Origin of the sequence: Microbacterium sp. LRZ72, from assembly GCF_033792225.1 — a bacterium.
GTDB lineage: Bacteria > Actinomycetota > Actinomycetes > Actinomycetales > Microbacteriaceae > Microbacterium.
This window is the reverse complement of record NZ_JANGEX010000001.1, coordinates 171,021-228,078: the sequence shown is the minus strand read 5'-3', so window position 1 is coordinate 228,078 and position 57,058 is coordinate 171,021. Positions and strand designations below refer to the sequence as shown.

The 57,058-nt window shown below is 69.5% G+C and carries 53 protein-coding genes and 4 tRNA genes (2 of these 57 only partly in view); 12 read left to right on the top strand and 45 right to left on the bottom strand.

Going from position 1 to position 57,058, the window contains the following annotated elements:
• The 20 genes from carB to M4I32_RS00970 form a co-directional block, all read right to left on the bottom strand.
• On the bottom strand, nt 1–2,333 hold the 5' portion of the coding sequence (gene carB / locus M4I32_RS01065) for a carbamoyl-phosphate synthase large subunit (protein ID WP_319032636.1). It extends 955 nt beyond the left edge of the window; only the first 2,333 of its 3,288 coding nucleotides appear in the window; the start codon lies at nt 2,331–2,333; its stop codon lies off the left edge, out of view.
• Nucleotides 2,333–3,490, bottom strand: coding sequence for a glutamine-hydrolyzing carbamoyl-phosphate synthase small subunit (carA, locus tag M4I32_RS01060; RefSeq protein ID WP_319032635.1), 1,158 nt, complete (start codon nt 3,488–3,490; stop codon nt 2,333–2,335). The genes carB and carA overlap by 1 nt, the downstream gene beginning before the upstream one ends.
• A complete protein-coding gene (locus M4I32_RS01055; RefSeq protein ID WP_319032634.1) occupies nt 3,487–3,996 on the bottom strand; it encodes a hypothetical protein in 510 nt (169 codons plus the stop codon). Before M4I32_RS01055 ends, carA begins: the two co-directional genes overlap by 4 nt.
• Nucleotides 3,993–5,294 (bottom strand): dihydroorotase, encoded by a 1,302-nt coding sequence (locus tag M4I32_RS01050; RefSeq protein ID WP_319032633.1) that lies wholly within the window; start codon nt 5,292–5,294, stop codon nt 3,993–3,995. The genes M4I32_RS01055 and M4I32_RS01050 overlap by 4 nt, the downstream gene beginning before the upstream one ends.
• Nucleotides 5,291–6,271 (bottom strand): aspartate carbamoyltransferase catalytic subunit, encoded by a 981-nt coding sequence (locus tag M4I32_RS01045; protein ID WP_319032632.1) that lies wholly within the window; start codon nt 6,269–6,271, stop codon nt 5,291–5,293. Before M4I32_RS01045 ends, M4I32_RS01050 begins: the two co-directional genes overlap by 4 nt.
• Nucleotides 6,268–6,798 carry a bifunctional pyr operon transcriptional regulator/uracil phosphoribosyltransferase PyrR gene (gene pyrR, locus M4I32_RS01040; protein WP_319032631.1) on the bottom strand — a complete coding sequence of 177 codons (531 nt, stop codon included), beginning with the start codon at nt 6,796–6,798 and terminating at the stop codon, nt 6,268–6,270. The genes M4I32_RS01045 and pyrR overlap by 4 nt, the downstream gene beginning before the upstream one ends.
• A gap of 72 nt (nt 6,799–6,870) precedes the next feature.
• Nucleotides 6,871–8,442 carry a Rieske 2Fe-2S domain-containing protein gene (locus M4I32_RS01035; protein ID WP_319032630.1) on the bottom strand — a complete coding sequence of 524 codons (1,572 nt, stop codon included), beginning with the start codon at nt 8,440–8,442 and terminating at the stop codon, nt 6,871–6,873.
• A 102-nt stretch (nt 8,443–8,544) separates the two neighbouring features.
• The gene (gene nusB / locus M4I32_RS01030) at nt 8,545–8,955 is read right to left on the bottom strand and encodes a transcription antitermination factor NusB (protein ID WP_319032629.1); all 411 of its coding nucleotides are present in this window, start codon (nt 8,953–8,955) and stop codon (nt 8,545–8,547) included.
• A gap of 4 nt (nt 8,956–8,959) precedes the next feature.
• Nucleotides 8,960–9,520 carry an elongation factor P gene (efp, locus tag M4I32_RS01025; RefSeq protein ID WP_319032628.1) on the bottom strand — a complete coding sequence of 187 codons (561 nt, stop codon included), beginning with the start codon at nt 9,518–9,520 and terminating at the stop codon, nt 8,960–8,962.
• A gap of 72 nt (nt 9,521–9,592) precedes the next feature.
• Complete coding sequence (aroQ, locus tag M4I32_RS01020) at nt 9,593–10,060, bottom strand: type II 3-dehydroquinate dehydratase (RefSeq protein ID WP_319032627.1); 468 nt, start codon at nt 10,058–10,060, stop codon at nt 9,593–9,595.
• A complete protein-coding gene (gene aroB / locus M4I32_RS01015) occupies nt 10,057–11,139 on the bottom strand; it encodes a 3-dehydroquinate synthase (protein WP_319032626.1) in 1,083 nt (360 codons plus the stop codon). The genes aroQ and aroB overlap by 4 nt, the downstream gene beginning before the upstream one ends.
• Nucleotides 11,136–11,651, bottom strand: coding sequence for a shikimate kinase (locus tag M4I32_RS01010; RefSeq protein WP_319032625.1), 516 nt, complete (start codon nt 11,649–11,651; stop codon nt 11,136–11,138). Before M4I32_RS01010 ends, aroB begins: the two co-directional genes overlap by 4 nt.
• Nucleotides 11,648–12,865, bottom strand: coding sequence for a chorismate synthase (aroC, locus tag M4I32_RS01005; protein ID WP_319032624.1), 1,218 nt, complete (start codon nt 12,863–12,865; stop codon nt 11,648–11,650). The genes M4I32_RS01010 and aroC overlap by 4 nt, the downstream gene beginning before the upstream one ends.
• A gap of 4 nt (nt 12,866–12,869) precedes the next feature.
• Entirely contained in the window at nt 12,870–13,718 is an 849-nt protein-coding gene (locus tag M4I32_RS01000; RefSeq protein WP_319032623.1) for a shikimate dehydrogenase, read from the bottom strand.
• A 1-nt stretch (nt 13,719) separates the two neighbouring features.
• Nucleotides 13,720–15,261: an endolytic transglycosylase MltG gene (gene mltG, locus M4I32_RS00995; protein WP_319032622.1), complete on the bottom strand. Its 1,542-nt coding sequence runs from the start codon at nt 15,259–15,261 to the stop codon at nt 13,720–13,722.
• Nucleotides 15,261–15,734 (bottom strand): Holliday junction resolvase RuvX, encoded by a 474-nt coding sequence (gene ruvX, locus M4I32_RS00990; protein ID WP_319032621.1) that lies wholly within the window; start codon nt 15,732–15,734, stop codon nt 15,261–15,263. The genes mltG and ruvX overlap by 1 nt, the downstream gene beginning before the upstream one ends.
• The gene (alaS, locus tag M4I32_RS00985) at nt 15,731–18,397 is read right to left on the bottom strand and encodes an alanine--tRNA ligase (RefSeq protein WP_319032620.1); all 2,667 of its coding nucleotides are present in this window, start codon (nt 18,395–18,397) and stop codon (nt 15,731–15,733) included. The genes ruvX and alaS overlap by 4 nt, the downstream gene beginning before the upstream one ends.
• A gap of 64 nt (nt 18,398–18,461) precedes the next feature.
• Nucleotides 18,462–18,716 carry an ATPase gene (locus tag M4I32_RS00980; protein WP_319032619.1) on the bottom strand — a complete coding sequence of 85 codons (255 nt, stop codon included), beginning with the start codon at nt 18,714–18,716 and terminating at the stop codon, nt 18,462–18,464.
• Between the two features lie 149 nt (nt 18,717–18,865).
• Nucleotides 18,866–19,495 carry a 30S ribosomal protein S4 gene (gene rpsD, locus M4I32_RS00975; RefSeq protein ID WP_319032618.1) on the bottom strand — a complete coding sequence of 210 codons (630 nt, stop codon included), beginning with the start codon at nt 19,493–19,495 and terminating at the stop codon, nt 18,866–18,868.
• Between the two features lie 217 nt (nt 19,496–19,712).
• Complete coding sequence (locus tag M4I32_RS00970) at nt 19,713–21,053, bottom strand: replication-associated recombination protein A (protein WP_319032617.1); 1,341 nt, start codon at nt 21,051–21,053, stop codon at nt 19,713–19,715.
• A gap of 110 nt (nt 21,054–21,163) precedes the next feature.
• Here M4I32_RS00970 and M4I32_RS00965 point away from each other — a divergent pair, with 110 nt between their 5' ends.
• Together M4I32_RS00965 and M4I32_RS00960 are read left to right on the top strand one after the other, a co-directional pair.
• On the top strand, nt 21,164–22,414 hold the full coding sequence (locus M4I32_RS00965) for a DUF349 domain-containing protein (RefSeq protein ID WP_319032616.1): 1,251 nt from the start codon (nt 21,164–21,166) through the stop codon (nt 22,412–22,414).
• 85 nt (nt 22,415–22,499) lie between these two features.
• Nucleotides 22,500–23,090: a hypothetical protein gene (locus M4I32_RS00960; RefSeq protein ID WP_319032615.1), complete on the top strand. Its 591-nt coding sequence runs from the start codon at nt 22,500–22,502 to the stop codon at nt 23,088–23,090.
• On the opposite strand, the gene M4I32_RS00955 is transcribed toward M4I32_RS00960, so the two are convergent.
• The 15 genes from M4I32_RS00955 to M4I32_RS00885 form a co-directional block, all read right to left on the bottom strand.
• Nucleotides 23,069–25,324: a bifunctional (p)ppGpp synthetase/guanosine-3',5'-bis(diphosphate) 3'-pyrophosphohydrolase gene (locus M4I32_RS00955; protein ID WP_319032614.1), complete on the bottom strand. Its 2,256-nt coding sequence runs from the start codon at nt 25,322–25,324 to the stop codon at nt 23,069–23,071. The two genes, M4I32_RS00960 and M4I32_RS00955, sit on opposite strands and share 22 nt — an antisense overlap.
• A gap of 92 nt (nt 25,325–25,416) precedes the next feature.
• Nucleotides 25,417–26,406: a protein translocase subunit SecF gene (gene secF / locus M4I32_RS00950; RefSeq protein ID WP_319032613.1), complete on the bottom strand. Its 990-nt coding sequence runs from the start codon at nt 26,404–26,406 to the stop codon at nt 25,417–25,419.
• Complete coding sequence (gene secD / locus M4I32_RS00945) at nt 26,406–28,124, bottom strand: protein translocase subunit SecD (protein WP_319032612.1); 1,719 nt, start codon at nt 28,122–28,124, stop codon at nt 26,406–26,408. Before secD ends, secF begins: the two co-directional genes overlap by 1 nt.
• A gap of 32 nt (nt 28,125–28,156) precedes the next feature.
• Nucleotides 28,157–28,555 (bottom strand): preprotein translocase subunit YajC, encoded by a 399-nt coding sequence (locus M4I32_RS00940; RefSeq protein WP_319032611.1) that lies wholly within the window; start codon nt 28,553–28,555, stop codon nt 28,157–28,159.
• A gap of 63 nt (nt 28,556–28,618) precedes the next feature.
• Nucleotides 28,619–29,647 carry a Holliday junction branch migration DNA helicase RuvB gene (ruvB, locus tag M4I32_RS00935; protein ID WP_319032610.1) on the bottom strand — a complete coding sequence of 343 codons (1,029 nt, stop codon included), beginning with the start codon at nt 29,645–29,647 and terminating at the stop codon, nt 28,619–28,621.
• A complete protein-coding gene (ruvA, locus tag M4I32_RS00930; protein WP_319032609.1) occupies nt 29,640–30,266 on the bottom strand; it encodes a Holliday junction branch migration protein RuvA in 627 nt (208 codons plus the stop codon). The genes ruvB and ruvA overlap by 8 nt, the downstream gene beginning before the upstream one ends.
• Before the next feature lie 46 nt (nt 30,267–30,312).
• On the bottom strand, nt 30,313–30,882 hold the full coding sequence (gene ruvC, locus M4I32_RS00925; RefSeq protein ID WP_319032608.1) for a crossover junction endodeoxyribonuclease RuvC: 570 nt from the start codon (nt 30,880–30,882) through the stop codon (nt 30,313–30,315).
• 55 nt (nt 30,883–30,937) lie between these two features.
• Nucleotides 30,938–31,696 (bottom strand): YebC/PmpR family DNA-binding transcriptional regulator, encoded by a 759-nt coding sequence (locus M4I32_RS00920; RefSeq protein ID WP_319032607.1) that lies wholly within the window; start codon nt 31,694–31,696, stop codon nt 30,938–30,940.
• A gap of 82 nt (nt 31,697–31,778) precedes the next feature.
• Entirely contained in the window at nt 31,779–32,378 is a 600-nt protein-coding gene (gene pdxT, locus M4I32_RS00915) for a pyridoxal 5'-phosphate synthase glutaminase subunit PdxT (RefSeq protein WP_319032606.1), read from the bottom strand.
• Nucleotides 32,368–33,264, bottom strand: coding sequence for a pyridoxal 5'-phosphate synthase lyase subunit PdxS (pdxS, locus tag M4I32_RS00910; RefSeq protein ID WP_319032605.1), 897 nt, complete (start codon nt 33,262–33,264; stop codon nt 32,368–32,370). The genes pdxT and pdxS overlap by 11 nt, the downstream gene beginning before the upstream one ends.
• 43 nt (nt 33,265–33,307) lie before the next feature.
• Nucleotides 33,308–33,868: an HIT domain-containing protein gene (locus M4I32_RS00905; RefSeq protein WP_319032604.1), complete on the bottom strand. Its 561-nt coding sequence runs from the start codon at nt 33,866–33,868 to the stop codon at nt 33,308–33,310.
• Complete coding sequence (gene thrS / locus M4I32_RS00900) at nt 33,865–35,874, bottom strand: threonine--tRNA ligase (RefSeq protein WP_319032603.1); 2,010 nt, start codon at nt 35,872–35,874, stop codon at nt 33,865–33,867. The genes M4I32_RS00905 and thrS overlap by 4 nt, the downstream gene beginning before the upstream one ends.
• Nucleotides 35,875–35,952: 78 nt before the next feature.
• Nucleotides 35,953–36,024: transfer RNA gene (locus tag M4I32_RS00895), tRNA-Val, on the bottom strand.
• Between the two features lie 25 nt (nt 36,025–36,049).
• Nucleotides 36,050–36,123, bottom strand: a tRNA-Cys gene (locus tag M4I32_RS00890).
• Nucleotides 36,124–36,172: 49 nt separating this feature from the next.
• Nucleotides 36,173–36,244: transfer RNA gene (locus M4I32_RS00885), tRNA-Gly, on the bottom strand.
• 146 nt (nt 36,245–36,390) lie between these two features.
• On the opposite strand from M4I32_RS00885, the gene M4I32_RS00880 reads away from it, so the two are divergent.
• Nucleotides 36,391–36,466 (top strand) — tRNA-Val (locus M4I32_RS00880).
• A 12-nt stretch (nt 36,467–36,478) separates the two neighbouring features.
• Here M4I32_RS00880 and M4I32_RS00875 read toward each other — a convergent pair.
• The 3 genes from M4I32_RS00875 to zapE all read right to left on the bottom strand — a co-directional run bounded on the left by M4I32_RS00875 (nt 36,479) and on the right by zapE (nt 39,523).
• Nucleotides 36,479–36,985 carry a type II toxin-antitoxin system PemK/MazF family toxin gene (locus tag M4I32_RS00875; RefSeq protein WP_319032602.1) on the bottom strand — a complete coding sequence of 169 codons (507 nt, stop codon included), beginning with the start codon at nt 36,983–36,985 and terminating at the stop codon, nt 36,479–36,481.
• A 94-nt stretch (nt 36,986–37,079) separates the two neighbouring features.
• On the bottom strand, nt 37,080–38,303 hold the full coding sequence (locus tag M4I32_RS00870; RefSeq protein ID WP_319032601.1) for an ammonium transporter: 1,224 nt from the start codon (nt 38,301–38,303) through the stop codon (nt 37,080–37,082).
• A 206-nt stretch (nt 38,304–38,509) separates the two neighbouring features.
• On the bottom strand, nt 38,510–39,523 hold the full coding sequence (gene zapE / locus M4I32_RS00865; protein ID WP_319032600.1) for a cell division protein ZapE: 1,014 nt from the start codon (nt 39,521–39,523) through the stop codon (nt 38,510–38,512).
• Between the two features lie 157 nt (nt 39,524–39,680).
• Between zapE and M4I32_RS00860 the strand changes: the two genes are divergently transcribed.
• Genes M4I32_RS00860 through M4I32_RS00850 form a run of 3 tightly spaced genes read left to right on the top strand, consistent with a single transcriptional unit; the run spans nt 39,681 to nt 41,804 of the window.
• Nucleotides 39,681–40,583, top strand: a complete 903-nt coding sequence (locus M4I32_RS00860; protein WP_319032599.1) for a sulfurtransferase — start codon at nt 39,681–39,683, stop codon at nt 40,581–40,583.
• 27 nt (nt 40,584–40,610) lie between these two features.
• Nucleotides 40,611–41,051, top strand: coding sequence for a SufE family protein (locus M4I32_RS00855; protein WP_319032598.1), 441 nt, complete (start codon nt 40,611–40,613; stop codon nt 41,049–41,051).
• A 12-nt stretch (nt 41,052–41,063) separates the two neighbouring features.
• Nucleotides 41,064–41,804 carry a dihydrofolate reductase family protein gene (locus M4I32_RS00850; protein WP_319032597.1) on the top strand — a complete coding sequence of 247 codons (741 nt, stop codon included), beginning with the start codon at nt 41,064–41,066 and terminating at the stop codon, nt 41,802–41,804.
• Here the strand turns inward: M4I32_RS00850 and M4I32_RS00845 are convergent.
• Complete coding sequence (locus M4I32_RS00845; RefSeq protein ID WP_319032596.1) at nt 41,761–42,984, bottom strand: alpha/beta hydrolase; 1,224 nt, start codon at nt 42,982–42,984, stop codon at nt 41,761–41,763. The two genes, M4I32_RS00850 and M4I32_RS00845, sit on opposite strands and share 44 nt — an antisense overlap.
• 25 nt (nt 42,985–43,009) lie before the next feature.
• Between M4I32_RS00845 and M4I32_RS00840 the strand changes: the two genes are divergently transcribed.
• The 4 genes from M4I32_RS00840 to M4I32_RS00825 all read left to right on the top strand — a co-directional run bounded on the left by M4I32_RS00840 (nt 43,010) and on the right by M4I32_RS00825 (nt 48,250).
• Nucleotides 43,010–43,606: a DUF3000 domain-containing protein gene (locus M4I32_RS00840; RefSeq protein WP_319032595.1), complete on the top strand. Its 597-nt coding sequence runs from the start codon at nt 43,010–43,012 to the stop codon at nt 43,604–43,606.
• 1 nt (nt 43,607) lies between these two features.
• Nucleotides 43,608–44,813 (top strand): ribonuclease D, encoded by a 1,206-nt coding sequence (locus M4I32_RS00835; RefSeq protein ID WP_319032905.1) that lies wholly within the window; start codon nt 43,608–43,610, stop codon nt 44,811–44,813.
• A gap of 71 nt (nt 44,814–44,884) precedes the next feature.
• Complete coding sequence (locus M4I32_RS00830; protein ID WP_319032594.1) at nt 44,885–46,096, top strand: thiolase family protein; 1,212 nt, start codon at nt 44,885–44,887, stop codon at nt 46,094–46,096.
• 9 nt (nt 46,097–46,105) lie between these two features.
• On the top strand, nt 46,106–48,250 hold the full coding sequence (locus tag M4I32_RS00825) for a 3-hydroxyacyl-CoA dehydrogenase NAD-binding domain-containing protein (protein ID WP_319032593.1): 2,145 nt from the start codon (nt 46,106–46,108) through the stop codon (nt 48,248–48,250).
• A 4-nt stretch (nt 48,251–48,254) separates the two neighbouring features.
• On the opposite strand, the gene dxs is transcribed toward M4I32_RS00825, so the two are convergent.
• The 5 genes from dxs to dut all read right to left on the bottom strand — a co-directional run bounded on the left by dxs (nt 48,255) and on the right by dut (nt 55,105).
• The gene (gene dxs, locus M4I32_RS00820) at nt 48,255–50,213 is read right to left on the bottom strand and encodes a 1-deoxy-D-xylulose-5-phosphate synthase (RefSeq protein ID WP_319032592.1); all 1,959 of its coding nucleotides are present in this window, start codon (nt 50,211–50,213) and stop codon (nt 48,255–48,257) included.
• Between the two features lie 128 nt (nt 50,214–50,341).
• Complete coding sequence (locus M4I32_RS00815) at nt 50,342–53,158, bottom strand: aconitate hydratase (protein WP_413466769.1); 2,817 nt, start codon at nt 53,156–53,158, stop codon at nt 50,342–50,344.
• Between the two features lie 146 nt (nt 53,159–53,304).
• A complete protein-coding gene (locus M4I32_RS00810; RefSeq protein WP_319032590.1) occupies nt 53,305–54,051 on the bottom strand; it encodes a DUF3159 domain-containing protein in 747 nt (248 codons plus the stop codon).
• A complete protein-coding gene (locus M4I32_RS00805) occupies nt 54,048–54,644 on the bottom strand; it encodes a DUF3710 domain-containing protein (RefSeq protein ID WP_319032589.1) in 597 nt (198 codons plus the stop codon). The genes M4I32_RS00810 and M4I32_RS00805 overlap by 4 nt, the downstream gene beginning before the upstream one ends.
• Entirely contained in the window at nt 54,641–55,105 is a 465-nt protein-coding gene (gene dut / locus M4I32_RS00800; protein ID WP_319032588.1) for a dUTP diphosphatase, read from the bottom strand. The genes M4I32_RS00805 and dut overlap by 4 nt, the downstream gene beginning before the upstream one ends.
• Nucleotides 55,106–55,117: 12 nt before the next feature.
• On the opposite strand from dut, the gene M4I32_RS00795 reads away from it, so the two are divergent.
• Nucleotides 55,118–55,594, top strand: a complete 477-nt coding sequence (locus tag M4I32_RS00795) for a DUF3093 domain-containing protein (RefSeq protein WP_319032587.1) — start codon at nt 55,118–55,120, stop codon at nt 55,592–55,594.
• Here the strand turns inward: M4I32_RS00795 and M4I32_RS00790 are convergent.
• Nucleotides 55,569–55,862: a DUF4193 domain-containing protein gene (locus M4I32_RS00790; RefSeq protein WP_319032586.1), complete on the bottom strand. Its 294-nt coding sequence runs from the start codon at nt 55,860–55,862 to the stop codon at nt 55,569–55,571. The two genes, M4I32_RS00795 and M4I32_RS00790, sit on opposite strands and share 26 nt — an antisense overlap.
• Before the next feature lie 214 nt (nt 55,863–56,076).
• Here M4I32_RS00790 and sepH point away from each other — a divergent pair, with 214 nt between their 5' ends.
• On the top strand, nt 56,077–57,058 hold the 5' portion of the coding sequence (gene sepH / locus M4I32_RS00785; RefSeq protein WP_319032585.1) for a septation protein SepH. The gene runs 35 nt beyond the window's last position; only the first 982 of its 1,017 coding nucleotides appear in the window; the start codon lies at nt 56,077–56,079; the stop codon falls past the right edge of the window.

The following is a 57,058-nucleotide window of genomic DNA, read 5'->3' as shown; positions in this document are numbered from 1 at the left end:
ACGCCGCCGATGTAGAGCTCCTCGCCGTCGTAGAGCGCGTCGACGTCGACCTCGATCGCGTCGTCGAGGAACCGGTCGACGAGCAGCGGCAGGCCCGGGCCGATGATCGCCTCGTCGGCGATGCGCACGAAGTAGTCGCGCAGGCTGTCGGTGTCGTAGACGATCTCCATGCCGCGGCCGCCGAGAACGAAGCTCGGACGTACGAGAACGGGGTAGCCGATGTCCTCCGCCACCGCGACGGCGCCGTCGACGTCGAACGCGGTGCCGTGGCGCGGGGCGACCAGGCCGGCGGCATCCAGGATCCCGCTGAACAGCCCCCGCTCCTCCGCGAGGTCGATCGCCGCGGGCGACGTGCCGAGGATGCGGTATCCGGCGCTCTCGATGCCCTTCGCGAGCCCGAGCGGGGTCTGCCCGCCGAGCTGGCACACCACCCCGAGGATCTCGCCCGATGCCGCCTCGGCATCCAGCACCTCGAGCACGTCCTCGAGGGTGAGCGGCTCGAAGTAGAGGCGGTCCGAGGTGTCGTAGTCCGTCGAGACCGTCTCGGGATTGCAGTTGACCATGACGGTCTCGAATCCCGCGTCCGAGAGGGCGAAGCACGCGTGCACGCACGAGTAGTCGAACTCCACGCCCTGGCCGATGCGGTTCGGTCCAGAGCCGATGATGACGACCTTGGTGCGCTCCGAGGGCTCCACCTCGGTCTCGGTGTCGTAGCTCGAGTAGTGGTAGGGCGTCAGGGCCGGGAACTCCCCCGCGCACGTGTCGACGGTCTTGAAGACGGGTCGCATGCCGAACCCGCGACGGATGCCGCGCACGTCCTCCTCGGACAGATCCCGCAGCTGCGCGATCTGCACATCCGAGAAGCCGTGCTCCTTCGCGATCCGCAGCGTGGCGGCATCCAGCTCGGCGGCCTCGCGCACGTACTCGGCAACCTCGTTGATCAGCGCGATCTGGTCGAGGAACCAGGGGTCGATCGCGGTGGCCTCGAACGCCTCCGCGATGCTCGCGCCCTTGCGCATGGCCTGCTGCAGCACGACGATCCGGCCGTCGGTCGGCGTTCTCGAGATCTCGAGCAGCTCCGCCGCCGAGCGCGGCTCGTCTCCCCAGTGGAAGCTCGAGCCGCGCTTCTCGAGCGAGCGCAGCGCCTTCTGCAGGGCGGTCGAATAGTTGCGGCCGATGGCCATCGCCTCGCCGACGGACTTCATGGTCGTGGTGAGCGTCTTGTCGGCGGCGGGGAACTTCTCGAAGGCGAAGCGCGGCACCTTGACCACGACGTAGTCCAGGGTCGGCTCGAAGCTCGCCGGCGTCACCTTCGTGATGTCGTTGGGGATCTCGTCGAGGCGGTAGCCGATCGCGAGCTTGGCGGCGATCTTAGCGATCGGGAACCCCGTCGCCTTCGACGCCAGGGCCGACGAGCGCGACACCCGGGGGTTCATCTCGATGACGATGATGCGGCCCGTCGCGGGGTCGACGGCGAACTGGATGTTGCAGCCGCCCGTGTCGACGCCGACGGCCCGGATGATGTCGATGCCGATGTCGCGCATCTTCTGGTACTCGCGGTCGGTCAGCGTCAGCGCGGGCGCGACCGTGATCGAGTCCCCCGTGTGCACGCCGACGGGGTCGACGTTCTCGATCGAGCAGACGACGACCGTGTTGTCGGCGTTGTCGCGCATCAGCTCGAGCTCGTACTCCTTCCATCCGAGGATCGACTCTTCGAGAAGCACCTCGTGCGTGGGCGAATCGTGCAGACCGGCCTCGGCCATGCGACGCAGGTCCGACTCGTCGTACGCGAACCCGGAGCCGAGTCCGCCCATCGTGTAGCTCGGACGCAGGACGAGCGGGTAGCCGAGCTCCTCGGCGCCCGCGAGCACCTCGTCCATCGACCGGCAGATGCGGCTGTCCGCGACATCCGCCCCCGAGTCGATCACGAGCTGCTTGAAGATCTGCCGGTCCTCGCCCTTCTCGATCGACGCGATGTTCGCGCCGATCAGCTCGACGTCGTACTTCGTCAGCACCCCGGCCTTGTCGAGCGCGATCGCGGCGTTGAGCGCGGTCTGCCCGCCGAGGGTGGGCAGGATCGCGTCGGGGCGCTCCTTGGCGATGATCGTCTCGATGACGTCGGCGCTGATCGGCTCGATGTACGTGGCATCGGCGAAGTCGGGGTCGGTCATGATCGTCGCGGGGTTGGAGTTGACCAGGATGACCCGGACCCCTTCCTCGCGCAGCACGCGGCACGCCTGGGTGCCGGAGTAGTCGAACTCGCAGGCCTGGCCGATCACGATCGGGCCGGACCCGATGACGAGAACGCTCTTGATGTCGTCGCGCTTGGGCATTACTCGGCGTCCTTCTTGCTGTCGAGGTGGGTGACGACCATGTCGCGGAACCGGTCGAAGAGATAGTTGGCGTCGTGCGGGCCGGCCGCGGCCTCGGGGTGGTACTGCACGCTGAAGGCGGGGATGTCCAGGGCGCGGAGGCCCTCGACGACGCGGTCGTTGAGTCCGACGTGGCTCACCTCCACGCGGCCGAAGCCGGCGGGGCTGTCGAAGACGCCCTCGAGCGGAGCCTCGACGGCGAAGCCGTGATTGTGCGCCGTGATCTCGACGCGCCCGGTCGATTTGTCGAGCACGGGCTGGTTGATGCCCCGGTGCCCGAACGGCAGCTTGTAGGTGCCCAGGCCGAGGGCGCGCCCGAGCAGCTGGTTTCCGAAGCAGATGCCGAAGAAGGGCAGCCCCTCGCTCAGCACGCTGCGCAGCAGTTCGACGTGGTCGACCGAGGCGGCGGGGTCGCCCGGGCCGTTGGAATAGAAGACGGCGACGGGGTCGACCGCGCGGATGTCGTCGATCGTGGCCGTCTGCGGCAGCACGTGGACCTCGAAGCCGCGGTCGGCGAGATTCACGATCGTCGCCTGCTTGATGCCGAGATCGATGATCACGACTCGCCCGAGCAGTGTGCCGCGCGCCGGTGTGACCTGGGAGCTCTCCAGCGACACGGATGCCGACAGGTTCTGCCCCGACATCTGCGGCGCCTGGCGGACGAGGGCGTCCTGCTCGGCGTCGTCCAGGGCGGCGGCCTCTCCCGAGAACACGCCGCCGCGCATGCTGCCGGCCGAACGGATGTGGCGGGTGACCGCGCGTGTGTCGATCCCGCTGATGCCGACGATGCCGTCTTCGGCCAGCGCCTCGTCGAGCGATGCGTCGGCGCGCCAGTTCGACACGACGCGGGAGGGGTCGCGCACGATGTACCCGGCCACCCAGATGCGGCGGGACTCGATGTCCTCCTCATTCACGCCCGTGTTGCCGATGTGCGGGGCCGTCTGCAGCACGATCTGACCGGCGTAGGACGGATCGGTGAGGGTCTCCTGGTAGCCGGTCATGCCGGTGGCGAAGACGACCTCGCCGAGGGTGGTCCCGCGGGCGCCGTAGGCACGACCGCGGTAGCGGGTGCCGTCCTCGAGCACGAGAACGGCCGGGTCGGGGGTGAAGGAGCTCATGGGTCGGTTCCCGTCGACGTGGTGGTGGGGAGGATTCGGGTGATGGCGGCGACCAGGTCATCGGGTGCCGCGCCCTGCAGCCGCAGGTAGGAGTCGGCCGTCGTCGTGTCGTCCACGCGCCAGGCGATCACGACCAGGCCGTCGCGCTCGACAACGCGGTCGATGGTCCAGGTGGCACGACCGACCCCGATCAGACGGTCCGCGGGGAGGAACACATCCGGCTCGCCGGCCAGATCGAGCAGCACGCCCGCCGGCGCGACCGCGATGCGGGCCCGCGCCCGATAGGCGAGATGTCGCATCGCGAGGCGATCCAGTGGTGCGTCGTGCCGCGTCGTGGCGACGTAGAGCCCCTCCGCCTCGGCGAAGTGCTCGAGCCCGGCAGGCACCTCGGTGGGGGCGGCGAGCGTGGCGTCGCGACGCCGGCGGCGCCACCAGCCGAAGGCCATCAGGGCGAGCAGCACGATCGCGACGCCGACCATGACGGCCAGGGCGCCCTCGCGGCTCACTCGCCGACCTCGACGATCTCGCCCGCAGCGAGCGTCGGCACCCCGCGGTGGATCGTCCACTCGACGCGGCCCGGCAGCTCGCGACCCAGGTAGGGCGAGTTCTTGCTGCGGCCGCGCAGGTCTGCCGTCGTGAACTCGCCGGAGGGCTCCGGATCGTACAGCGTGATCTCGGCGGCGGAGCCGGCGGCCAGCGGCATTCCGTGGCCGTCCAGCTGTCCGATGCGCGCCGGCGCCGTCGACATGACCCGCGCCATGTCGCCCCAGTCCAGTGCACCGGTGGCGACCATCGCGGCGTGCACGACCCGCAGCGCACTCTCGAGCCCCACCATGCCGTTCGCCGCGGCCGGCCACTCGCACGCCTTGTGCTCGGCGGGATGCGGGGCATGATCGGTCGCGACGATGTCGATGGTGCCGTCGGCCAGTCCCTCACGCACAGCCCGTACGTCCTCTTCGCGGCGCAGCGGCGGATTCACCTTGTAGCGGGCGTCGTAACCGCGTGCCAGCTCGTCCGTCAGGAGCAGGTGGTGGGGGGTGACCTCGGCGGTCACGCGGATGCCGCGCTTCTTGGCCCAGCGGATGATGTCGACCGAGCCCGCGGTCGAGAGGTGGCACACGTGCAGACGCGACCCGACGTGCTCGGCCAGCAGCACGTCGCGGGCGATGATGGACTCCTCCGCCACGGCGGGCCACCCGGTCAGACCGAGCTCGGCCGACACGGTTCCCTCGTTCATCTGGGCGCCCTCGGTCAGGCGCGGATCCTGCGCGTGCTGCGCGACGACTCCGTCGAAGGCCTTCACGTACTCGAGGGCGCGCCGCATGATCAGGGGGTCGTGCACGCAGAACCCGTCGTCACTGAACACCCGCACCCGCGCCCGGGACTGCGCCATCGCGCCCAGCTCGGCGAGCCGGGTGCCCTTCTGCCCCACCGTGACGGCGCCGATCGGCTGCACGGTGGCGTAACCGGCGGCCTCGCCGAGCGCGAGCTCCTGCTCCACGACGCCCGCCGTGTCGGCGACCGGCGACGTGTTCGGCATCGCGAAGACGGCGGTGAAGCCTCCGGCAGCGGCCGCGCGGGTGCCCGTGCGAATCGTCTCGGACGCCTCGTAGCCGGGCTCGCGCAGGTGCGTGTGCAGGTCGACCAGCCCGGGCAGGGCGATGAGTCCGTCGGCGTCGATGCGACGCACTCCCGCAGGGGAGCGCACCGTGCCCATCTCGATGATGCGCCCGTCGTCGACCAGGATGTCGGCGCGCTCGCCGCCGTCGATGCGGGCCCCGGTGATCAGCAGTGTCTCGCTCATCGCTCTCCCCCTCCCGCGCGTGCGGGGTCGTCGCCCGTCGTCTCTCCGGCCAGAAGCAGATAGAGCACCGCCATGCGCACCGACACGCCGTTGGTCACCTGCTCGAGTACGGTGGCGCGCGGCGAGTCCGCGGCATCTGCCGAAATCTCCAGGCCCCGGTTCATCGGCCCCGGGTGCAACACCATGCTATCGGCGGGCAGCGCGCCCAGGCGTGCGGCATCCAGCCCCCAGCGGCGGGCGTACTCCCGCTCCGTCGGAAAGTAGGCGGCATTCATCCGCTCGAGCTGGATGCGCAGCATCATGACCGCGTCGGGAGCCGCGGCTATCGCCTCGTCGAGGTCGAACGTCACCCGCACGGGCCAGGCGGTGACGTCCTGCGGGATCAGGGTGGGCGGCGCCACGAGCGTGACCTCCGCCCCCAGAGTGTGCAGCAGCCACACGTTCGAGCGCGCGACGCGCGAATGCAGCACGTCGCCGACGATGACCACGCGCAGGCCGGCGAGGTCGCGTCCCCGGCTGGCGTCGCCGAACCGGCGCTTGCGCATCGTGAACGCGTCGAGAAGAGCCTGGGTGGGGTGCTCGTGCGTCCCGTCGCCGGCGTTGACGACACCGGCGGTGATCCACCCGCTCGTCGCGAGCGTGCGCGGGGCACCGGATCCACCGTGCCGCATCACCACGGCATCCGCCCCGAGGGCCTGCAGCGTCTGCGCCGTGTCCTGCAGGCTCTCGCCCTTGGACACGCTCGATCCCTTCGCCGCGAAGTTGATCACGTCGGCGGAGAGCCGCTTGGCTGCCGCCTCGAACGAGATGCGGGTGCGCGTGGAGTCCTCGAAGAACAGGTTCACCACGGTCTTGCCGCGCAGGGTCGGCAGCTTCTTCACTTCGCGCCGCTGCGTGTCGGCCATGTCCTCGGCCACGTCGAGGATGCGGATCGCCGCGTCGCGAGTGAGGGTCTTCGTGTCGAGAAGGTGTCTCATGATCCGATCGTGACCTCGTCGACGCCGTCGGTCTCGGACAGGCGCACGTTCACTCGCTCGTCGCGCGCGCTCGGGAGGTTCTTCCCGACGAAGTCGGGCCGGATCGGCACCTCGCGATGGCCGCGGTCGATCAGGGCGGCCAGCCGCACGATCGCGGGGCGTCCGTTGTCCTTGATGGCATCGAGGGCGGCCCGGATGCTGCGGCCGGAGTACAGAACGTCGTCGACCAGCACCACGACCTTGCCGTCGATCCCCCCTTCGGGGATGACCGTGGGCTGGGGCGTGCGCGTGGGATGCCGCGACAGATCGTCGCGATACATCGTCACATCGAGCGCACCCACCGGCACGTCCTGTCCCGAGAAGCGGGCGACGAGATGTCCGATGCGACTCGCGAGGGTCACCCCGCGCGTCGGGATCCCCAGCAGCACCAGATCGGCGGCGCCTCGATTGGACTCGAGGATCTCGTGCGCGATCCGAGTCAGCGCTCGATCGATGTCGGCATCGTGCAGCACGGTTCGCGTGCTCATCGGGTGCCCCCTTCTCCGCCTCACAGGACGGTGTTAAAGGTTGCTTTTCGTGCTACCAGCCTAGCGTCTCGCTCAGACCGCCGCGCCCGCCTCGCGGTGCAGCGCGTCTTCGAACTGATGCGCGCGGATCGGGTGGCCCTGCGTGGTCAGACAGCGGCCGGACGCGAGGTCCCATTTCCAGTCGTGCAGGCTGCAGGTGAGCACGCCGCCCTCGATCTTCGCCGTCTTCGACAGGTCCGCACGCAGGTGCGGGCAGCGTCGCTGCACGACCCACTCCCCCAGCTCGACGTCCTCCGAGACGTCCGACTGCTCGGCGTACCAGTTCTCGACGTACTCGATGCGGTCCCGCGAGAGGCACTTGAAGAACGTGTAGATGAACTCGTTGAACTTGCCGATCCGGCCCGCCTGAAACTGCATCGAGAGGAAGATCGAGTTCGACCAGTCGATCTCGTGGTCGCGGATGTTGGTCGAGACGAGGTCGGCGGGAATCGTGAACCAATACGCGGTCTCTTCACCCGCGTACTCGCGCACCTTCGCCTTGGGGAAGTCGATGCACAGGTCCAGCTCGCCGATGGTCATGCGCACGGGTCCGCCGACGCCGGTGCGGAAGATCCGGCCACGTCGCAGCAGGGGCTCCCACCAGGCCTTGAGCTCGGCGAGCATCTGCTCCGGCGGCAGGATCGCTGCGCGCGAGTCCTCCTCGGCGCGGATCTCCTCCTGCCGGCCGTCGCGCTGCTCGGCCAGATAGCTCCACTTGTCGGTGAAGATGCGCTCGATCTCGGCGTCGTCGAAAAGGGTCTGCACCACCTCGATGTCGCCACCGTGCACGTCGACCTGCGTGCCCGGCAGAAAGAGGTGCCCCTTCTGCTCGGGTCGCTCCTGCGCGAGGTGCTCGAGGAACTGCCGCTGATCGGTGAAGATCGAGTCGTCCTCCTGCCCGAGGCCGTTGTAGCGGAACAGCTCCTCGCGCAGGAACATCGGCGGCCCCGCCATCGGGAACACGTGCTCCGCGTCGACCTTCTCGATGTAGTACATGGCGCGCTTGTTCTGCGCGTCGCGCTTGAGCCGCGCGAAGTTCTGTTTGGCGTCCAGCGGCAGGTCGTAGACCATCGGCCACCAGATCGCGCCCGAGACCTGGGTGAAGTACGCGTCGGGCTTGCTGAACGACAGCAGCTTCTCGAGGTCGAGGGGGTGCGAGTCGTTCTGGTTCAGGATGCTGGCGGTGCCGTCGTCGACGCTCAGGGAGGAGTCGCCGATCGGGCCGTCACTGGGCGCCCGCAGGGGCGTCACCATGAGCTTCAGCGGCCCGTACTCCAGCGTCTCGCCCGCGTGGGTGTAGACGATGTTCTCGTAGCCGAGCGAGCGCAGGTCGCTCTCGAGGTCGTCCGTCGGGTAATCGGGCAGGAGGACGGCGATGTCCTTGCGCACGTAGCGTTCGAGCAGAGCCGGGTCGAAGTGGTCGCGGTGACGGTGCGAGACATAGAGGAAGTCGGCGGCGCCGAAGCGCTCCCAGTCCAGCCCGCGGTTGTCGGGGAACGGGAACCACGATCCGAAGAAGCTCGGCCCGATGACGGGGTCGCAGAGGATCGATCCCCCGGCCGTCTCGATGAACATTCCGGCGTGTCCGAGGCCCGTGATCCGCATGGCTTCCTCCCGTGTCTACCAGCCCCCGAGTCTACGTCGCGCCCGCTGGGGGCTCGCCGGGTGCGGCCGTGACAAAGCGCACCCGCTCGCGCGGGCGCTCCCTCAGCCGTCGCGCCCGATGCGCGCGAGCACGCCGTGGATGAAGGAGCCGGACTCGTCGGTCGAGTACTCCTTGGCCAGTTCGACCGCCTCGTCGATCGCCACCGCGGTGGGGATCTCGTCGTTGTGCAGCATCTCCCAGACGGCGATGCGCAGCACCGCACGATCGACCGCCGGCATCCGCTCGAGTCGCCAGTCCCGGCTGTGGGTCGTGATCGCCTCGTCGAGCTCGGGCCGATGATCGATCACGCCGTCGACGATCTCGCGCGCGTACAGCCACGAGGCCTCCCGTGCGGGCTCGCTGGCGGCGCGCCGGGCCTCGGCGGCCAGGACGAGAGCGGGCTCCTCCCCGCGCACGTCCGCCTGGAAAAGGATGTCGAGGGCGCGCTTGCGCGCCTTGCTGCGGGCGCTCACGCGCTCAGTTCACGCGGCCGAGGTAGTCGCCCGTGCGCGTGTCGACCTTCACCTTCGTGCCGGTGTCGACGAACAGCGGCACCTGGATCTCGTACCCGGTCTCGACGGTCGCGGCCTTGGTCCCCGCAGAGGAGCGGTCCCCCTGCAGGCCCGGCTCGGTGTACGTGATCTCGAGCACGACGGATGCCGGCAGATCGAGGTAGAGCGGATTGCCGTCATGCAGCGCGATGGTGATCTGCTGGTTCTCGAGCAGGAAGTTCTTCGCGTCGCCCACGACGGCGGCCGGCACCTGCAGCTGGTCGTAGTCGGCCATGTCCATGAAGACGTAGCTGTCGCCGTCGCTGTACAGGTAGGTGAAGTCACGGCGATCGACGTTCTCGATCTCGACCTTCGCTCCGGCGTTGTAGGTCTTGTCGACGACCTTGCCCGTGAGCACGTTCTTGAGCTTGGTGCGGACGAACGCGCCGCCCTTGCCCGGCTTGACGTGCTGGAACTCCACGACGTTCCAGAGCTGTCCGTCGAGGTTCAGGACGACGCCGTTCTTGATGTCTGCGGTGGATGCCATGCGTGAAACGGTTCCGATCGTGTGGGAGGGCGGGCCGGTTGCGGCCCGACGCTCGATTCTATGGGACGCGGGTCAGCTCCGCTGGCCCGCCTCCGTCGCGGTGATCCCTGCGACGAGGCGGTGGACGGCGAGGGCGTAGCCCGCGACACCCTCGCCGATGACGTGGACCACCGCGACATCCGCGACGTAGGAATGGTGGCGGAAGCTCTCTCGCGCGCGCACGTCCGAGATGTGCACCTCGGCCGTGGGCAGCGCGACGCCGCTCAGCGCGTCGCGCAGGACGATGGAGGTGTGGGTCAGCCCGCCGGGGTTGATCACGATGCCGGCGCAGTCCTGGCGCGCGGCGTGGATGGCGTCGATGAGAACACCCTCGTGGTTGCTCTGCAGCGCCCGCACGTCGTAGCCGTGTTCCGCTGCGGCCTCCACCGTGCGCCGCTCGACGTCGGCGAGCGTCTCGGTGCCGTAGATACCGGGCTCGCGCGTGCCGAGCAGGTTGAGGTTCGGCCCGTTCACCAGCAGCAGGCGGCGCGGCGTGCTCATTGCGCGACCTCCTGGTAGGCGGCGAAGAGCAGCGACTCGTCCGGGGCCTGCAGCACCGTGGGCTTCGCGATGTCGTCGAGCACGATGAAGCGCAGCATGCCGGCGCGGCTCTTCTTGTCGCGCTGCATCGTCCCGAGCAGCTGCGGCCACGCACCGGGACGATAGGAGGTGGGCAGTCCCAGCAGCTCCAGCACGTGGCGGTGCCGTGCGGCGACGGCATCCGGCAGCCGGCCGGCCAGGCGCGAGAGCTCGGCGGCGAAGAGCATGCCGACCGAGATGGCCGCCCCGTGCCGCCAGCGGTAGCGTTCGGCGTGTTCGATGGCGTGTCCCAGGGTGTGCCCGTAGTTGAGCACCTCGCGCAGGCCTGCTTCGCGGAAGTCCTCACCCACGACTCGCGCCTTCATCTGGATGGCCAGTTCCACGCTCCGGCGGAACTCGGGCGTCGCGGGATCGACCGCGCGCTCCGGGTCCGCCTCGATCGTGTCGAGGATCTCGGGGTACCAGATGAAGCCCGCCTTGACGACCTCGGCGAAGCCGGCGACCGCCTCGTTCCGGCCGAGGCTCGCGAGCGTGTCGAGGTCGCAGACGACGGCGTGCGGCGCCCAGAATGCACCGACGAGGTTCTTACCCTCGGCCGTGTTGACGCCCGTCTTTCCCCCGACGGCGGCATCCACCATCCCCAGCACGGTGGTGGGCACCTGCACGACCTGCACGCCGCGCAGCCAGGTGGCGGCGACGAAGCCGGCCAGATCCGTCACAGCTCCGCCCCCGAAGCCGACGACGGCATCGGTGCGGGTGAAGTCCGCCTGCCCCATGACCTGCCAGCAGAACGCGGCGACCTCGATGCGCTTGCCCTGCTCCGCATCGGGGATCTCGGCGAGCAGCACCTCGCGCGTGCCGTCGGCCTGCATCCGCTCGCGCAGCTCGGCCGCCTGCGCCGCGAGGGTGGGAGGGTGCACGACGAGCACCTTGCGCACGTCGGGCGCCAGCGATGCCGCCACGCGGTCGAGGATGCCGCGTCCGACGGCGATCCGGTAGCCCGCGTCCCCGCTGACCTCGATCTCGGTCACGTCCGTCATGATGTGCTCCTCACCCAGTCCAGGATCCGGTCCGCGACGCCGGAGATCGGGCCACGGGATGTGTCGAAGGTGGCGTCCGCCACCTCGTCGTAGAACGGGCGGCGCTCGTCGAAGATGCGCTGCCAGCGCGCCATCGGGTCCTCGCCCGCGATGAGCGGGCGGTCCCCGCCGCCGATGCGCCGCGCCACCGCTTCGGGCGTGACCGTGAGAAGGACGACCCGGTGCGGCGCCAGCTCGCTCCGCGTGCGGGCATCCAGCACGGCACCGCCCCCCAGCGAGACGACACCGCCCCCCGCGAGCGCCTCGACGACCGCCGCGCGCTCCCATTCCCGAAAGCGCGGCTCACCGTGCTCGGCGAAGATGCGCGGGATGGGGCCGTGGCGCGCGATGATCAGCTTGTCCGTGTCGACGAATCCCACGCCCAGTGCCCGCGCGACGCGCTTTCCGACACTGGTCTTGCCCGCCCCCATCGGGCCGACGAAGACCGCCACCGGAACCGCGTCTGCCGTCATGCCTCGTCGTCGACGGTGCGCGAGTACGAGGCCGAGCGCAGCGTCTGCGGGATCGCCGCAAGGTACGCCTCGACGTTGCGACGCGTCTCTGCCACGCTGTCGCCGCCGAACTTCTCGAGCACGGCATCGACCAGGGTCACCGCGACCATCGCCTCGGCGACGACTCCGGATGCCGGGACCGCGCACACGTCGGAGCGCTGATGGTGCGCCGCGGCCTGCTCCCCCGACGCGACGTCGATCGTGCGCAGGGCGTGCGGGACCGTCGCGATGGGCTTCATGCCCGCCCGCACGCGCAGCACCGTGCCCGTCGACATGCCACCCTCGGTGCCGCCGGCGCGGTCCGTGCCGCGGGTGATGCCCTCGGCCGCGGCGAACAGCTCGTCGTGAGCCGCCGACCCGCGTCGGCGAGTGGTCTCGAACCCGTCTCCGACCTCGACGCCCTTGATCGCCTGGATGCTCATCAGCGCCTGTGCGAGGCGCGCGTCGAGGCGGCGGTCCCAGTGCACGTGCGATCCGAGGCCCGGGGGCAGGCCGTATGCCAGCACCTCGACGATGCCGCCCAGGGTGTCGCCGTCCTTGCGGGCCGCATCGACTTCCTCCACCATGCGCGCCGACGTCGCGGGATCGAAGCAGCGCAGCGGATCCGCGTCGAGTGTCTCGACGTCGTCCGGCGCGGGCAGCGCCGCGCCCTCCGGGACCCGTACGGGACCGATCGAGAGCGTGTGGCTGACCAGCCCGATGCCGAGCTCGGCGAGGAATCCGCGCGCGATCGCACCGAGCGCCACCCGCGCCGCCGTCTCGCGCGCGCTCGCGCGCTCGAGCACCGGACGCGCCTCGTCGAACCCGTACTTCTGCATGCCCACCAGGTCGGCGTGCCCGGGGCGGGGACGCGTCAGCGGCGCGCCCCGGCCGCGGGAGCGGTCTGTCATCTCGACCGGTTCGGCGCTCATCACCTCGACCCACTTCGGCCACTCGGTGTTGCCGATCCGAATGGCGATCGGGCTGCCGAGACTCAGGCCGTGACGCACGCCGGACGAAAGCGTCAGCTCATCCTCCTCGAACTTCATGCGGGAGCCTCGCCCGTAGCCCAGGCGGCGGCGGGCCAGGTCGGCGCGGATGTCGTCGAGGGAGACCGGGACCCCGGAGGGCAGGCCCTCCATGATGGCGACCAGTTCGGGGCCGTGCGATTCGCCGGCCGTGAGCACGCGGAGCATTGCTCTAGTCTCCCATGAGCGCGGCGCGCATCGCCGCGACGACGCTGTCTTCGTCGGTGAGCACGGCCTCGACGTCGCCGGCGACGAAGAATCGCACCTGCAGCACCGCCTGGTGCAGCAGCATCCCGCGGCCTGAGCGCGCCGGAGCACCGGTGCTCTCCCAGGAGCGCGCGAGCGCCGAGGGCCACGGCGAGTACGCGGCGTCGAGGAGCATCCCCCCGCCATCGGCTGCGCGCGCGGCGACGTCCGACTCGAGCACGGTTCCGCCGGGCAGCGTCGCGATGGTCACCTCCGCCGGCACGGCCTCGTGCCCGTCCAGCTGGTGCACGACCACCTCGGTCCCGAGCCGCGCGCCGAGCAGCACCAGGGGCTCGGCGGCGGGTGGACGACGCGCCAGCACATCCACCCTTCTCGCACCGAGCTCGCCCAGCGCGACCAGCGCGGACGCCGCGGTCGCGCCGGCACCGATCAGGCGCCCCGTCTCGACACGGTCGATGCCCTCTTCCTGCATCGCGCGCACGAGTCCGCCCACGTCCGTGTTCACGCCACGCGGCTGCCCCCGGTCCGTCAGCAGCAGGGTGTTCACCGCACCGGTCAGTTCCGCCCGCCGGTCGCGCTGCACGACCGCCTCGAACGCGCGCTCTTTGAGGGGCATCGTCAAGGAGAGTCCGCGCCAGCGACCGTCCAGGCCCTCGAGCGCCCGGGGGAACCCCTCGACCGTCACCTCGCGTCTGTCGTAGGTCCACGGCAGCCCGAGCACCTCGTACGCGGCGGCGTGCAGCTGGGGCGATCGCGAGTGGGCGATCGGGCTCCCCCACACGGCGAGTGCCGCCGGCGCAGTGACGGAGCTCACCTCAGCATCCGGAGTCGGGGTTGTCGGCGCACCACTGCTGCCACTGCTCGACCGCGCGCTGGTGCTCGGCGTTCGTCTCGGTGAAGACCGTCTCGCCCGTATCGAGGTTGACGGTCACGAAGTACAGCCACGGCCCGTCCACCGGATTCATCGCCGCATCGATCGCGAGATCGCCCGGGTTGGCGATCGGTCCCACCGGCAGGCCGGGGTGCACATAGGTGTTCCAGGGGTTGTCGTCCTCGAGCGCCTCCGCCGTCGAGCTCACGGTGCCGTCGTGCATCTCGCCGTAGCCGTACTGAGCGGTCGAGTCCATCTGGAGCAGGCCGTTCGTCTCGACGTTGTCCGGCTCGAGACGGTTCTGGATCACCCGCGAGACGCGATAGAAGTCATCTTCGAACCGCGCCTCGCGCTGGATGATCGACGCGATCGTGAGGATCTCCTGCCGATCCTCCGCCGGCACTCCCGCCGCCTCGAGCGACTCGATCGTGCGATCCACCATGCGCTGGATCACCTGCTCCGCCGTCACCTCCGGATCGAACGTGTACATCGCCGGGAAGAGCCAGCCCTCGAGGCTGTCCGCCTCGACGCCGTAGTCGGAGGGATCGGAGATCGCCGCTTCGAGATCCTCGATCGGGATGCCGACACCGTCCGCGACGAGCGGAAGCGTCTGCTCGACCGTCAGCCCCTCGCGGATCAGCGCGGAGTTCTCCAGCTTGTTCTCCGGATCTTCGAGGGCCGCCAACGCGTCGGCCGAGGTCATCTGCTCCTGCAGCCGGTAGACGCCGGGATAGAACGTGGGCACCGTGTCCAACTCGAGCAGGTGCTCGTAGAACGCCCCGGATGTCCTCGTGACGCCCGCGGAGTGCAGCGTCTCGGAGATCGTGGGACCCGTGTCGCCTTCGACGATGGTCACGAGCGCCTCGCCCTCGGCCATGCCGGGTTCGTAATCCGCGGGTTCCTCCCACCCCATCACCGAGCGGATCTGATCCTCGTACGACCCCCACACCCACGCGCCCGCACCGGCGATTCCGCCGAGGAGCACGACCACCACACCGAGGGCGATCCAGCCGCCCACGCGACGGTTGCGCCGCTTCTCGGTCGGGGTGGGCAAGGCCGGCGTCTCGTCCGAGAACAGGTCGTCGAGCGTCGCGCCCGCGCGACCGGATGCCGCCGTCGGGATTCCGGTCGACGCGGCGACCGGCGCGGCGGATGCGGGCCCGTTCGTGGGCGAAGCGGGTGGACGAGTGATCGACTCGGGTCTCTCGTCCGATGCCGCGCCCGGCCCGCCCGCGCGCTGCTGCAACTCGCGCCGTTCACGCCGCGACAGCGGCGGTTCAGCGGGGTGCGAGGCGTGCGGCTCGGGGGCCGGCGATGCCGGACCCCGGCCCGGCGCGGCCGTCGTCCGCTCCTCTGCCCCGGCGCCGGAGTCCGGCTGCGCGCCGGCTTCCGAAGGGGCCGCGCGTGCCTGCGGGTCGGGCAGCTTGCGGAAGAGGTCGGCGAACTCGTCGTCTGCGTGTTCGTCCGGCGTGTTCTCGTGGGGCATCAGGCGGGCTCCTCGGGGAGGACGGGCTGGCCGGGAGGGGCCCCCGTCCGCTTCTCGACATCGAGGGCGTGCTGCAGCAGCACGACCGCGGCGACCTGATCGACCATGCTACGCGATGCCTTCTGCGAACGTCCCGAGCGTCGGAGGGCGTCGTGCGCGCTCACCGTGCTCAGCCGCTCGTCCACGAGTCGCGTCGGCATCCCGCTCTCATCGGCGAGGGCGGCCGCGAACTCGCGCGCGTCGGCCGTCGATGCCGTGTCTCGGCCCGCCAGGTTGACGGGGAGTCCCACGACGATCTCGGCGGCCTCATGCTCGCGCACCAACGCGACGATGCGCGCGACCGGATCGCCGTGCCGACGTGGCACCGTCTCGACGGGAGTGGCGAGCAACCCGTCCGGGTCGCTGCGGGCCACCCCGATGCGGGCCGCGCCCACATCGACACCGATGCGCACGCCACGCCGAAACGCGCTCACGCGACGCTCGCGCCGATCTCGTCGCGCACGGCGACCATCGCCGCGGGCAGAGCGCTCATGTCGGCCCCGCCGCCCTGGGCGATGTCGTCGCGCCCTCCGCCACCACCGCCCAGCGTCGCGGCGGCGAGCTTCGCCAGCACGCCGGCCTTGACGCCCCGGGAACGCGCCTGCTCCGTCGTGCCGACGATCACGACCGGCCGGCCGCCCACGTCCGCGCCGAGCGCCACCACCCCCGCCGCGCCACCCAGGCGCTCGCGCACGCCGATGACCAGCTGGCGCAGGTCGTCCTGCGACCCGACGGCGCCGACCTGCTGGGCCACGACCGCGATCCCCGACACGTCCGACGCCTCCTTCGCCAGCGCGGGGACGCGCTCCTGCAAGGCACGCGCCTCGAAGGCGGCGATTCGCTTCTCCGCCGTCTTCAGGCTGGCGGCGAGCTCGGCGATGCGCTCGGTGAGGTTCTCGCGGGGCGTCTTGAGCGTCGTGGTCAGCTGCGACACGATCGCCCGCTCGGCCGCGAGATCCCGGAATGCATCGGCACCCACGAGCGACTCGATCCGCCGGTTGGACGCCCCTACCGAGGACTCTCCCACGAGGGAGATGAGGCCGACCTCCGCACTGGATTCGACATGCGTGCCACCGCAGAGTTCACGCGACCACGGACCGCCGATGTCGACCATGCGCACCACGTCGCCGTACTTCTCGCCGAACAGTGCCGTCGCGCCGGCCGCCTTCGCCTCGTCAAGGGTCAGCGTGCGCGTCTCGACCGCGAGGTTCTCGCGCACGGCGTTGTTGGCGATCTCTTCGATCTCGCTGCGCGTGGCCGGCGAGAGCGACTGGCCCCACGTGAAGTCGAACCGCAGGTACCCGGGCCGATTCAGCGACCCGGCCTGGGTCGCGCTGCGCCCGAGGGTGTCGCGCAGGGCCGCGTGCACGAGGTGGGTCGCGGAGTGCGCCTGTCGCGCGGCTCTCCGGTTGACCGCATCCACGACCGCGGTCGCGGGCGAATCGACCCCGACCTCGCCGCGCGTGACCTCGACCGTGTGGCTGACGAGCCCTGCCACCGGCCGCTGCACGTCGATCACGTCGAGCTCGTAGCCCGGGCCGACGATCACGCCACGGTCCGCGACCTGTCCACCCGACTCGGCGTAGAGCGAGGTCTCGGCGAGGATCACCTCGGCCACCTGGCCCTCCGACGCGCGGGGCACCGAGACCCCGTCGACGAGGATTCCCAGCACGCGCGACTCGGTCTCGAGGTCGGTGTAGCCGGTGAACTGCGTCTCGCCCAGGGCACGGAATTCGCGGTAGACGCTGTGGTCGGCGATCTGACGCTTGCGCGACTTGGCGTCCGCCTTCGCGCGGACACGCTGCTCGTTCATGAGGGTGTCGAACGCCGCGCGGTCGACACTCAGCCCGGCCTCCTGCGCGACCTCGAGGGTGAGGTCGATCGGGAACCCGTAGGTGTCGTGCAGAAGGAAGGCCTCCGACCCCGCGATCGCCGAGCTGCCCTTCTGCTTGGCCTTGTCCACGGCCATGTCGAGGATCGTCGACCCCGACGCCAGCGTGCGCAGGAACGTCTCCTCCTCGGCGTAGGCGTACGCCGAGATGCGGGCGTAGTCCGAGGCGAGCTCGGGGTATGCCGTACCCATCGCGTCACGCGAGGCCGTGAACAGTTCGGGGAAGGTCGGGGCGTCGACGCCGAGCAGGCGCATGGCGCGCACCGTGCGTCGCATCAGACGGCGCAGGATGTATCCGCGCCCCTCGTTCGAAGGGGTCACGCCGTCCGAGAGCAGCATCAGGGACGACCGCACGTGATCCGCGATGACGCGGAACCGCACGTCGTCCTCGTGGTCGGCCCCGTAACGGCGCCCCGACAGGGCCGAAGCCCGGTCGAGCACCGGTCGCACCTGGTCGATCTCGTACATGTTCTCGACGCCCTGCTTCAGGAACGCGACGCGCTCGAGCCCCATGCCGGTGTCGATGTTCTTGTTCGGCAGCTCGCCGACGATGTCGAACTCCGTCTTCGATCGCACGTTCGTTATCGCGTACTGCATGAACACGAGGTTCCAGATCTCGGTGTACCGGGTGTCATCGACGGCCGGACCGCCGTCCGGTCCGTACGCCGGGCCGCGGTCGACATAGATCTCGGAGCACGGTCCCGCCGGCCCGGGCTGCCCCGTCGACCAGTAATTGTCATCGCGCCCCAGGCGCTGGATGCGCTCCGCCGGGATCCCCGCGATCTTGCGCCACAGCGCCGCCGCCTCGTCGTCGTCCTCGTAGACGGTCACCCAGAGGTCACGCTCGGCGAAACCCAGGCCGCCATCGGCCTCGGGCGCGGTGAGCAGCTCCCAGGCGTAGCCGATGGCGCCCTCCTTGAAGTAGTCGCCGAACGACCAGTTGCCCAGCATCTGAAAGAAGGTGCCGTGCCGGGCGGTGTGCCCCACCTCTTCGATGTCGTTGGTGCGGATGCATTTCTGCACGTCCGCCGCCCGCGGATACGGCGCGGGCACGACGCCCGTGAGATAGGGGATGAAGGGCACCATGCCCGCGACGGTGAACAGCAGCGACGGGTCGTCGGTCACGAGCGACGCCGAGGGCACGATCGTGTGGTCGTTCTTCTGGAAATAGTCCAGATAGCGCTGGGCGATGTCGGCGGTCTTCATTGGCGGGGCGATTCCTTGCAGACGGGACGCACCGCCGGCAGGCGGAGGTGCTCTTTCGGGCGGGTCAGTCGGCGGACTTCGACGACGTCGCGTCGGCCACGGCTTCACTCACGCGCGCCGCGGCGTCGCGGGCTTCGTCGACGAACGCGTCGAACCGCGACTCCTGGGAACGGTACGCCTCGCCGATGCGATCGGTGAACTCGCCGATGCGTGCGTCGAATTCCGCCAGCACGTCATGGCCGGCGGGATTCTTGTTGACGAAGTGCGCCGCGACGAATCCGCCCACGACGCCCAGCACGAACCAGGACACGTTCTTCATGTCACCACTTCCTCCATGGACGGATGCCGCGGCACGCGACACGCACCCATCGTAGCCGGGCACGACGAAGGGCGCCGGACCCATGGTCCGGCGCCCTTCGAGACGGGCGCTCGCGCCGTTCTCCGCCTCCGGCGGGGTACTACGCGCCGCTAGCGCGCCGCGTAGTACTCGACGACGAGCTGCACGTCACAGGTCACGGGGACCTCCGCGCGCTTGGGACGACGCTCGAGACGGGCCTGGAGCGTCGTCAGGTCGACGTCGAGGTAGGCCGGGACCGGGGGCAGCACCTCGGCGTGTCCGCCGGCGGCCGCCACCTGGAAGGGCTCGAGGCTCTCGCTCTTGGGCTTGACGTGGATCATCTGGCCCGGCTTGACGCGGAACGACGGACGGTCCACCGCCTTGCCGTCGACGAGGATGTGGCGGTGCACGACGAGCTGGCGCGCCTGCGCGGTCGTGCGGGCGAATCCGGAGCGCACGACGAGTGCGTCGAGACGCATCTCGAGCAGCTCGACCAGGTTCTCACCGGTCAGGCCCGAGGTGCGACGCGCCTCGTTGAAGGCGATGCGCAGCTGCTTCTCACGGATGCCGTACTGCTCGCGCAGCCGCTGCTTCTCGCGCAGGCGGACGGCGTAGTCGCTGTCGGCCTTGCGCTTGCTGCGACCGTGCTCGCCGGGGCCGTAGGGGCGCTTCTCGAGGTAGCGCGCGGCCTTGGGGGTCAGGGCGACGCCGAGGGCGCGCGACAGGCGCACCTTGCGGCGGTCTTGGGACTTCGTGGGCACGAAGGTTTTCCTTCCGATGACGTGGCCGCGTCTCTCGCGACTCACGGACGTATCCCCCTCCCGCCGTCCGGCGCGCACGTCGCAGCGCGTCGGAGGTGTGTGTGGGGAAAGGAGATGCCCGAAAACTCGGTTTCGAACCTGGCAATACTACCAGAGCAACACACGGGCCCTGATCGGCCGTTTGGTGCCGCAATCCGGCATCCACCGCGTGCGAGGCTCAGCCGTCGCCCCCCAGGATGCGCCGGATCTTCTCCAGGCGCGCGCCCAGATCCCGCTCGCGACCGTGGGCGGTCGGGAGGTAGTACCGCGTTCCCACCAGCGGATCCGGCAGATACTGCTGGCGCGCGACCCCGACGTCCGCGTCGTGGGGGTACAGATAGCCTTTGCCATGCCCCAATCGCTTCGCTCCCGCGTAGTGCGCGTCGCGCAGGTGCAGGGGAACGCCGCCGATTCGGCCGGCCCGCACGTCGGCGATCGCGCGATCGACCGCGAGGTACGCCGCGTTGGACTTCGCCGCGCTCGCGAGGTACACCGTGGCCTCTGCGAGCGGGATGCGACCCTCCGGCATTCCGATCAGCTGAACCGCATCCGCGGCGGCGACCGCGATCTGCAGCGCATCGGGGTCGGCCAGCCCGATGTCCTCGGACGCCGAGATGATCAGTCGCCGTGCGATGAACCTCGGGTCCTCGCCGGCCTCGATCATGCGAGCGAGGTAGTGGATGGCGGCATCCACGTCCGACCCCCGGATCGACTTGATGAACGCGCTGATGACGTCGTAGTGCTCGTCGCCCTGCCGGTCGTAGCGCAGCAGCGCACGGTCCACGGCGCGCGCGACGTGGTCGGCGGTCACGCGCGGCGTGTCGTCTGCGCTTTCGCCGCCCGGGTCTGCTGCCATCGCCGCTGCGGCCTCGAGCGCGGTCAGTGCGCGCCGCGCATCGCCGGAGGCCAGCCGGACGAGGGCGGCCCTCGCGGCGTCGTCGACCTGGACCGAGCCGTTCAGTCCGCGCGGGTCGCCCACCGCACGGTCGACGAGTGCGGCGAGGTCCTCGTCTCCGAGGGGACGCAGGGTCAGCAGCAGCGAGCGCGAGAGCAGCGGGGCGACGACGGAGAAGGACGGATTCTCGGTCGTCGCGGCGATCAGCACGACCCAGCCGTTCTCGACGCCCGGCAGCAGAGCGTCCTGCTGCGCCTTGGTGAAGCGGTGGATCTCGTCGAGAAAGAGGATCGACGACTGGCCGTAGAGGTCCCTCTGCGTGAGCGCGTCCTGCATCACCTCGCGCACGTCCTTGACGCCGGCGGTCACGGCGGAGAGCTCGACGAACCGCCGCCCCGACGAGCGGGCGATCGCCTGCGCGAGGGTGGTCTTGCCGGTGCCGGGCGGCCCCCAGAGGATGACCGAGACGGCCGAGGCCGTGGGCGCGTCGGGATCGGCCAGGGCGACGAGCGGCGACCCGGGCCGGATCAGATGCGACTGTCCGGCGACGTCGTCGAGGGATGTCGGGCGCATCCGCACCGCGAGGGGCGTCGCCCCCGAGAACAGCGCCTGCGAGCCCGTCATCGTCCCAGGCTATCGGGGGGATCGGACGGCGGGCGCACCGCCCGGCGGGCGGCGGAAGCGAGGTACTAGGGTGGATCTCGCCCACCCTGAGGATCCCCACTAGGAGAATCGTGTCCTCCGAGACTGCTTCCACGCCCGAGAATGCGTGGGGCCGCGTCGATGATGACGGCACCGTCCACGTCCGCGAGGGCGACGGCTGGCGCGTCGTCGGCCAGTTCCCCGATGGGAGCCCCGACGAGGCGCTCGCCTACTTCGAGCGCAAGTACACCGACCTGGCCGACCGGGTCGCGCTGCTCGAGCAGCGTCAGCGCCGCGGCGGAGCCTCGGCATCCGATCTGACCGCCGCCGCCCGCCACCTGCGCGACGACGTCACCGGGGCATCCGCCGTCGGCGACCTCGCCGCTCTCACCACGCGCATCGACGCGATCGATGCGCAGCTCGTGCAGGCCACGGCCGAGCAGACCGCGGCGGCGAAGGAGGCGGTCGCGGCGGCGGCGGCGGAGCGGGAGGCCCTCGTCGAGAAGGCCGAGGCGCTCGCTGCGCGCGATCCCCGAACCGTCCAGTGGAAACAGGCCAGTCAGGAGATGACGGACCTGTTCGCGGCGTGGCAGGCACACCAGCAGGACGCGCCGCGCCTGCCGAAGAGCCAGGCCCAGGCGCTGTGGAAGAGGTTCCGCGACGCCCGCACGAAGGTGGACAAGAACCGGCGCGAGTTCTTCGCCGAGCTGGACGAGGTGCACAAGGCGGCGCGCGAGCAGAAGACGCGTCTGGCCGAACGCGCCGAAGCCCTCGTCCCCCAGGGCGAGGACGGCATCCCTGCCTATCGGGGACTGCTGGACCAGTGGAAGGCGGCGGGCCGCGCCGGCAAGAAGGCGGACGACGCCCTCTGGGCCCGGTTCAAGGCCGCGGGGGACGCACTGTACGGCGCACGCGCCGAACGGGATGCGGCGGAGATCGCGGAGTCCGAGCCCAAGATCGCAGCGAAGCAGGCTCTGCTCGACGAGGCACGCGCGGTCGAGGACGAGCGCGACCTTGCGGCGGCTCGCGCGACGCTCACCGGAGTGCAGCGGCGCTGGGATGAGATCGGCCGCGTGGCGCCGCGCGAGAAGGATCGCGCGCTCGACGACGCGTTGCGAAAGATCGAGCAGGGACTGCGCAGTCGCGAAGACGTGGACTGGAAGCGCAACAACCCCGAGACCAAGGCGCGCGCCGGAGACATGGCACGACAGCTGACCGACGCCATCGCCAAGCTGGAGGACGAGGTCGACCGGGCCGAGAGCTCGGGCGACTCGCGCAAGGCCGCACGCCTCAAGGACGAGCTGGCGACCCGCCGCTCGTGGCTGAGCGTCGTCGACAGCTGACCGGCACCGCTCTCCACACCCCCGGGTTTCCACAGGCGAGGCGAATGGCGGCCGCCTGCGAACGCCCGTTTGCTTGACTGCGAGGATGCACTCGCGTTTCCTCTACTTCGCGCACGAGCGCCTCTCCCCCGCCGAGCTGTCGGCAGCGCGCCTCGACGGCCACCTCGCGGACCTGGGCGAGGGCTACATGCCGGCGGATGCGGTGGAGACCGGCGAGATGCGGGCCGCCTCGCTGCGCCCGCTGTGCACCGACCGGTTCGCCGCCTGCCTCTGGAGCGCCGCGTGGGTGCACGGCGCACTGTGGGATCCGCCCGCCCGGCACAGCCTCACCCGCGCGGGCGTGCGCAGACCGGGCTCCCAGTTCTCGCGCCGCGCCAGCTTCCACGATGTCGGCGCCGCGGCCGGCGACATCGCGACCTGGGCGGACGTGCCCGTGACGACGCCCGGCAAGACGCTCGTCGATCTGCTGCGCCTGGCGCGGCACGACGACGTGTCCGCCGCCTGGACGAAGCGCGCCGCACGTGGTCTGGTCTCGCTGTATCCGGATGCCGTCGACCTCGCACGCAGCCGGCTGGAGCAGTCCGGGCGGTTGCCGGGCAAACGAACCGCACTCACCCGGCTCGCCGCGCTCGCGGCCGCTGATCACGCTCGCGATCAGGAGGAGGTGACGCGGTAGACGTCATAGACGGCGTCGATGCGACGCACCGCGTTGAGCACGCGATCCAGGTGCACGGTGTCACCCATCTCGAAGACGAACTTGCTGATCGCGAGGCGCTCGTCGGTCGTCGCCACCGACGCCGAGAGGATGTTCACGTGGTACTCCGTCAGCACGCGCGTGACGTCCGAGAGCAGCCCCGACCGATCGAGCGCCTCGACCTGGATCTGCACGAGGAAGATGCTCTTGGACGTCGACCCCCATGAGACCTCGATCATGCGCTCCGGATCGTTCTCGAGCGCCGCGACGTTCGGGCAGTCCGTCCGATGCACCGACACACCGCTGCCGCGCGTGACGAAGCCGACGATCTGATCGCCGGGGACGGGCGTGCAGCACTTCGCCAGTTTCACGAGGATGTCGGGCGCGCCGCGCACGAGCACCCCGGAGTCGCCCGTGCGGGCGCTGCGCTGACGTCGCCCGGCGGGCAGCTCTATCGGTCCGGTGGAGGTGTCCTCCCCCGCCCCGACGAGGGCCGTCACCTTCTCGATGATCGACTGCGTCGACACATGCCCCTCACCGACCGCGGCGTAGAGTGCCGAGACGTCGTCGTAGCGCAGCTGGTGCGCCACGTCGGCGAACGAATCCTGGCTCATCAGCCGCTGGAGCGGAAGGTTCTGCCGCCTCATCGCCCGGGCGATCGACTCCTTCCCCTGCTCGATCGCCTCTTCACGCCGCTCCTTCGTGAACCATGCGCGGATCTTGTTGCGCGCCCGCGTGCTCTTGACGAAGCCGAGCCAGTCCTGGCTGGGAGCGGCATCCGGATTCTTCGAGGTGAAGACCTCGACCACGTCTCCGGAGGCGAGGGGCGAGTCCAGCGGCACGAGCCGGCCGTTCACCTTGGCACCCATCGTGCGGTGCCCGACCTCGGTGTGCACCGCATATGCGAAGTCCACGGGGGTCGCCGCGGACGGCAGGCCGATCACGCGTCCCTTGGGGGTGAAGACGTAGACCTCTTTGGCGCCGATCTCGTATCGGAGCGAATCGAGGAACTCACCGGGGTCGGCGGTCTCGGCCTGCCAATCGGAGATGTGCGCGAGCCACGCCATGTCGGTGTCGAGGGACTTCGGATCGGCCTTGCCGCCCGCCATCCGCTCCTTGTACTTCCAGTGGGCGGCCACGCCGAACTCGGCCTGCTGGTGCATCTCGTGGGTGCGGATCTGTATCTCGACCGTGCGGCCACCAGGTCCGATCACCGTCGTGTGCAGCGACTGGTACAGATTGAACTTGGGCGTGGCGATGTAGTCCTTGAACCGCCCGGGCAGCGGCGTCCAGCGCGCATGGATGGAGCCGAGTACGGCGTAGCAGTCCCGCACCGACGACACGAGTACGCGGATGCCGATCAAGTCGTAGATGTCGTCGAACTCGCGCCCGCGCACGACCATCTTCTGGTACACCGAGTAGTACTGCTTCGGGCGCCCCATCACGCGACCGCGGATACGCAGTTCGCGAAGGTCTTCCTCCACCGCGCCGATCACCCGCATCAGGTACTCGTCGCGCTGCGGAGTGCGCTGCTTGATCAGGCTCTCGATCTCGGCGTACAGCTTCGGATGCAGCACGGCGAACGACAGGTCCTCCAACTCGGACTTGATCGTCTGGATGCCGAGACGGTGCGCCAGCGGCGCATAGATCTCGAGGGTCTCGGTCGCCTTCTTCGCCGCCTTCTCCGGTGGCACGAATCCCCAGGTGCGGGCGTTGTGCAGACGATCGGCCAGCTTGATCACGAGCACGCGGATGTCCTTCGACATCGCGACGATCATCTTTCGCACGGTCTCGGCCTGCGCCGCATCGCCGTACTTCACCTTGTCGAGCTTGGTGACGCCGTCGACGAGCATGCCGACCTCGTCGCCGAAGTCCGCGGTCAGCTGATCAAGGCTGTAGTCGGTGTCCTCCACCGTGTCGTGCAGGAGGGCTGCGGCGATGGCCTTGGGACCGAGCCCCAGGTCGGCGAGGATCTTGGCCACGGCGACGGGGTGGGTGATGTAGGGCTCACCGCTCTGCCGGGTCTGTCCCTCGTGGGCACGGGCGGCCACCACGTAGGCCTGCTGCAGAACCGCGACATCGCCACGGGGATGGTTGGCCCGCACAGTGCGGATGACGTCCTCGAGGCCTTCGCGGCGGGGCGCACGGGAGAAGATCCGTGGGACGAGGCGCCGGAGCGCCGAGGGCTGCACGCCGGAGGGCACCGTCTCGGCCAAGCACGCACCTCCTCATCCCGCCCGCGGCGGGGACTCTCGGTCCCTTGTCGGGACCGTCTCAGTCTACGCCCGGGCGATCGCCTGAGAGATCGTCACGAATCGATCGTCGCGCGCTCGCGCGCCTCGAGGAGCCGCGCGTCGCGCTCGCGCAGATCCGGCTCCTGTTCACGGAACAGCGAGTACAGCGGCGCCGCGACGAAGAGCGTCGAGTACGCCGCGACGATGATGCCCACCGTGATCGAGAGCGAGATGTCGCTGAGCGTCTCGGCCCCGAGCCAGATCGCGCCGATGAACAGGATCGCCGCGACCGGCAGCACGGCGACGACCGAGGTGTTGATCGAGCGCACGAGTGTCTGGTTGACCGCGAGGTTGACGGACTCGCCGAACGTGCGGCCAGACTTCCAGCCGTCTTCGGTCGTGTTCTCGCGGATCTTGTCGAACACGACGGTGGTGTCGTACAGGGAGTAGCCCAGGATCGTGAGGAATCCGATCACCGCCGCCGGCGAGATCTCGAAGCCCGCCAGCGCGTAGATGCCGACCGTGATGATGAGCACGTCGACGAGGCCGATGATCGCGGCGGCCGACATCTTCCATGTGCGGAAGTACACGGCCAGAATGAGGAACGCCAGCGCGAGGAAGATGCCGAGCCCCGCGAGCGACTGCCTGGTCACATCAGCACCCCAGGTGGGGCCGATGAACGAGGTGGTCACCTGCGAGGTGGGGACGCCGTAGGTATCCGCGAGGGATGCCGCGACCTCGAGGGTCTCGTCATTCGTCATCTGATCCGTCTGCACTCGGATCGCCGTGCCTCCGACGGTGGTGACCTTCGTCGTCGCGTCGGGGACGACTTCCTGCACCGCGTCCGTCGCCACGAGCTGATCGGGCGCCTCGACGCCTGAGACCGTGAACTGCGAGCCGCCGGTGAACTCGATCGAGAACTGCGGGGGCTTGGCCAGCAGCACGAGCGCCGAGCCGATCACGAGGACGATGGCGAGCAGGAACCACAGCTTGCGGCGCGTGACGAACGGTACCGAGACTTTGCCGGTGTAGAGGTCGTTTCCGAACTGGTCCATGGAACGCATCAGTTCTCGTCCTCCTTCGTGTCGGCGGCGGACGAGCCCGCGCGCACCTCCGCCTGCTTTCGCTCGGCGATGGTCTGTCGGCGCTCGGCTTCGGCACGGGACCGTCGTGCCCGCGCCGCGGCGCCGCGGGACGAACCCGCCGCGGGCGCCTTGAACTCGGCGCGACTGCGATAGACGCTCCCGAGGCCCGACGGGTCCAGACCCGACAGTGGATGCCCCTGGCCGAAGAACCGGGTGCGCGAGAGCAGCTGCATGACCGGGTGGGTGAAGATGATGAAGATCAGCACGTCGATCAGCGTCGTCAGGCCGAGTGTGAAAGCGAAGCCCTTCACCGTGGCGTCGGCCAGGATGTAGAGCACCACTGCGGCCAGCACGTTGATCGACTTGGAGATGTAGATGGTGCGTTTCGCACGGCCCCAGCCGTCTTCGACGGCGGCCGTGATGCTCTTGCCGTCACGCAGCTCATCTCGGATTCGCTCGAAGTAGACGATGAACGAGTCCGCCGTGAAACCGATGGTCACGATCAGACCCGCGACACCGGCGAGCGACAGGCGGAAGCCCATTCGCCAGGCGAGGATGCACAGCGCCAAGTACGTCAGCAGCCCCATGACCGCGAGGGAGGCGATGATCACGAAGCCGAGCGCGCGGTAAGAGATCAGCGAGTACAGCGCGACGAGCGCGAGACCGATGAGTCCCGCGATCAGACCGATCTGCAGCTGCTGCGAACCGAGCGTGGCCGAGATGGTGTCGGAGCTGACCACCTCGAAGCTCAGGGGCAGCGCCCCGTACTTGAGCTGGTCGGCCAGGATCTGCGCCGTCTCCTCGGTGAACGAGCCGGAGATCTCGGGACGGCCGTCGAGGATGAGCCCGTTCATCGAGGGCGCGGAGATCACCGCCCCGTCGAGCACGAAGGCGAATCGGTTCTGCGGCGGGTCCGCACCGTACAGACGCTGGGACACCTCCCCGAACACCTCGGTGCCTTCGTCATCGAAGGTGAGGTTGACGGCCCACTGGTTGGTCGTGGTGTTCAGGCCCGAGCTCGCGTCGTCGATCGCGTCGCCGTCGAGTTCGACGGGGCCGAGGATGTACTTCTCGAGCCCGTCCGTGTCGCACGTGATCAGGGGTTCGTCGGGGGGCGCGGCGCCCGGCTCGTCGGTCGGCTCCGCACAGTCGTAGGCGAGGAACTCGGCCTCGAGCGCGGGGGTCACCCAGTTCAGGTCGCTCGGGCCGGTCGGCTCTGGCGACGGGGTGTCCCGCAGCGTGGGGTCCGGGCTCGGGTACGGCGTCGCGTTGCCGTCTTCGCCGACGAATTCGGATGTCGGTGCTCCCGTGAACAGCACGGGACGCAACTGCAGCTGCGCGCTCGCCTCGATCCGCTGGCGCGTCTCCTCGTCCGCCTCGCCGGGGATCTGCACGACGATGTTGCGGCCACCCTCGGTGCTGACGTCGGCTTCACCCACGCCCGACGCATCCACACGCTGTCGGATGATCGACACGGCCTGCTCAAGCTGCTCACCCGAGGGGGCGGCGCCATCCTCGGTCTGAGCCGCGAGGATGATCTGCGTGCCGCCCTGCAGATCGAGCGCCAGCTCGGGCAGCCAGGAGCTCTGCTTGAAGACGTAGACGCCGAGCGCGTTCACGCCGAACAGGACGGCCACGATCACGAGCAGGCCGATCAGCGCGCGCCAGGCATGACGCACGGGGGTGGATGAGGCCACGGGGGGAGCTTTCTGGTCGAGCGGGGGGCGGATCAGGCGTCGGGCTTGCGCGGACCGTCGGCCTCGGGGTCGATCCGCTCGATCGCCGGCGCATCGGCGCTCTCTGCCTCGTTCCACTCCTCGCCCGCAGTCTCGTCCGCGAGCTCGTCGTCCTCCGCGTCGAGCGGCGTGATCACGCGGATGATCGCCTGGCTGTGCACGCGGAGGACCGTTCCGGGAGCAACCTCGATCAGGGCGGGCTCGTCAAGGTCCTCGGGGTCGAACTGCACGATCGTGCCGTAGATGCCGCCCTGCAGCAGGACCTCAGCGCCTGGCACCGTCTGCCTGTTCTTCTGCTCCTGCTCGGCCTTCATCTTCTGCATGCGCTTGCGCGAATTCCAGAACATGAAGCCCAGCAGGGCGACGAGGACGACGATAAGAAGGATGTCCATGCGGGTGTTGCCTTTCCAGGGCGCGCGAGAGCCGCGCGCGGTCGGGGCGGAAGCCTGTGGCAATCATAGGTCATCGAGACTGAGCGCGCCCTGCGCGTGCGGCACCCCGAGGTGCGCGTAGGCTGCCGGCGTCGCAATCCGCCCGCGCGGCGTACGCCCGAGGAAGCCGATCCGCACGAGGAAGGGCTCTACAACGCTCTCGACCGTCTCCCCCTCTTCTCCCACGGCGACGGCAAGGGTGCTCAGCCCGACGGGTCCGCCGCTGAAGCGCCGCACGAGCGCGTCCAGCACGGCGCGGTCCAGACGATCGAGCCCGATCGCGTCGACGTCGTAGAGCTCCAGCGCGGCGCGGACCGCAGCCCGGTCGGGCTCAAGACCGTGGACGAGCACATAGTCGCGCACGCGGCGCAGCAGGCGATTGGCGATACGCGGCGTGCCCCGCGACCTGCGTGCGATCTCGCCCCGCGCGTCGACGTGCAGCCCGACCCCCAGCATCGTGGCGGAACGATCGAGCACCCGCTCGAGATCCTCCGGGTCGTAGAACTCCAGGTGCCCGGTGAAGCCGAACCGGTCGCGGAGCGGATTGGGGAGAAGTCCCGAACGCGTGGTCGCGCCGACGAGCGTGAACGGCGCCAGATCGAGCGGGATGCTGGTCGCCCCGGCGCCCTTGCCCACCATCACGTCGATCCGGAAATCCTCCATCGCGAGGTAGAGCATCTCCTCTGCCGAGCGCGCCATCCGATGCACCTCGTCGATGAAGAGGACCTCTCCCGGGGTGAGGCTCGACAACAGGGCGGCGAGGTCGCCTGCATGCTGGATCGCCGGGCCGCTCGACATCCGCAGCGGACGCCCACTCTCGTGCGCGACGATCATCGCCAGCGTCGTCTTGCCCAGGCCGGGCGGACCCGACAGCAGGATGTGGTCGGCGGGCCGCTGCTGGATCGCAGCGGCATCCAGCAGCAGCTGCAGCTGCCCGCGCACCTTCGGCTGGCCGACGAAATCCCCGAGCGTCGTGGGGCGCAGCGCACCCTCGACGGCCAGGTCCGATTCGAGGGCGTCAGCGGTAACATCGCGGTCGTCGTCGTCAGCCACGAGCGGCCCCGCCACGCGCCGGTCCGAGCGCCGCCAGGCTGAGCCGCAGCAGCGCGGCCACGTGGGAGCGATCTGCCTCGTCCGCCTCGCGCACCGTGTCGGCCGCCGTCTCCGACGCCACCCGCTCGGGATAGCCGAGTCCCACGAGCGCCTGCGTCACCTGCGCCAGCACGTCATCCGGGGCGGCGGCTGCGCCCGCGCGTGTCGCAGCGGTGGCCGGTGGCGCGAGCTTTCCTGCGAGCTGCACGACGATCAGCTTCGCCGTCTTGGGACCGATGCCCGAAACCTTGCGGAACGGCGCGTCGTCATCCGACGCTACGGCGAAGGCGATCTGATCCACCGACAGATGCGACAGCACGCCCAAGGCCGAGCGCGGTCCGACGCCCGTCACCTGAAGCAGCTGTACGAACACCTCCAGCTCTTCGCGAGTCGCGAAGCCGTACAGCGCCAGCGCGTCCTCGCGGACGATCAGGTGCGTCTGCACGACCACCTGCTCCGAGACCCGGGCGCTGCGAGCGAAGTCGACCGGAACGGCGACGTGGAAGCCCACTCCCCCGACCTCGACGACGATCGCGTCGACGTCGGCGTGCAGCACCGTGCCACGCAGAGAGGAGATCATGCCTCGAGCTTAGGCCGCTCCTCGTATCTATGTTCGAGCGACACGCTCAGCGCCCGGTTCGCGCACCGCGCTCGGCATCCGCCCACGCCCGCTGGGCGGGGGTCAGCGGGCCGGTGGACCCTGGCGCCACCACCCCGCCCCGCCACGCGTGGCAGAGGGCGAGCGCCAGGGCGTCGGCGGCATCCGCGGGCCGCGGTGGCGTGTCCAGACTCAGGATCCGGGCGACCATCGACTGCACCTGGCGCTTGTCGGCTGCGCCGTAGCCGGTGATCGCCGCCTTCACCTCGGTGGGCGTGTGCGTGTGCGCGGGCAGCCCGCGCTCGGCGGCGAGCAGCAGTGCGACACCGCTCGCCTGGGCCGTCCCCATCACCGTGCGCGTGTTGTGCTGGGCGAAGACGCGCTCGACCGCCACCACGTCGGGCCGGTGCTCATCGAGCACGGCGCGGATGCCGGCGGCGATCGCCGCAAGCCGCTCGGCGACGCTCGCGTCGGCTGCCGAGCGGATCACACCTACATGCACGAGCCGGGCGGAGCGGTCGGGCAGCACGTCGACGACGCCGACGCCGCAGCGGGTCAGGCCGGGATCGACGCCGAAGACGCGCAGGGCCGAAGTCACGCTCTCACGGTAGGCGCCCGTCCGTGCGGCGGAGCTCAGGCGCGCCCGCGCGTGCTCACTCGTCCTCTTCGAGCTGCGCCTGCACTTCGGGCGTGAGATCGAAGTTGCTGTAGACGTTCTGCACGTCGTCGCTGTCTTCGAGCGCGTCGATCAGGCGGAAGATCTTGCGGGCCGTGTCGGCGTCGATCTCGACCTTGAGGTTGGGGACGAACTCGACGTCGGCGGATTCGTAGTCGATCCCCTCCTGCTGCAGCGCCTGGCGCACCGCCACGACGTCGGTGGCCTCGGTGATCACCTCGAACCCCTGGGAGTGCGGCTCCACTTCTTCGGCGCCGGCCTCGAGCACCGCCAGCATGACGTCGTCCTCGGTCGTGTCCTCACCCGAGACCACGATCACTCCCTTGCGGGCGAAGTTGTACGCGACACTGCCGGGATCCGCCATCGTGCCGCCGTTGCGCGTCATCGCCGTGCGCACCTCGGCGGCGGCGCGGTTCTTGTTGTCGGTCAGGCACTCGATCAGCAGCGCCACGCCGTTGGGGCCGTACCCCTCGTACATGATCGTCGTGTACTCGACGGACTCGCCGGTGAGCCCCGCCCCGCGCTTGATGGCGCGGTCGATGTTGTCGTTCGGCACCGATGTCTTCTTGGCCTTCTGCACGGCGTCCTGCAGCGTCGGGTTGCCCGCCATGTCGGCGCCGCCCATCTTCGCGGCGACCTCGATGTTCTTGATCAGCTTGGCGAACGACTTGGCGCGGCGCGAATCGATGATCGCCTTCTTGTGCTTGGTCGTCGCCCACTTGGAATGCCCGGACATATCTCTCCCGCTCGTGTCGTGCGGCCCGCAGGCCTTCGAGAATTGTAGGCCAGCCCGGTCCGCTCGCAGGATCCGAGGCGGCTCAGCGCGCGCTCTGCACCATCTCGAGAAAGAGCCGGTGGAAGCGCGTCTCCCCCGTCACCTCGGGATGGAAGCTCGTGCCGAGAAGATGGCGCTGCCGCACCGCCACGACGCCGCCGCCGTCGAGCGCAGCGAGTGTCTCCACCGCTTCTCCGGCATCTTCGACGACCGGCGCGCGGATGAACGCGGCATGCACGGGCGGCTCCCCCAGCACGGGGACCTCGAGGTCGGTCTCGAACGAGTCCGACTGGGTGCCGAACGCGTTGCGCCGCACGGTCGCGTCGATACCGCCGAAGCTCTGCTGCCCTTGGATGCCGTCGGCGATCCGGTCGGCGAGCAGGATGAGGCCCGCGCAGGTGCCGTACACGGGAAGCCCCCCGGCGATCGCCGCCCGGATGGGCTCGGCGATGCCGAAGGCGCGCGAGAGCTTGTCGATGACGCTCGATTCGCCCCCGGGGATCACGAGACCGTCGAGGTGCTCGACTTCACTCGGGCGGCGCACGAGCGAGACCCGGGCGCCCAGTTCGGTCAGCACGGCCGCGTGCTCGCGCACGTCGCCCTGGACGGCGAGGATTCCGACGAGCGGCGCGCTACCAGCCACGTTCCGCGAGGCGGTGGGGAGCCGGAAGGTCGCCCACGTTGATGCCGACCATGGCCTCGCCGAGTCCGCGCGAGACCTCGGCGATGACCGAGGGGTCGTCGTGGAATGTCGTTGCCTTCACGATGGCCGCCGCGCGCTCTGCGGGATTGCCGGATTTGAAGATCCCCGAGCCGACGAAGACGCCGTCGGCGCCCATCTGCATCATCATGGCGGCATCCGCGGGGGTCGCCACGCCTCCGGCGACGAACAGCACGACCGGCAGCGCGCCGGCCTCGGCCACCTCGGCCACGAGTTCGTACGGCGCCTGCAGCTCCTTGGCGGCGACGTACAGCTCGTCCTTGCTCATCGAGCGCAGCACGTTGATCTCGCTCGTGATCTTGCGGATGTGCTTGGTCGCCTCCGAGACGTCTCCCGTGCCGGCCTCGCCTTTGGACCGGATCATCGCGGCACCCTCGTTGATGCGACGCAGCGCTTCGCCGAGGTTGGTCGCCCCGCACACGAATGGAACCGTGAAGTTCCACTTGTCGATGTGGTTCACGTAGTCGGCGGGCGAGAGCACTTCGGACTCGTCGATGTAGTCCACGCCGAGCTGCTGCAGCACCTGCGCCTCGACGAAGTGCCCGATCCGGGCCTTGGCCATCACCGGGATGGATACGGCTTCGATGATGCTGTCGATCATGTCGGGGTCGCTCATGCGCGAGACGCCACCCTGCGCCCGGATGTCGGCGGGCACCCGCTCGAGCGCCATGACGGCGACGGCGCCCGCGTCTTCCGCGATCCTCGCCTGCTCGGCGGTGACGACGTCCATGATGACGCCGCCCTTCAACATCTCGGCCAGACCGCGCTTGACGCGCGACGATCCGACCTGGGGGGTGCTCTCGGTCATAACTCTCGATTCTAGTTCGTGCGCGTGGCCGAAACGGCCGCGCTCAGGATGCCGCAGGCCACGCGTCGGCGATGGTGTCGCGCACCTCGCCGAGCAGCTGGGGCAGCGCCTTGGTCTTGGCGATGATCGGAAAGAAGTTGGCGTCGGTCGACCAGCGCGGCACGACATGCTGGTGCAGGTGCCCGGCGACGCCGGCGCCGGCGAGCTGCCCCTGGTTCATGCCGAGGTTGAAGCCGTCGCAGCGCGACACCTGCCGCAGCACGCGCATGCCGATCTGGGTCAGCTCCCCGATCTCGGCGACCTCTTCGGGGGTCGCCTCGTCGTAGAGCGGCACGTGCCGGTAGGGGCAGACGAGCAGGTGGCCCGAGTTGTACGGGAACAGGTTCAGCAGCACATACGCGGTACGGCCGCGTGCGACGATCAGCGACTCCTCGTCGGCCATCTCGGGCGCTGCGCAGAAGGGGCACGCATCCTCGAGCGGCTGGGGACCGGCCTGGATGTACGCCATGCGGTGCGGCGTCCACAGCCGCTGGAACTCATCCGGCACCCCGACCAGGTGCGCGGCGTCGATCGCACCCGGTGCCGGGCCGTCGGCATCCGTCATGCCAGATCCTCGGCGGTCGAGACGTGGGCGTGCGACGCGATCGCCGCGGTGAGTGTGGTCACCGCGGTGTCGATCGGCACGGCGTTGGTCTGGGTGCCGTCGCGGAAGCGGAACGAGACTGTTCCAGCCGCGCGGTCGGTCTCGCCCGCGATGAGCTGCACCGGCACCTTCATGGTCGTGTGGGTGCGGATCTTCTTCTGCATGCGATCGTCCGAGTGGTCGACCTCGGCCCGCACGCCCTCGGCCCGCAGGCGCTCGATGACGTCGTCCAGGTAGTCGCCGTATTCGTCGGCGACGGGAATGCCGACGACCTGCACGGGCGCGAGCCACAGCGGGAACGCGCCCGCGTAGTGCTCGAGCAGGATCGCGAAGAAGCGCTCGATCGACCCGAACAGCGCACGGTGGATCATGATGGGGCGCTTCTTCTGCCCATCCCGGTCGGTGTACTCGAGGCCGAAGCGCTCGGGCAGGTTGGGGTCGACCTGCACGGTGGACAGCTGCCAGGTGCGGCCGATCGCATCCGTCGTCTTGAGGTCGATCTTCGGACCGTAGAAGGCGGCCTCGCCGGGAACCTCGGTGAGCTTGAGCCCACTGGCGAGCCCGACGTTGCGCAGCGCGTTGGTGGAGTACTCCCAGAACTCATCGGTCCCGATCCACTTGTCCTTCGCGTCGTCGCGCATCGACAGCTCGAGCTCGAAGTCGTCGAGGCCGAAGTCGCGCAGCATCGAGACGATGAACTCGAGCACGCGGGTGATCTCTCCTTCGAGCTGATCGGGCGTGACGAACAGGTGCGAGTCGTCCTGAGTGAAACCGCGCACGCGCGTGAGACCGTGCAGCGTGCCGGAGAGCTCGTTGCGGTACACCGTGCCGTTCTCTGCCAGGCGCATCGGCAGATCGCGGTAGCTGCGGGCACGCTCCTTGAAGATCAGGATGTGCATGGGACAGTTCATCGGCTTCAGGTAGTAGTCGACGCCCTGCTTGGTGATCTCGCCGTCGGCGTCACGCTCCTCGTCCATGTGGATGGGCGGGAACATCCCCTCGCGGTAGGTCACGAGGTGATTCGACTGCAGAAAGAGATCCTGCTTGGAGATGTGCGGGGTGTACACGTAGGTATATCCCGCCGCGCGGTGGCGGCGGAGAGCGTGCTGCTCCATCTCCTGCCGCACGATGCCGCCGCGCGGGTGCCACACCGACAGGCCCGAGCCGATCTCGTCGGGGAACGAGAACAGGTCCAGCTCTCTGCCGAGCTTGCGGTGGTCGCGCTTGGCGGCCTCTTCGAGACGCTGCTGGTACGCGCGCAGCTCGTCCTTGGTGGGCCACGCCGTGCCGTAGATGCGCTGCAGCTGCGGGTTCTTCTCGCTCCCCCGCCAGTACGCGCCGGCCACGCGGGTGAGCGCCCAGCCGTTGCCGATGATGCGCGTCGTGGGGACGTGCGGCCCGCGGCAGAGGTCCTTCCAGACCGTCTCGCCGTCGCGGTCGACATTGTCGTAGATCGTCAGCTCGCCGGCGCCGACCTCGACCGACGCGCCCTCGGCCGCCTCACCCGAGGCGCCCTTGAGTCCGATCAGCTCGAGCTTGAAGGGCTCGTCGGCCAACTCGGCACGCGCTTGATCCTCCGTGACGACGCGACGCGTGAACCGCTGGGCCTCGCGGACGATGCGCTGCATCTCCTTCTCGATCGCCTTCAGCTTCTCGGGGGTGAAGGCCTCCTCGACGCCGAAGTCGTAGTAGAAGCCGTCGGTGATCGGCGGGCCGATCCCGAGGTTCGCCTGGGGGTCGATGCGCTGCACGGCCTGCGCCAGCACGTGCGCGGCCGAGTGTCGCAGGATCGCCAGCCCGTCGGGGCTGTCGATCGTGACGGCCTCGACGGCATCCGTCTCGGTGACCGTCGTCGCCAGGTCCTTCAGCTCGCCGTTGACCCGCAGGGCCACGATGGAGCGATCAGGGAACAGGGCGAAGCCGTCGGCGGGGTAGGACACGTCCGACGAGGGGCGCAGATCAGTCAAGGGAACTCTCCAGGGGTGGCCGGACTCCAGGCTATCGCGGGCAGAAGAAAACCCCCGGCCGAAGGCCGGGGGTGGTTGTGCGCGATACTGGGATCGAACCAGTGACCTCTTCCGTGTCAGGGAAGCGCGCTACCGCTGCGCCAATCGCGCCTGTACAAGGCGATTCAGTTGTGAGTGGAGGTGGCGACGGGATTCGAACCCGTGTACACGGCTTTGCAGGCCGTTGCCTAGCCGCTCGGCCACGCCACCGCGTTGGGTGCGACCCGTGAGTCGCGATCACCCTGGGGTGACCCACTCGAGCGGATGACGAGATTCGAACTCGCGACCCTCACCTTGGCAAGGTGATGCGCTACCACTGCGCTACATCCGCGTGTCCCCGATCACTCGGGGCGCTCACACGACTTTAGCCGATCGCCCACGCCACACCAAACCCGCGCAGCCGTCGCGTGTCGACCCGCCGGTTTCCTGCTCGGGGCGCGGATCCGGTAGCATCGAGACTCGGCCCCGAGGGGCCCTGGGCGATTGGCGCAGCTGGTAGCGCGCTTCCTTCACACGGAAGAGGTCGTGGGTTCAAGTCCCGCATCGCCCACCACAATCTCCTCAGCTATGCACCGACGATGCCGCGTCCGTATCTCGCGACGAGCGCTCGGGCGACGAGGGTGAACCGCTCCGGATCCAGCGCCGCCGCCTCGCGCCGCATGCCCGCCGGGTGCACGCTGTAGAACCGCTCGAGGTCCACCCATGAGGGACGCCGCTCGCGGTCCCACTCCCCCGCACCCAGTGCCACGTAACCGCGGTCGTCCAGCTGCGGCGAGCTCGTCAGGCGAAGCGCATAGACCCTCCCCTCGCTCGCGCGCGCGATGACGAGCACGGGCCGGTCCTTGCCGCGGCCGTCGTTCTCGTCATAGGGCACCCATGTCCAGACGATCTCACCCGCATCCGGGTCACCGTCCGCATCCGGCGCGTAAGAGAGGCGCAGATCGCTCGGCGTGGGAACGGCCACCGTCGTCGTGGCCACGTCGAGCGTCCCCGCGCCGATCGAGGACGATGCCCCGCGCCGCGGGGACAATGCGCCGACGATGCGCCTCAGGATGCCGCGCCCGCTCGCCATGCCGTGAACCCTATCCACTCGCGCCCCGCCGCCCGTGCACGACGAAGGGCGCCGCGCTCGATGCGCGACGCCCTCCAGACGATTCAGCGGGCGATCAGGCCTGCTCGGTGAGGGCGTAGCCCTCCTCGCCGTGCACGACCGTGTCGACACCGGCGACCTCGTCCTCGTTCTTGACGCGGAAGCCGAGCGTCTTCTCGATCGCGAAGCCCAGGATGAAGGCGATCACGAAGGAGTAGACCAGCACGCCCACCGCGGCGACGACCTGGACGACGAGCTGCTCGATGCCACCACCGAGGAACAGGCCCGTCTCGATGGCGAAGAAGCCCAGGTAGATCGTACCGATGAGGCCACCGACGAGGTGGATGCCGACGACGTCGAGCGAGTCGTCATAGCCGAGCTTCCACTTCAGCTCCACCGCGAGGGCGCAGACGGCACCGGCGACGACGCCGAGCACGAGGGCCCAGCCGGGCGTCAGGTTGGCGCACGCCGGGGTGATCGCGACCAGACCGGCCACCGCACCCGAACCGGCGCCGACCGATGTGGCCTTGCCGTCCTTGAGCTTCTCGACGAGCAGCCAGGCCAGGATGGCCGCGGCGGTCGCACCGAGGGTGTTGATGACGATCAGACCGACGACCGAGTCCTCGGTGCCCAGAGCGCCGAGGCCCTCAGCACCACCGTTGAAGCCGAACCAGCCGAACCACAGCAGCGACGCGCCGAGGAGCACCAGCGGCACGTTGTGCGGCTTGTGGATGCCCTTCTGGAAGTTCAGGCGCTTGCCGAGCACCAGCGCGAGCGCCAGAGCAGCCGCACCGGCGTTGATGTGGACCGCCGTACCACCGGCGTAGTCGATGACGCCGACGTCGAAGCCGAAGGTCTCGCCGAGGCCCATGATCCAGCCACCGCCCCAGACCCATGCGGCGACCGGGAAGTAGACGACCGTGGCCCAGATGCCCGCGAAGATCATCCAGGCGCCGAACTTGGCGCGGTCGGCGATCGCTCCCGAGATCAGGGCGACGGTGATGATCGCGAAGGTGGCACCGAACAGTGCGCCGACGAGGTCGTCGCTGCCGAGGGTGGCCAGGCCGAAGTCCGAGAAGGGGTTGCCGGCGAACGCCCACGTGCTGTCGACCGCGCTCATGTTGAATCCATACAGGATCCAGAGAACGCTGACGAGACCCAGCGCGCCGAAGCTCATCATCATCATGCTGACGACGCTCTTCGCCTTGACCAGGCCGCCGTAGAAGAACGCCACTCCGGGCGTCATCAAGAGCACCAGCGCTGACGCGGTGATCAACCAGGCGAGATTTCCGCTATCCATGAAGTGTTCCTCATCCGTGTTGTGTGTAGAGAACCGCGGATGCTGCTCGGGTAGTCGGATGTGCGATCCGCGGTGACACCAGTGTGGCGACCGCGCGTTTCACGCCGGGGGGGAGGTAAGTTTCCGACGTGTTACGAACAGGCCGTGTGTGTAAACATCGTGTTTCCTTGCGCCGCGAGGAGTCGGTGAAATCTCCCCACGAGCGCTTACGCGGACGTGGAGGCGATCAGGCGCGAGATGGCTCGCAAGTACTTCTTGCGATAGCCGCCGGCCAGCATCTCGTCCGAGAACACCGCATCCAGTGTCGTGCCCGTCGCCCGGATCGGCAGCTGAGCGTCGTATACGCGATCCACAAAGGCGACGAATCGCAGCGCGGCCGACTGGTCCGCCAAGGGCGACACGTCGCGCAGGCCGATCATCGACACTCCGTCCAGCAGACGGATGTATCGGGAGGGGTGCACCTGGGCCAGGTGTGAGACGAGGTCACCGAACGCGTCATCGGATGCCGTCCCAGGGGCCGCCGCGAGCTCCTCCTCGTATTCGCCGCCCGCCAGTGTGCGTGCGTGTCCGTCGAGATCCCGGTGCCGGTAGTCGACACCGTCGATGCGCAGGGTCTGAAAGCTCTCGGCCATCGCGTGGATCTCACGAAGGAAGTCCTGCGCCGCGAAGCGCCCCTCCCCGAGTGCGTTGGGAGGCGTGTTGCTCGTCGCCGCGAGCTTCGTCCCCGAGGCGACCAGCTCACCGAGCAGCCTTGTCATGACCATGGTGTCGCCGGGATCATCGAGCTCGAACTCGTCGATGCACAGCAGATCGGCGCCGTGGAAGAGCGCGACCGCCTTGGCGTACCCGAGGGCCCCGACCAGGGCCGTGTACTCGATGAACGAGCCGAAGTACTTCCTGCGCGCGGGCATGGCGTGATAAACGGCCGCGAGCAGGTGGGTCTTGCCCACACCGAACCCACCGTCCAGATACACCCCGGGCTTGGTCTCGGGCGCCTTCGCCCGAGAGAAAAGGCCGCGCTTGGCGGGGCGCTTCGCCTCGGCGAACTCGAGCAGCGTCTGCTTGGCCTCGGCCTGTGATGGGTACCCCGGGTCCGCCCGATACGAATCGAAGGTGGCCTCGGCGAACTGCGGGGGCGGCACCAGGTGCGCCACCATTTCGGCACCGCTCACGCTCGGTTGACGATCGGTCAGGTGGATCGTTGCCGATTCGGTCTGCATGGGGCCGGGTTGTCCTTCGACGTCACACGATGACGGCGGGCGTGCGTCTGCGTGCGCCGCGATCTAGGGTTCAGGGGATGGCCACAGCCTATCGCCGCCGCGCGCCCGCACGGCGGCATCCGGCCGCAGCACCACGACGACCACTGAGGAGGACGCCATGACGACGATCGAGCGCGACGCCACGGAGCCCAAGTTCGACGACTACGCCCACCCCGAGCGACTCGTCACCGGCGCGTGGCTGCAGGAGCGGCTCGGGACCGACGGCCTCGTCGTCGTCGAGTCCGATGAGGACGTGCTGCTGTATGAGACCGGGCACATCCCCGGCGCGGTCAAGGTCGATTGGCACACCGAGCTGAACGACCCCGTCGTGCGCGACTACGTCGACGGCGAGGGGTTCGCCGCCCTGATGCGGCGCAAGGGCATCTCACGCGACGACACCGTGGTGATCTACGGCGACAAGAACAACTGGTGGGCCGCGTACGCGCTCTGGGTGTTCTCGCTCTTCGGCCACGAGGACGTGCGACTGCTCGACGGTGGACGCGACCGCTGGATCGCCGACGGACGCGCCATCACGACGGACCTTCCTGCTCCCCGGACGAGCGAGTACCCCGTGGTCGAGCGCGACGACTCGCGTCTGCGTGCCTACAAGGACGACGTCCTCGAGCACCTCGGCAAGCCGATGATCGATGTGCGCTCTCCCGAGGAGTATTCGGGCGAGCGCACGACGGCGCCGGCATACCCCGAGGAGGGCGCTCTGCGCGCCGGTCACATCCCCGGCGCGCAGAGCGTGCCCTGGGGCAAGGCGGTCGCCGACGACGGCACGTTCCGGCCCCGCGCGGAGCTTTCCGACATCTACTTCGACGGCGCGTCGCTCTCGGCCGGCGACGACGTCATCGCCTACTGCCGCATCGGCGAGCGCTCGAGTCACACCTGGTTCGTGCTGACGCACCTCCTCGGACTGCCGAACGTGCGCAACTACGACGGCTCCTGGACCGAGTGGGGCAGCGCCGTGCGCGTGCCGATCGTCACCGGCGACGAGCCGGGAGAGCCGCGCTCCTGACTCCGGGGCGTGGGAGAATCGGTCTCGATGTCCCCTTCCGACCTGCCCCGCGCCCTCGCCGAGATCCGCGACGACTTCCTCGAGCTGCCCGAGCCCGAGCGGCTGCACCTGCTGCTCGAGTTCTCGGAGGGCCTGCCGGCCGTCCCCGATGAGTTCCAGGATCGCCCGGAGCTGTACGAGCGCGTCGAAGAGTGCCAGTCGCCGGTGTTCATCATCGTCGACGTGGATGACGCCGGCACCGTCGCGATGCATGCGACGGCGCCCCCGGAGGCGCCCACGACGCGGGGTTTCGCCAGCATCCTGGTGCAGGGCATCAGCGGGCTGTCGGCGCAGGAGGTGCTCGACATTCCGAACGACTATCCGCAGAGCATCGGCCTCACGCGTGCGGTCTCACCGTTGCGCATCGCCGGCATGACGGGGATGCTCGGCCGCACCAAGCGCCAGGTGCGCGCCAAGAGCGGGCTCTGAGGGACCACGCTCGTGCGCATCAGCGAGGTCGTGCCCCACACGCTGCGGTCGATGGATCATGCCTCGACGGAAGGCCGCGAATGGCTCGCGGAACTCTACGCGCCGGCTCGCGAGAACCACGTGCGCCTGAACATGGTGACGAGCCTGACAGGAGCCGCGGTCGGGGCCGACGGCACGAGTGAGACCCTCACCAGCCCCGTGGACCGGGCGGTGCTGGGGGTCATCCGCCGAGCGTGCGACGTCGTCGTCGTCGGCGCGCAGACGGTGCGCGCCGAAGGCTATGTGATCCCGCGCACGGCGATGCTGGCCATCCTGACCGGGTCGGGAGACCTCTCCGGCCATCGCTTCGACGAGGCGGCAGCCGCCGAGAGGGTGCTCGTCGTCTGCCCGCCCGCACGCGTCGACGGCGTTCGGGAGCGGGTCCGCGGCACCAGCATCGAGGTGATCTCCGCCGGTGCCGACGACGACGCGTCCGCGTCGCACCGCGTCGATCCCGGAGCGGTCATCGAGCGGCTGCGCGATCGCGGCCTCCGGCGCGTCGTGTGCGAGGGCGGGCCCTCGCTCGCCGCCCAGTTCGTGCGCGCGGGCGCCGTGGACGAGGCGTGCGTGAGCGTGGCCCCCACGCTCTCCCCCGCGGAGCGACCCTTCATCGACGTGGACGCGGACACGCGCTCGCACGTGAGCGGGATGCTCGTCGACGAAGCGGGGTTCAGCTACCTGAGGCTCGCGCTGGATCGTCCAGCACCGAGCTGAGCCACGAAGAGATCGCGGCGCTCCAGCGCTTCTCGTCGAAGTTCCAGAGTTTGGTGTGCCGGGCGGTGCGGAAGCTCTCGAGCGCCACCAGATCAGGGCGGGCGCGGGCCAGCTCGTGAGAGGCGTCCGCGGGCACGAACCCGTCGTCCTCGCTGTGCAGGATCAGCATCGGATGCCGCAGTTCTCCCGCCCGCGCGATGACATCCAGCCGGTCGAAGGGGATCGGCTCGCCGCCGCCGCGCACGGGTCGGGCCCAGCGCGATCCGAGCGCGCCGAGCGTGAGACCGACGAGCGGGCGGGGAAGCCGGTGCAGGCCCGCCTGATGCCGCAGGACGACGCCCCAGTCGATCGCCGGTGAGTCGAGGATCAGAGCGGTGATGCTCTCTCGGTGCGCCGAGGTGAGGGCCAGCTGCAGGGCGACGGCCCCGCCCATCGACCACCCCATCAGGACGATGCGCCGAGCGCCGCGCTCACGCGCGAACGCGATCGCCGCGTCGACGTCCCGCCACTCGGTGGCGCCGAGCGTGTAGGTGCCGTGACGGCTGCTCGGGGCCTCGCCGTCGTTGCGGTACGAGACCAGCAGGTTGGTGATCCCGAGGTCGTGGAAGACCGGGACCGCCCGGAGCGCCTCGGCACGCGTGGTGCCCCGGCCGTGGATGTGGATGACCCACACGTCCTGCGCGGCCGAATCCGGCTCTGGAGGGAACAGCCAGGCGGGGCACTCGCCGACCGGCGTGGAGATCGCCTCGCTCGAATACGCCAGGTGCAGCTGCTCCGGCTGGTCGAAGTACCAGCCGCTGAAGGCGGCCTGAGGCGACAGATGGGCGTCCGGGGCGATATGGGTGAGCAGCTTGCGCGTGACGGCCGTATCCGTCTCGGAGAGTACGGTGCCCACCTTCAGGTACGACGCGCTGCCCGATGTGAAGAGGCCGTAGCGCCCGGGGAGGCGCGTGTCGGGCGTACGCGAGAGCGTCACGGTCTGCGCGTTCGTGTCGAGTCCGAGCAGGACCGTGTCCGCCTGGCGCACCGCCGGCGTGACCACCCGTCGCGCGAGCCGGCCGGCGATCACCGCCATGACTCCGCCGAGCACCGCGAGTGAGGCGCCGAGCGCCGAGATCGTCAGCCGGAGAGCTGTCGCCAGGGCAGGACTGGGACCGTCGGCGCGCCTGGAGGGGATCATCGAGCCCTCACTTTAGTCTGTCGGCGTGACCGCCGTCCCCGCAGAGCCCGATCTCTCCGCCGCATTCGCGCGCGCCATCGCCGACGTGCACGACATCGTCTTCCGCGACGACCTGGCGGTGCGCGAGATCCCTGCGCCGCCCGGCCTCGCTCCCGAGGCGCTCGCGCTCGCGGCCGATGTGCGCCCGCCCGTCGCGCACGAGGACTCGCCCTACGGAACAGGGCGGCTGATCCTGTTGCACGACCCCGCCGAGCCCGAGGAATGGGGCGGCCCCTGGCGGCTGGTGTGCTTCGCGCAGGCTCCCCTCGAGACCGAGATCGGCCGCGACCCCCTCCTTCTCGAGGTCGCGTGGTCGTGGCTCGTCGACGCTCTCGATCAGCGTGGCGCGGGCTACCACTCACCGTCGGGCACAGCGACGAAGACGCTCTCCACGGGATTCGGCGGCTTGGCCGACGAAGGCGACGGCGCTCAGATCGAGCTGCGCGCCTCGTGGTCGCCGGCACCCGGGCCGTTCGGCCCGCACGTCGATGCGTGGGCAGAGCTGCTGTGCATGCTCGCGGGGCTGCCGCCGGGGTCCGAGGACGTCGCCCTGTTCGCAACGCGAAAGGAGCCGCGTGGCTGAGATCGCCGACCTCGTCGCCCCCCACGTCATCGACACCCTGGCCGGTCTGTCCGAGGCCTCAGCCGCACTCGCCGCCGGCCACGACGCGGTGGCGGTCGACGTCGAACGTGCCTCCGGCTTCCGCTACTCCCAACGGGCCTACCTCATCCAGGTATTCCGTCGGGGGGCGGGCGTGTTCCTGTTCGATCCGCCCGCCATCGGCGACTTCACGGCCCTCGATGAGGCGATCGGCGACAGCGAGTGGATCCTACACGCGGCGAGCCAGGACCTTCCGTCGCTGCGCGAAGCCGGTCTCGATCCCGGCCGCATCTTCGACACCGAGCTGGCCGCGCGACTGCTCGGACATGAGCGTGTGGGCTTGGGGGCCGTCGTCGAGGACGTGCTGGGCATCACCCTGGCCAAGGCGCACTCCGCCGCCGACTGGTCGACGCGCCCGCTGCCCGCGTCGTGGCTCGAGTACGCGGCGCTCGACGTGCTTCATCTGGTCGATGTGCGCGACGCGCTGGCTGCGGAGGCCGCCGAACAGGGCAAGCTGCGCATCCTCGACGAAGAGTTCCGTGCCGTGCTGGATCGCCCCGCGCGCACTCCGCGCGAGGACCCATGGCGGCGCCTGAGCGGGCTGCACACCGTCCGGGGCCGACGCGCGCTGGCCATCGCCCGCGAGCTCTGGCAGGCACGCGAGGAGTATGCGGAGCAGGTGGACGTCGCTCCGGGCAGGCTGGTGCCGGACCGGGCCCTGGTGGCGGCCATCCAGGCCGACCCAGCCAGCAAGAGCGCCCTCGCCGGGATCAAGGAGTTCACCGGCCGGGCAAGCCGCACCCAGCTGGATCGCTGGTGGGACGCATTCGAGCGAGGACGGGCGATCACGACGCTGCCGCCCGACCGCGTGCCGAGCGACGGTCCGCCGCCACCCCGCGTGTGGCGGGACCGCAACCCCGAGGCCGATGCCCGTCTGAAGGCGGCCAAGCCCGCGTTGGAGCACATCGCGGAGCAGTGGCGGATGCCTCTGGAGAACCTCCTCACCCCCGATACTCTGAGGCGGCTCGCATGGGAGCCGCCCGCCGACATCGATGCGGCGACGATCGGTCGCTCTCTGGCAGATCTCGGCGCTCGGCCCTGGCAGGTTGAAGAAACCGCACAGACGATCGCGGATGCCTTTGTGGAATCAGCACAGGCGATCGCGGACGAGGCCGAAATCGTCTCGTAGGTTCGGCCCAAGCGATTCCCGGGGCCCGTGCGACGTTCCTAGGCTGGTGCCAACCCACCTTTGGAGGCAGAGTGACCGAGATATCGGATGTCTATTTCGTCGACGGTGTGCGCACACCTTTCGGTCGCGCCGGAGACAAGGGCATGTACGCGGGCACGCGGGCCGACGACCTCGTCGTCAAGGCGATGATCGGGCTGATGGAACGCAATGATGCCGTCCCCGCCGACCGCATCGACGACGTTGCGATCGCGGCGACCACCCAGCAGGGCGACCAGGGTCTGACGCTCGGGCGCACCGCGGCGATCCTGGCAGGGCTGCCGCAGTCCGTTCCGGGCTTCGCAATCGACCGGATGTGCGCGGGCGCCATGACCTCGGTGACGACCATGGCCGGATCGATCGGCATCGGCATGTATGACGCGGCGATCGCCGGCGGCGTGGAGCACATGGGCCGGCATCCGCTGGGAGGCGACGCCGACCCCAATCCGCGCTTCCTCACCGAGAAGCTGGTGAGCGCGGACGCCCTGAACATGGGAATCACGGCAGAGCGGATCCATGACCGCTTTCCCCACCTGACCAAGGAGCGCGCCGACCGCTTCGGCATGCGCAGCCAGCACAAGACGCAGGCCGCGTACGACGCGGGCCGGATTCAGCCCGACCTCGTCCCCATCGCCGTCCGCGACGGGGAAGGGGCGTGGGGACTGGCGTCCGAGGACGAGGGCCGTCGCCCCGAGACGACCATGGAGGGGCTCGCGGGCCTGAAGACCCCGTTCCGACCGCACGGCCGTGTCACCGCGGGCACGTCGTCTCCCCTCACCGACGGCGCGACCGTCAGTCTGCTCGCCGGTGGCGGCGCCGTGAAGGAATGGGGACTCGAGCCCAAGATGAAGCTCGTCTCGTTCGCCTTCGCCGGGGTCGCTCCCGAGATCATGGGAGTCGGCCCGATCCCCTCGACCGAGAAGGCGCTCGCCAAGGCGGGGCTCACGATCGACGACATCGGGCTGTTCGAGCTCAACGAGGCGTTCGCGATCCAGGTCCTGTCGCTGCTCGATCACTTCGGCATCGATGACGACGACCCCCGCGTCAACCCGTGGGGCGGAGCCATCGCCGTCGGCCACCCCCTCGCGGCATCCGGGGTTCGCCTGATGATCCAGCTCGCGGCCCACTTCGCCGAGCGGCCGGACGTGCGCTACGGCCTCACGGCGATGTGCGTCGGCCTCGGTCAGGGCGGCTCCGTGGTCTGGGAGAACCCGCACTACACCGGCAAGAAGAAGAAGCAGAAGTAGGGGCCCGCGATGACGAACTACGACGAGATCGACTTCTCCCCCCTCGATGAGCTCGCCGGCGACGAGGTCGTCACGCACTCCCACGTGCGAGACGTGCCACTCGCCAGCGGCCGCGTCCTCGCGCTCATCACCCTCGACAACGGACGCGACCACACTCGTCCGAACACGCTCGGACCGGCCACGCTCAAGGAGCTGGGCGAGAAGCTCGCGGCGCTCAAGACGCGCGCCGGCGCGGGCGAGATCCAGGCGGTCGGCATCACGGGCAAGCCCTACATCCTCGCCGCGGGAGCGGACCTCAGCGACATCGGCAGGCTCGACTCCCGGGAAACCGCTCGGCTCATCGCCCAGCGCGGCCACCAGGTGCTGGGGATGCTCGACGACCTCGGCGTCCCCTCCTTCACCTTCATCAACGGCCTCGCCCTCGGTGGGGGGCTCGAGATCGCGCTGAACTCGACCTACCGCACGCTCGACACCTCGGCCGCCGCGCTCGCTCTCCCCGAGGTCTTCCTCGGCCTGGTCCCGGGCTGGGGCGGCGCCTATCTGCTGCCGAATCTGATCGGCATCGAGAACGCCCTCGAGGTCGTGATCTCGAACCCGCTGAAGCAGAACCGGATGCTGAAGCCGCAGGCGGCGTTCGATCTGGGCATCGTCGATGCGCTGTTCCCCGCCGCGACCTACCTCGAGGATTCACTGCGGTGGGCGGACGGCGTTCTCACCGGGAGGATCACGGTGAAGCGCCCGCATGAACCCGGCAAGCTCGAGCGTCTCGCCAAGTGGCCCATCGCGATCAAGACGGCCCGGACCACACTGGAGACGCGCATCGGCACCGTCCCCCGGGCGCCCTACCGTGCGCTCGACCTGCTTGATCGCGCCAAGGGCGGCACCCGCGCCGAGGCGTTCGCGCGCGAGGACGACGCCCTCGCGGATCTGATCGCCGGCGACCAGTTCGCCGCCTCCATGTACGCGTTCGACCTGGTGCAGAAGCGCGCCAAGCGACCCGTGGGCGCCCCGGACAAGGCGCTGGCCAACAAGGTCACGAAGGTGGGCATCATCGGGGCCGGCCTGATGGCCAGCCAGTTCGCCCTGCTCTTCGTGCGCAAGCTGCAGGTGCCGGTGCTCATCACCGACCTCGACCAGGGACGCGTCGACAAGGGCGTGGCGTCGGTGCGCGACGAGATCGCGAAGCTCGAGGGCAAGGGCCGTATCGACGGCGACACCGCGAACAAGCTGCGCGCCCTCGTGCGCGGCACCACCGACACATCCGAGTACGCGGACTGCGACTTCGTCATCGAGGCCGTGTTCGAGGAGGTCGGCGTCAAGCAGAAGGTCTTCGGAGATATCGAGAAGATCATCGCCGACGATGCGATCCTCGCGACGAACACCTCGTCGCTGTCGGTCGAGCAGATCGGCGAGGCGCTCGAGCACCCGGAGCGCCTCGTCGGCTTCCACTTCTTCAACCCGGTCGCGGTCATGCCGCTGATCGAGATCGTGAAGACCCCGTCGGTCACCGACGCGGCTCTGTCGACCGCCTTCGTCGTCGCGAAGAGCCTGGGAAAGAACGCGGTGCTCACGGCGGACGCCCCCGGCTTCGTCGTCAACAGGCTGCTGGCCAAGGTGATGGGCGAAGCCGCGCGCGCCGTCTACGAGGGCACCCCGCTGCTCACGGTGGAGCGCGCCTTCGCCCCGCTCGGTCTGCCGATGACGCCGTTCCAGCTGATCGACCTCGTGGGCTGGAAGGTCGCGGCCCACGTGCAGGACACGATGGCCACGGCATTCCCGGATCGCTTCTACGCCTCGGCGAACTTCCACGAGCTCGCCCAGCTGACCGAGGTCGTCGAGAAGGACAAGCACGGCCGGGTCACAGGGTGGACGTCCCCGGCGGCGAAGGTGCTCAAGGGCGCCGTCACCGATACCCCGGCCGCAGAGGCGGAGATCCTGCGACGCGTCCAGGACGGACTGGCGCACGAGATCCGCATCATGCTCGACGAGGGCGTCGTGCCCGAGGTCGAGGACATCGATCTGTGCCTCATCCTCGGGGCAGGGTGGCCGTTCATCGACGGCGGTGCGTCGCCCTACCTCGACCGCGAGGGGGCGTCGGAGCGCGTCTTCGGGGGCACTTTCCACGAGCCGCCCATCCGTGGGATCGCCGGCTGAGGCCCTACTCGCCGGCCGTCTCGCTCTCGGCGGTCACTCGCGAGAGCCACGCGGGTTCCGGCTCGCCCCTGCGCGCCACCGGCACCCGGGTGCCGAGCACCTGCGAGACGACGTCCTGAGCGATCTTCGCGGCGGTCAGGCCGGCATCCGCCAGGATCTGCTCGCGTGAGGCGTGCGGAATGAACTCGTCGGGCAGACCCAGCTCGTCCACGGCGGTGTCGACGCCGGCTTCGCGCAGGACCTGCCGGATACGGGTGCCGATTCCTCCCACCCGGATGCCGTCCTCGAGCGTGATGACGAGTCGGTGTCGATCCGCCAGCTCGACCAGAGACGGCGCGACCGGAACCACCCAGCGCGGGTCGACGACGGTCGCGCCGATTCCCTGATCGGACAGGCGGGTCGCCACGTCCACCGCGACGTGCGCGAGAGAGCCGATGCCGACCAGCAGCACATCCTCGCTCTGCCCGCGCCGCAGCACGTCGACGCCGTCCGGCATCCGCTCGAGAGCGGGAAGGTCGGGCGCGACCGCACCCTTGGGGTAGCGCACGACGGTGGGAGCATCGTCGACGGCGACGGCTTCGCCCAGCAGCTCCCGCAGTCGCGCCTCGTCGCGCGGGGCGGCGATCCGCACATGCGGCACGAGCTGCAGCATCGCGAGGTCCCAGACGCCGTGGTGACTCGGACCGTCGGGACCGGTCACACCTGCGCGGTCGAGGACGAAGGTGACGCCGGCCCGGTGCAGTCCGACATCCATCAGCACTTGATCGAACGCCCGGTTCATGAACGTGGCGTAGATCGCCACGACAGGATGAAGCCCCCCGTAGGCCAGGCCGGCGGCGGCGGTGACGGCGTGCTGCTCGGCGATGCCGACGTCGTACACGCGATCGGGAAAGCGCTGCGCGAACGGCAGCAGACCGGTCGGACGCAGCATCGCCGCCGTCATCGCGATCACGTCGGGACGGGCCTCGCCGATGCGCACGATCTCATCCGAGAAGACGTCGGTCCAGGCCGTCGCCGCGCCGCCCCCGATCGTCCTCCCGGTGAGCGGGTCGATCCGCCCGACGGCGTGGAACTGGTCGGCCTCGTCCAGACGCGCCGGCTCGTAGCCCCGGCCCTTCTCGGTGATGGTGTGCACGATGACGGGCGCGTCATAGGCCTTCGCCAGCCGCATGGTCTCGACAAGGGTCTCGATGTCGTGGCCGTCGATCGGGCCCAGGTACTTGATGTCGAGGTTGGAGTACAGGGCGGCGTTGTTGGTGAATCTCGACAGGAACCCGTGGGTGCCGCCTCGCACGCCGCGATACACCGCGCGACCGGCGGGGCCCAGCCGGCCGAACAGCGAATCCGTGCTGCGCCGCAGGTGGCGGTAGGTCTCCGTCGTACGGACCCGGTTGAGGTGGCGGGCGATGCCGCCGATCGTCGGTGCGTACGAACGACCGTTGTCGTTGACGACGATCACCAGGTTGCGGTCGTTGTCGTCGCTGATGTTGTTCAGGGCTTCCCAGGTCATGCCGCCGGTGAGTGCACCGTCGCCGACGACCGCGACCACGTGGCGATCACGCCGGCCCGTGCGGGTGAGCGCGCGCGAGATGCCGTCGGCCCAGCTGAGCGAGCTCGAGGCGTGCGAGGACTCGACGATGTCGTGCTCGCTCTCGGTGCGCTGGGGATAGCCGGCAAGGCCGTCCCGGGAGCGCAGCGCAGAGAAGTCCTGCCTTCCGGTGAGCAGCTTGTGCACGTACGACTGATGCCCGGTGTCGAAGACGATCGGGTCGTGCGGAGATTCGAAGACGCGGTGCAGGGCGAGCGTCAGCTCGACGACCCCGAGATTGGGTCCCAGGTGCCCGCCCGTGCGGGACACGTTGTCGATCAGAAAAGCCCGGATCTCGGCTGCAAGCTGTTCGAGCTGGGGGTAGTCCAGCCCGTCGAGGTCACGAGGGCCCGTGATCGACGACAGCATCCGCATTGCTCCTCCCCGGTGCGAGCCGCGCTCGCACCGTCGAACCAGTCTACGGTCCCTGCTCCTCGTCGGCCGCGTGCGCCGCGGACATGAGTGGGGGCCCGGCGCGCGTGCGCCGGGCCCCCACTCATGCATCAGACCAGGCTTCGCAGCACGTACTGCAGGATGCCGCCGTTGCGGTAGTAGTCGGCCTCACCCGGAGTGTCGATGCGAACGACCGCGTCGAACTCGACGGGCTCTGCGCCCGGCGAGGAGGCATCGCTCGGCGTGGCCGTGACGTGGACGGTGCGGGGCGTCGTGCCGTCGTTGAGCGCCTCGATGCCCGAGATGGAGAATGTCTCGGTGCCGTCGAGTCCGAGGTCGGCCGCCGACGTGCCGGCGGGGAACTGAAGCGGAATGACGCCCATGCCGATCAGGTTCGACCGGTGGATGCGCTCGTAGCTCTCGGCGATGACCGCGCGCACGCCCAGCAGACTGGTGCCCTTGGCGGCCCAGTCGCGCGACGAGCCGGAGCCGTATTCCTTGCCGGCCAGGATCACCAGCGGCGTGCCCTGCCTCTGGTAGTTCTCCGCGGCGTCGAAGATGAACGACTGAGGCCCGCCGTCCTGCGTGAAGTCGCGGGTGTAACCGCCCTCCACGCCGTCGAGCAGCTGATTGCGCAGGCGGATGTTCGCGAACGTGCCGCGGATCATCACCTCGTGGTTGCCGCGACGCGAGCCGTAGGAGTTGAAGTCCCGCTTGTCGACTCCGTGCTCGTTCAGGTATCGACCGGCCGGACTGTCGGCCTTGATCGCCCCGGCGGGCGAGATGTGGTCGGTGGTCACCGAGTCGCCGAGCCGCGCCAGCACCCGCGCGCCGGCGATGTCGGTGACCGGGTCGGGTGTCGCGTTCATGCCCTCGAAGTAGGGGGGCTTGCGAACGTAGGTCGAGGTGTCGGCCCATTCGAACGTGGCGCCGGTCGGAGTCGGCAGCGAACGCCAGCGCTCGTCGCCCTCGAACACACTCGCGTACTGGGTGTCGAACATGTCGGTCGAGATCGAGGAGTCGATCGTCGCCTGCACCTCTTCGGTGCTCGGCCACACGTCACGCAGGAAGACCTCGTTGCCCTCGAGGTCGGTCCCCAGTGGGTCGTTCTCGAAATCGAAGTTCATCGAACCGGCCAGCGCGTACGCGATGACGAGCGGGGGTGACGCCAGGTAGTTCATCTTGACGTCGGGGTTGATGCGACCCTCGAAGTTGCGGTTTCCGGACAGCACCGCGGTCACGGCGAGATCGTTCTCGTTGATCGCCTCCGACACCTCTTCGATCAGAGGCCCGGAGTTGCCGATGCACGTCGTGCAGCCGTAGCCGACGGTGTAGAACCCCAGCGTTTCGAGGTCGCCGTTCAGGCCGGCCTTCTCGTAGTAGTCGGTGACCACCTTGGATCCCGGCGCCATCGTGGTCTTGACCCACGGCTTGGCCTTGAGCCCCTTCTTCGCGGCATTGCGCGCGAGAAGGCCGGCCGCAAGCATCACGGACGGGTTGGACGTGTTGGTGCAGGACGTGATCGCGGCGATCGTGACCGCCCCGTGGTCGATCGTGTACGACTCTCCGTCGGCCGTCGTGACCGTCGTCGGCTTCGAGACGACCGCGGGGGCGTGGGACCGGTGGTGCGGCTCCGCCTTGGGCGCCTGGTGGTCGTCGGGCGTGAACCCGGGCGGGTCGGATGCCGGGAAGGACTCCTCGATCCTCTCGTCCACCGCGTTCTCGTCGATGTCGGCGTAGCCGGCCAGGTCGATCTCGAACTGCTCCTTCGAGCGCGAGAGCTCGATCCGGTCCTGCGGCCGCTTGGGCCCGGCGATCGAGGGCACGACGGTGCCCAGATCGAGTTCGAGGTACTCGCTGAAACGCGGCTCGACCGACGGATCGTGCCAGAGGTGCTGCTCTTTGGCATACGCCTCGACCAGCGCGAGCTGTTCCGCGCTGCGTCCGGTCAGGCGCAGGTAGTCGATGGTGACCTCGTCGATCGGGAAGATCGCCGCCGTCGAGCCGAACTCGGGACTCATGTTGCCGATCGTCGCCCGGTTCGCCAGCGGCACCGAGGCGACGCCCTCGCCGTAGAACTCCACGAACTTTCCGACCACGCCGTGCTGGCGCAGCATGTCGGTGATCGTGAGCACGACATCGGTCGCCGTCACGCCGGTGGGGATCTCGCCTGAGAGCTTGAACCCGACCACGCGCGGGATGAGCATCGACACCGGCTGGCCCAGCATCGCCGCCTCGGCCTCGATGCCTCCCACTCCCCAGCCCAGTACGCCCAGGCCGTTCACCATCGTGGTGTGCGAGTCCGTGCCGACGCAGGTGTCGGGGTACGCCCGCTGCACGCCGTCGACGTCGCGCGTGTAGACGACCTTGGCGAGGTGCTCGATGTTCACCTGGTGAACGATTCCGGTGCCCGGCGGCACGACCTTGAAGTCCTGGAACGCGGTCTGCCCCCAGCGCAGGAACTGGTAGCGCTCGCCGTTGCGCTCGTACTCGATCTCGACGTTGCGCTCGAACGAGTCGGCGCGCCCGAAGAGATCTGCGATGACGGAGTGGTCGATGACCAGCTCCGCGGGCGACAGCGGGTTGATCTTGGTGGGGTCGCCACCGAGGTCGACGACGGCCTCGCGCATCGTGGCGAGATCGACGATGCACGGCACCCCCGTGAAGTCCTGCATGACGACGCGTGCGGGCGTGAACTGGATCTCGGTGTTCGGATCAGCCGCCGCATCCCACGAGCCGAGCGCCTCGATCTGCTCTCTCGTGATGTTGGCACCGTCTTCGGTGCGCAGAAGGTTCTCGAGGAGCACCTTCAGGCTGAACGGGAGCTTGTCGTAGCCAGGCACGTTGTCGATCCGGAAGATCTCGTAGTCGGCGTCGCCGACGGTCAATGTGCTCTTCGCTCCGAAGCTGTTGACAGATGACACGATGCCGTCTCCTTCAGTAGCAGCGTCCACACGCCCCACCATCTTCGTCCCGGCGACGACACAGGGCTAGCAAGGCGAACCTTACCCTCCGAGCGCAGCACCGCCCGCGGCGGGCGAGCGATATTTATCTCGATATCAAGATAAATATATCATTCCCCGCGACGAGGATAGAGAGCGCGCACGGCGAGCCACGTCACCGCCACCATCGGGGCGAACAGCGGCAGCCCCATGGCGAGCTTCGCCGTTCCGAGCGCCGTGACGTCGCCGACGGCGTAGAGCGGCAGCTGCACCGCGAGGCGCGCAGCGAACAGCGCCGCCCACGCGATGCCCAGCCAGAAGAACACCCGCCGCTTGCGGCGGTCCCGCCGCCACGCCGTGCCCTCCCCCATGAGGAACCCGATGGCGAGCCCGATCAGCGAGTATCCGACCAGGCTCGAGACCAGCAGGCCCCCGCCATACAGGCCGTTGGTGATGAAGCCCAGCACGAAGTTGTCCTCGGCCCGGCCGGTCCACAGAGCCAGCAGGGCAGCGCCGCCGGTCGCGACCAAGCCGCCGAGTGCGGCCTGGACGGGTGAGCGCATGACCAGACGCGCCACGGTGAACGCCCCCGCGATCCCGACCGAGAGCAGCAGGGCCGGGAGCAGCTCGCCGGTGAGGGTGTAGACGACGAGGAAGGTCAGGCTCGGCAGGACCGACTCGAGGATGCCGCGCCAGCCGCCCATCGCGCGCCAGACCACGTCCCGCGTGGCATCCCCGCCCGTGGGGTCGAGTCCCGCACGTCGTGCAGCGCCCGCGAGTGCCCCGCCGAGGGCATCCGAGGGTGACGCCTCGTGCGCTGTATCCGATGTGTCACCGCTCTCGTCGGACGCATCGGGGCGGCGGTCGGGGTCGCTCACGACGAGCCGGGCGTACCGGGCATCTTGAGCGGGATGAACTCGCGGGGCGGCATCGGCGAGTCACCCCGGACCACGACGATCGAGCGGAAGAGGTCCTCGACGCCGGCCGCGGCCTCCGGGTCGGAGGCCGCCTTGCCGCCGATGACCCCGCGGAGGAACCAGCGCGGCCCGTCCACCCCGACGAAACGCGCCAGGCGCTTGCCGGAGGCCTGCTCGGAGGCGGCCACGGGCACCTCGGCCAGCAGCTCGGCACCCAGCGGCCCCTCGCGTTCCTCCACACGACCGCCCTGCTGACGCACCTGCTCGCGGATCTGCGCCCGGGTCTCGTGCCACAGGCCGCTCGAGCGCGGTGCGGCGAAAGGCTGCACCTGCAGCGTCGAGCCGTCGTAGTCCAGCCCGACGGCGACGATGCGCTTGGTCTGCTCCTCGATCTCGAGACGCAGGTTCAGACCTTCTCGCGGCAGGATCTTGATCCCACCCAGATCGATGTAGGGGCGGACGGCGTTGGCCTCGGACTCATCGAACGGGCCGTTCGTCGCCCGGTCCGCCGGGGCCGCCTTCGTCACCGCCGCCACGTCCTGCTCTTCGCTCATGCGTGCGTCCTCTCGTCGTGTGCGGTGCTCGCATAGCCCGTGGAGCCGAAGCCGCTCGCTCCCCGGTCGCTGCCCGGCAGCTCCTCCACGGGAACGAAACGCGCCCGCGCGACCGGCATGACGACCAGCTGGGCGATGCGGTCGCCCTCCGTGATGTCGTAGGGCTGTTCCGCGTCGGTGTTCAGCAGCGACACCTTGATCTCGCCGCGGTAGCCGGCGTCGACCGTCCCCGGCGCGTTCACCACGGTGATGCCGTGCCGGGCGGCCAACCCGCTGCGCGGCACGACGAAGCCGACGTAGCCGTCGGGGAGCGCCAGTCGCACGCCGGTGCCGACCAGAGCCCGCTGACCGGGCAGCAGACGCACGGCCTCCGCGGCCACCAGGTCTGCGCCTGCATCGCCCGGGAGTGCGTAGGACGGTGCCGCGGGGGCGATAATGGGAACGTCCACGGAATCGGTCACTCAACGAGGGTAATGCAGAAGCAGTCAGCACCTTATCGCGAGCGTCTCGCCCCCTCGCTCTGGACGCTCGTGGCCGCGGCGATGCTCGCTCCGATGGGTGCGCTCGTGCTCGTGCCCGTTGATGCGACCCTCTCGCTCGTGGTCGGCCTCGCGCTGGCGGTGGTCGTCATCACGGGGCTCATCGCCGCGTCACCCGTGGTCGACGTGCGTGCCGGCACGCTGCGCGCCGGCCGAGCGCAGATCGAGTCGAAGTGGCTCGGCGCTCCGGTCGCCCACACCGGCGACGCCGCCCGGCGTGCCCGAGGCGCGGAGATCGACGGGAACGGCTGGCACCTGATCCGCGGCGGCATCCCCGGGCTGGTCGTCGTCCCCGTGCAGGACCCGGAGGACCCCGTCACGTCGTGGACCATCTCGACCCGCACACCCGACCGCCTCGCAGCCGCGATCGAGCGCGCTCGCGCGACTACGCCGCGCAGTCGCGACAGATGAAGCCGATCGAATCCTCGTGGTCGACCTGTGAACGGTGCTTCACGAGGAAGCAGCTGACGCACGTGAACTCGTCCTCCTGAGGAGGTAGCACGACGACGTCGAGCTCCATGTCGGACAGGTCCGCACCGGGCAGTTCGAACCCGCCCGGGTTGTCGGCATCCTCAGCATCGACCGAGCCCGACATCTTGTCGGGTACGCGCTCCTTGAGAGCCTCGATCGACTCGCTCTCGTCCTCGGACTTGCGGGGGGCGTCGTAGTCGGTAGCCATGCGTGGAAGTCACTTCTTTTCGTCGCTCAGGGATGCTGCGGTGCCAGATGGGCGGCGCTAGTTTGCACGGTCGGCGCGCATTTCGCAAATGCGCTCCGACGCCGTCCCTCTCGCGCGAGAAAACCGGCGGCGCGCGCGGGTTATTCCCGCCTTTCGACCATGACCCGTGACACGATGACGGAACACGAAATCGGCTGTGGAAGAGGCATGTCCCATGCAAGAGCTGAAAGTCATCCGCACCGAGGATGACCGCCTGATCGTGGCGACGGAGTCCGGCGAGACCTTCGCCCTCGTCATCGACGACGTCCTCCGCGCCGAGGTCCGTCGCGCCCGGGGAGCCGCACGCGACGACGACTCTCGCGCCAATCGCCCGAGTCCCCGCGAGATCCAGATGCACATCCGGTCGGGGATGTCGGCCCAGGAGGTCGCGGAGCTTCTCGATGCACGCGTGGAAGACGTCGTGCGATTCGAGGCGCCGGTGCTCGCCGAACGCGAGCACATGGTGGGTCTGGCGCTCGCCGTGCCCGTTCTGCTGGGAGCCGTCGACGACGCCGAGGCGCAGCCGACGTTCGGTGCCGCGATCCGCGCAAAGCTCGCCGAGGTCGGCGCGGAGGGCGAACGCTGGAGCAGCTGGAAAGAACAGTCGGAGTGGATCGTGAAGCTCCACTTCCAGGTCGGGGAGATCGACCACGATGCACGGTGGAGCTTCGATCCCCGGCGCAGCGCGCTCTCGCCCCTCAACGCCGACGCCACGCAGCTGTCGCGACAGGGCTCGCTCCCCGAAGGCCTCATCCCCCGTCTGCGGGCGCTCGACAACACGCCGAGCATGAAAGACGACTCCCGATTCGACAGTGGCGCCTTCGGGCTGCGCCGAGGATCGGACCCGGTGGATGATGAGGCCGGATCCGACCCGAACGACGCAGCGGTGAACCGCGAGAGCGAACCGGTCTCGACGAGCGCCGAGACGGCCGATCTGCTCGAGGCGTTGCGGCGCCGACGCGGTCAGCGTGAGCCGGCGCCGGAGAACGAAGTCACCCGCACGCCCGCTCCGGCGCATGCGCCCGTGGCCCTGTTCGATGCGCTCGAGCCGGGCTACGAGGCACCCACCGGGGACCCCTCCCCCGCAGAGGACGCCCCGACGGAGTCGGAGCCCTCTTCACGCCGACGGGGTCGCGCCGCCTTGCCGAGCTGGGACG

Coding starts and splice junctions, on each gene's coding strand:
- M4I32_RS01010 (WP_319032625.1), bottom strand. CDS start 11,651: ATGACGGCAGACGCGGTTCCGGTGGCGGTCTTCGTCGGCCCGATGGGG.
- pdxS (WP_319032605.1), bottom strand. CDS start 33,264: ATGACCGAGAGCACCCCCCAGGTCGGATCGTCGCGCGTCAAGCGCGGT.
- alaS (WP_319032620.1), bottom strand. CDS start 18,397: ATGAAGACCGCCGACATCGCCCAGCGCTATCTGGACTATTTCCAGAAG.
- aroC (WP_319032624.1), bottom strand. CDS start 12,865: ATGCTCCGCGTGCTCACGGCCGGCGAATCGCACGGCCCCGAACTGGTC.
- M4I32_RS00860 (WP_319032599.1), top strand. CDS start 39,681: ATGACGACGATCGAGCGCGACGCCACGGAGCCCAAGTTCGACGACTAC.
- aroQ (WP_319032627.1), bottom strand. CDS start 10,060: ATGAGCACGCCGCGCCGCCTGCTGCTGGTGAACGGGCCGAACCTCAAC.
- M4I32_RS01045 (WP_319032632.1), bottom strand. CDS start 6,271: ATGAGACACCTTCTCGACACGAAGACCCTCACTCGCGACGCGGCGATC.
- ruvA (WP_319032609.1), bottom strand. CDS start 30,266: ATGATCTCCTCTCTGCGTGGCACGGTGCTGCACGCCGACGTCGACGCG.
- M4I32_RS00875 (WP_319032602.1), bottom strand. CDS start 36,985: ATGGCGAGCGGGCGCGGCATCCTGAGGCGCATCGTCGGCGCATTGTCC.
- carA (WP_319032635.1), bottom strand. CDS start 3,490: ATGAGCTCCTTCACCCCCGACCCGGCCGTTCTCGTGCTCGAGGACGGC.
- M4I32_RS00940 (WP_319032611.1), bottom strand. CDS start 28,555: ATGGACATCCTTCTTATCGTCGTCCTCGTCGCCCTGCTGGGCTTCATG.
- aroB (WP_319032626.1), bottom strand. CDS start 11,139: ATGACGGACGTGACCGAGATCGAGGTCAGCGGGGACGCGGGCTACCGG.
- M4I32_RS00845 (WP_319032596.1), bottom strand. CDS start 42,984: ATGATCCCCTCCAGGCGCGCCGACGGTCCCAGTCCTGCCCTGGCGACA.
- secF (WP_319032613.1), bottom strand. CDS start 26,406: ATGCGTTCCATGGACCAGTTCGGAAACGACCTCTACACCGGCAAAGTC.
- zapE (WP_319032600.1), bottom strand. CDS start 39,523: ATGCAGACCGAATCGGCAACGATCCACCTGACCGATCGTCAACCGAGC.
- M4I32_RS01050 (WP_319032633.1), bottom strand. CDS start 5,294: ATGAGCGAGACACTGCTGATCACCGGGGCCCGCATCGACGGCGGCGAG.
- M4I32_RS00970 (WP_319032617.1), bottom strand. CDS start 21,053: ATGACGGGCTCGCAGGCGCTGTTCTCGGGGGCGACGCCCCTCGCGGTG.
- M4I32_RS01035 (WP_319032630.1), bottom strand. CDS start 8,442: ATGCGGATCACGGGCCTCGGACACGCCGGAATGTTCATCGAGACGGCC.
- mltG (WP_319032622.1), bottom strand. CDS start 15,261: ATGCCCCACGAGAACACGCCGGACGAACACGCAGACGACGAGTTCGCC.
- dxs (WP_319032592.1), bottom strand. CDS start 50,213: ATGCGGATGCTGTCGTCGATCACGGGCCCTCGTGACCTCGACGGGCTG.
- M4I32_RS00790 (WP_319032586.1), bottom strand. CDS start 55,862: ATGGCTACCGACTACGACGCCCCCCGCAAGTCCGAGGACGAGAGCGAG.
- M4I32_RS00905 (WP_319032604.1), bottom strand. CDS start 33,868: ATGACGGATGCCGACGGCCCGGCACCGGGTGCGATCGACGCCGCGCAC.
- M4I32_RS00795 (WP_319032587.1), top strand. CDS start 55,118: ATGCAGAAGCAGTCAGCACCTTATCGCGAGCGTCTCGCCCCCTCGCTC.
- M4I32_RS00805 (WP_319032589.1), bottom strand. CDS start 54,644: ATGAGCGAAGAGCAGGACGTGGCGGCGGTGACGAAGGCGGCCCCGGCG.
- M4I32_RS00920 (WP_319032607.1), bottom strand. CDS start 31,696: ATGTCCGGGCATTCCAAGTGGGCGACGACCAAGCACAAGAAGGCGATC.
- pyrR (WP_319032631.1), bottom strand. CDS start 6,798: ATGAGCACGCGAACCGTGCTGCACGATGCCGACATCGATCGAGCGCTG.
- M4I32_RS00855 (WP_319032598.1), top strand. CDS start 40,611: ATGTCCCCTTCCGACCTGCCCCGCGCCCTCGCCGAGATCCGCGACGAC.
- M4I32_RS00980 (WP_319032619.1), bottom strand. CDS start 18,716: ATGAAGAACGTGTCCTGGTTCGTGCTGGGCGTCGTGGGCGGATTCGTC.
- efp (WP_319032628.1), bottom strand. CDS start 9,520: ATGGCATCCACCGCAGACATCAAGAACGGCGTCGTCCTGAACCTCGAC.
- M4I32_RS00960 (WP_319032615.1), top strand. CDS start 22,500: ATGCACTCGCGTTTCCTCTACTTCGCGCACGAGCGCCTCTCCCCCGCC.
- M4I32_RS00825 (WP_319032593.1), top strand. CDS start 46,106: ATGACGAACTACGACGAGATCGACTTCTCCCCCCTCGATGAGCTCGCC.
- M4I32_RS00870 (WP_319032601.1), bottom strand. CDS start 38,303: ATGGATAGCGGAAATCTCGCCTGGTTGATCACCGCGTCAGCGCTGGTG.